The sequence below is a fragment of the Tenacibaculum sp. Cn5-46 genome, from assembly GCF_022347705.1.
In the GTDB taxonomy this organism is placed as follows: domain Bacteria; phylum Bacteroidota; class Bacteroidia; order Flavobacteriales; family Flavobacteriaceae; genus Polaribacter; species Polaribacter aiptasiae.
The window spans coordinates 115,343-171,066 of the sequence record NZ_JAKRGD010000006.1 but is presented as its reverse complement, the minus strand read 5'-3'; the positions used below and the strand labels follow the sequence as shown (position 1 = coordinate 171,066).

At 29.9% G+C, this 55,724-nt stretch carries 65 protein-coding genes (2 of these 65 running past the window's edge); 25 read left to right on the top strand and 40 right to left on the bottom strand.

What is annotated here, in order from left to right; genetic code table 11:
- The 3 genes from MHN29_RS13340 to MHN29_RS13330 all read right to left on the bottom strand — a co-directional run.
- A protein-coding gene (locus MHN29_RS13340; RefSeq protein WP_235275057.1) for a transglutaminase-like domain-containing protein crosses the window boundary here: on the bottom strand, window positions 1-1,437 show its 5' portion. 39 nt of this gene lie to the left of the window's left edge; 1,437 of the gene's 1,476 nt are visible here — the first part of the coding sequence; it begins with the start codon at window positions 1,435-1,437; the stop codon falls past the left edge of the window.
- Window positions 1,438-1,659: 222 nt separating this feature from the next.
- A complete protein-coding gene (locus tag MHN29_RS13335) occupies window positions 1,660-1,899 on the bottom strand; it encodes a hypothetical protein (protein WP_235275056.1) in 240 nt (79 codons plus the stop codon).
- Window positions 1,900-2,031: 132 nt separating this feature from the next.
- Window positions 2,032-2,412: a hypothetical protein gene (locus MHN29_RS13330; protein WP_235275055.1), complete on the bottom strand. Its 381-nt coding sequence runs from the start codon at window positions 2,410-2,412 to the stop codon at window positions 2,032-2,034.
- A 183-nt stretch (window positions 2,413-2,595) separates the two neighbouring features.
- On the opposite strand from MHN29_RS13330, the gene MHN29_RS13325 reads away from it, so the two are divergent.
- On the top strand, window positions 2,596-2,823 hold the full coding sequence (locus MHN29_RS13325; RefSeq protein ID WP_235275054.1) for a hypothetical protein: 228 nt from the start codon (window positions 2,596-2,598) through the stop codon (window positions 2,821-2,823).
- A 13-nt stretch (window positions 2,824-2,836) separates the two neighbouring features.
- On the opposite strand, the gene MHN29_RS13320 is transcribed toward MHN29_RS13325, so the two are convergent.
- The 4 genes from MHN29_RS13320 to MHN29_RS13305 form a co-directional block, all read right to left on the bottom strand.
- A complete protein-coding gene (locus MHN29_RS13320) occupies window positions 2,837-3,166 on the bottom strand; it encodes a hypothetical protein (RefSeq protein WP_235275053.1) in 330 nt (109 codons plus the stop codon).
- A 35-nt stretch (window positions 3,167-3,201) separates the two neighbouring features.
- Window positions 3,202-3,480: a hypothetical protein gene (locus tag MHN29_RS13315; protein WP_235275052.1), complete on the bottom strand. Its 279-nt coding sequence runs from the start codon at window positions 3,478-3,480 to the stop codon at window positions 3,202-3,204.
- A 10-nt stretch (window positions 3,481-3,490) separates the two neighbouring features.
- Window positions 3,491-3,778 (bottom strand): hypothetical protein, encoded by a 288-nt coding sequence (locus MHN29_RS13310; protein ID WP_235275051.1) that lies wholly within the window; start codon window positions 3,776-3,778, stop codon window positions 3,491-3,493.
- Between the two features lie 196 nt (window positions 3,779-3,974).
- Entirely contained in the window at window positions 3,975-4,133 is a 159-nt protein-coding gene (locus MHN29_RS13305) for a hypothetical protein (RefSeq protein WP_235275050.1), read from the bottom strand.
- A 431-nt stretch (window positions 4,134-4,564) separates the two neighbouring features.
- Between MHN29_RS13305 and MHN29_RS13300 the strand changes: the two genes are divergently transcribed.
- Entirely contained in the window at window positions 4,565-4,732 is a 168-nt protein-coding gene (locus tag MHN29_RS13300) for a hypothetical protein (protein WP_235275049.1), read from the top strand.
- 17 nt (window positions 4,733-4,749) lie between these two features.
- On the opposite strand, the gene MHN29_RS13295 is transcribed toward MHN29_RS13300, so the two are convergent.
- The 7 genes from MHN29_RS13295 to MHN29_RS13265 all read right to left on the bottom strand — a co-directional run bounded on the left by MHN29_RS13295 (window position 4,750) and on the right by MHN29_RS13265 (window position 9,841).
- Window positions 4,750-5,406, bottom strand: coding sequence for a recombinase family protein (locus tag MHN29_RS13295; RefSeq protein ID WP_235275048.1), 657 nt, complete (start codon window positions 5,404-5,406; stop codon window positions 4,750-4,752).
- Between the two features lie 44 nt (window positions 5,407-5,450).
- On the bottom strand, window positions 5,451-6,176 hold the full coding sequence (locus tag MHN29_RS13290) for a hypothetical protein (protein WP_235275047.1): 726 nt from the start codon (window positions 6,174-6,176) through the stop codon (window positions 5,451-5,453).
- The gene (locus MHN29_RS13285) at window positions 6,170-6,508 is read right to left on the bottom strand and encodes a hypothetical protein (RefSeq protein WP_235275046.1); all 339 of its coding nucleotides are present in this window, start codon (window positions 6,506-6,508) and stop codon (window positions 6,170-6,172) included. The genes MHN29_RS13290 and MHN29_RS13285 overlap by 7 nt, the downstream gene beginning before the upstream one ends.
- Before the next feature lie 2 nt (window positions 6,509-6,510).
- Entirely contained in the window at window positions 6,511-6,819 is a 309-nt protein-coding gene (locus tag MHN29_RS13280; RefSeq protein WP_235275045.1) for a hypothetical protein, read from the bottom strand.
- Between the two features lie 2 nt (window positions 6,820-6,821).
- Window positions 6,822-8,735 (bottom strand): hypothetical protein, encoded by a 1,914-nt coding sequence (locus MHN29_RS13275; RefSeq protein WP_235275044.1) that lies wholly within the window; start codon window positions 8,733-8,735, stop codon window positions 6,822-6,824.
- A gap of 79 nt (window positions 8,736-8,814) precedes the next feature.
- Window positions 8,815-9,129, bottom strand: coding sequence for a hypothetical protein (locus tag MHN29_RS13270; RefSeq protein ID WP_235275043.1), 315 nt, complete (start codon window positions 9,127-9,129; stop codon window positions 8,815-8,817).
- Between the two features lie 442 nt (window positions 9,130-9,571).
- The gene (locus MHN29_RS13265) at window positions 9,572-9,841 is read right to left on the bottom strand and encodes a hypothetical protein (RefSeq protein ID WP_235275042.1); all 270 of its coding nucleotides are present in this window, start codon (window positions 9,839-9,841) and stop codon (window positions 9,572-9,574) included.
- A 137-nt stretch (window positions 9,842-9,978) separates the two neighbouring features.
- Between MHN29_RS13265 and MHN29_RS13260 the strand changes: the two genes are divergently transcribed.
- Together MHN29_RS13260 and MHN29_RS13255 are read left to right on the top strand one after the other, a co-directional pair.
- Complete coding sequence (locus MHN29_RS13260; RefSeq protein WP_235275041.1) at window positions 9,979-10,356, top strand: DNA-binding transcriptional regulator; 378 nt, start codon at window positions 9,979-9,981, stop codon at window positions 10,354-10,356.
- A gap of 52 nt (window positions 10,357-10,408) precedes the next feature.
- Entirely contained in the window at window positions 10,409-10,768 is a 360-nt protein-coding gene (locus tag MHN29_RS13255; RefSeq protein ID WP_235275040.1) for a hypothetical protein, read from the top strand.
- 11 nt (window positions 10,769-10,779) lie between these two features.
- Here MHN29_RS13255 and MHN29_RS13250 read toward each other — a convergent pair whose 3' ends face one another.
- From MHN29_RS13250 to MHN29_RS13210, 9 genes are all read right to left on the bottom strand, one after another.
- Entirely contained in the window at window positions 10,780-10,947 is a 168-nt protein-coding gene (locus MHN29_RS13250) for a hypothetical protein (protein WP_235275039.1), read from the bottom strand.
- On the bottom strand, window positions 10,937-11,683 hold the full coding sequence (locus MHN29_RS13245; RefSeq protein ID WP_235275038.1) for a hypothetical protein: 747 nt from the start codon (window positions 11,681-11,683) through the stop codon (window positions 10,937-10,939). Before MHN29_RS13245 ends, MHN29_RS13250 begins: the two co-directional genes overlap by 11 nt.
- Window positions 11,655-11,834 (bottom strand): hypothetical protein, encoded by a 180-nt coding sequence (locus MHN29_RS13240; protein WP_235275037.1) that lies wholly within the window; start codon window positions 11,832-11,834, stop codon window positions 11,655-11,657. The genes MHN29_RS13245 and MHN29_RS13240 overlap by 29 nt, the downstream gene beginning before the upstream one ends.
- Window positions 11,835-12,672: 838 nt before the next feature.
- Window positions 12,673-12,873: a hypothetical protein gene (locus MHN29_RS13235; RefSeq protein WP_235275036.1), complete on the bottom strand. Its 201-nt coding sequence runs from the start codon at window positions 12,871-12,873 to the stop codon at window positions 12,673-12,675.
- 554 nt (window positions 12,874-13,427) lie between these two features.
- Entirely contained in the window at window positions 13,428-14,828 is a 1,401-nt protein-coding gene (locus MHN29_RS13230; RefSeq protein WP_235275035.1) for a serine hydrolase, read from the bottom strand.
- A gap of 236 nt (window positions 14,829-15,064) precedes the next feature.
- The gene (locus MHN29_RS13225; protein WP_235275034.1) at window positions 15,065-16,621 is read right to left on the bottom strand and encodes a hypothetical protein; all 1,557 of its coding nucleotides are present in this window, start codon (window positions 16,619-16,621) and stop codon (window positions 15,065-15,067) included.
- A 91-nt stretch (window positions 16,622-16,712) separates the two neighbouring features.
- Window positions 16,713-17,423, bottom strand: a complete 711-nt coding sequence (locus MHN29_RS13220; protein WP_235275033.1) for a TauD/TfdA family dioxygenase — start codon at window positions 17,421-17,423, stop codon at window positions 16,713-16,715.
- Window positions 17,398-17,718 (bottom strand): hypothetical protein, encoded by a 321-nt coding sequence (locus MHN29_RS13215; RefSeq protein WP_235275032.1) that lies wholly within the window; start codon window positions 17,716-17,718, stop codon window positions 17,398-17,400. Before MHN29_RS13215 ends, MHN29_RS13220 begins: the two co-directional genes overlap by 26 nt.
- Before the next feature lie 108 nt (window positions 17,719-17,826).
- Complete coding sequence (locus MHN29_RS13210; RefSeq protein ID WP_235275031.1) at window positions 17,827-18,918, bottom strand: WG repeat-containing protein; 1,092 nt, start codon at window positions 18,916-18,918, stop codon at window positions 17,827-17,829.
- 221 nt (window positions 18,919-19,139) lie between these two features.
- Between MHN29_RS13210 and MHN29_RS13205 the strand changes: the two genes are divergently transcribed.
- From MHN29_RS13205 to MHN29_RS13195, 3 genes are all read left to right on the top strand, one after another.
- Entirely contained in the window at window positions 19,140-19,301 is a 162-nt protein-coding gene (locus MHN29_RS13205; RefSeq protein WP_235275030.1) for a hypothetical protein, read from the top strand.
- Between the two features lie 238 nt (window positions 19,302-19,539).
- A complete protein-coding gene (locus MHN29_RS13200; protein WP_235275029.1) occupies window positions 19,540-20,328 on the top strand; it encodes a MipA/OmpV family protein in 789 nt (262 codons plus the stop codon).
- 430 nt (window positions 20,329-20,758) lie between these two features.
- Complete coding sequence (locus MHN29_RS13195) at window positions 20,759-21,229, top strand: DUF6169 family protein (RefSeq protein WP_235275028.1); 471 nt, start codon at window positions 20,759-20,761, stop codon at window positions 21,227-21,229.
- Window positions 21,230-21,334: 105 nt separating this feature from the next.
- Here MHN29_RS13195 and MHN29_RS13190 read toward each other — a convergent pair whose 3' ends face one another.
- Together MHN29_RS13190 and MHN29_RS13185 are read right to left on the bottom strand one after the other, a co-directional pair.
- Window positions 21,335-21,904 carry a hypothetical protein gene (locus MHN29_RS13190; RefSeq protein WP_235275027.1) on the bottom strand — a complete coding sequence of 190 codons (570 nt, stop codon included), beginning with the start codon at window positions 21,902-21,904 and terminating at the stop codon, window positions 21,335-21,337.
- A gap of 44 nt (window positions 21,905-21,948) precedes the next feature.
- A complete protein-coding gene (locus tag MHN29_RS13185; protein WP_235275026.1) occupies window positions 21,949-22,146 on the bottom strand; it encodes a hypothetical protein in 198 nt (65 codons plus the stop codon).
- A 272-nt stretch (window positions 22,147-22,418) separates the two neighbouring features.
- Between MHN29_RS13185 and MHN29_RS18300 the strand changes: the two genes are divergently transcribed.
- The 3 genes from MHN29_RS18300 to MHN29_RS13175 are packed head-to-tail and all read left to right on the top strand — an operon-like array spanning window position 22,419 to window position 23,032.
- Window positions 22,419-22,553 (top strand): hypothetical protein, encoded by a 135-nt coding sequence (locus MHN29_RS18300; RefSeq protein ID WP_255689428.1) that lies wholly within the window; start codon window positions 22,419-22,421, stop codon window positions 22,551-22,553.
- A gap of 10 nt (window positions 22,554-22,563) precedes the next feature.
- Complete coding sequence (locus MHN29_RS13180; RefSeq protein ID WP_235275025.1) at window positions 22,564-22,791, top strand: hypothetical protein; 228 nt, start codon at window positions 22,564-22,566, stop codon at window positions 22,789-22,791.
- The gene (locus MHN29_RS13175) at window positions 22,778-23,032 is read left to right on the top strand and encodes a hypothetical protein (RefSeq protein WP_235275024.1); all 255 of its coding nucleotides are present in this window, start codon (window positions 22,778-22,780) and stop codon (window positions 23,030-23,032) included. Before MHN29_RS13180 ends, MHN29_RS13175 begins: the two co-directional genes overlap by 14 nt.
- Window positions 23,033-23,515: 483 nt before the next feature.
- On the opposite strand, the gene MHN29_RS13170 is transcribed toward MHN29_RS13175, so the two are convergent.
- From MHN29_RS13170 to MHN29_RS13160, 3 genes are all read right to left on the bottom strand, one after another.
- Entirely contained in the window at window positions 23,516-24,481 is a 966-nt protein-coding gene (locus MHN29_RS13170; protein WP_235275023.1) for a DUF4365 domain-containing protein, read from the bottom strand.
- Between the two features lie 196 nt (window positions 24,482-24,677).
- Window positions 24,678-25,907: an alpha/beta hydrolase-fold protein gene (locus MHN29_RS13165; protein WP_235275022.1), complete on the bottom strand. Its 1,230-nt coding sequence runs from the start codon at window positions 25,905-25,907 to the stop codon at window positions 24,678-24,680.
- 84 nt (window positions 25,908-25,991) lie between these two features.
- Window positions 25,992-27,335: a serine hydrolase gene (locus MHN29_RS13160; protein WP_235275021.1), complete on the bottom strand. Its 1,344-nt coding sequence runs from the start codon at window positions 27,333-27,335 to the stop codon at window positions 25,992-25,994.
- Window positions 27,336-27,628: 293 nt separating this feature from the next.
- On the opposite strand from MHN29_RS13160, the gene MHN29_RS13155 reads away from it, so the two are divergent.
- From MHN29_RS13155 to MHN29_RS13135, 5 genes are all read left to right on the top strand, one after another.
- On the top strand, window positions 27,629-28,768 hold the full coding sequence (locus MHN29_RS13155; RefSeq protein WP_235275020.1) for an AraC family transcriptional regulator: 1,140 nt from the start codon (window positions 27,629-27,631) through the stop codon (window positions 28,766-28,768).
- Window positions 28,769-29,289: 521 nt separating this feature from the next.
- Complete coding sequence (locus MHN29_RS13150) at window positions 29,290-30,684, top strand: hypothetical protein (RefSeq protein WP_235275019.1); 1,395 nt, start codon at window positions 29,290-29,292, stop codon at window positions 30,682-30,684.
- Between the two features lie 6 nt (window positions 30,685-30,690).
- Window positions 30,691-31,611 (top strand): pyridoxal-phosphate dependent enzyme, encoded by a 921-nt coding sequence (locus tag MHN29_RS13145; RefSeq protein ID WP_235275018.1) that lies wholly within the window; start codon window positions 30,691-30,693, stop codon window positions 31,609-31,611.
- A gap of 12 nt (window positions 31,612-31,623) precedes the next feature.
- Window positions 31,624-31,905 carry a LysO family transporter gene (locus MHN29_RS13140; RefSeq protein ID WP_150901044.1) on the top strand — a complete coding sequence of 94 codons (282 nt, stop codon included), beginning with the start codon at window positions 31,624-31,626 and terminating at the stop codon, window positions 31,903-31,905.
- Window positions 31,895-32,500 (top strand): lysine exporter LysO family protein, encoded by a 606-nt coding sequence (locus MHN29_RS13135; RefSeq protein ID WP_235275017.1) that lies wholly within the window; start codon window positions 31,895-31,897, stop codon window positions 32,498-32,500. Before MHN29_RS13140 ends, MHN29_RS13135 begins: the two co-directional genes overlap by 11 nt.
- A gap of 418 nt (window positions 32,501-32,918) precedes the next feature.
- Here MHN29_RS13135 and MHN29_RS13130 read toward each other — a convergent pair whose 3' ends face one another.
- A complete protein-coding gene (locus MHN29_RS13130; protein ID WP_235275016.1) occupies window positions 32,919-33,701 on the bottom strand; it encodes a LytTR family DNA-binding domain-containing protein in 783 nt (260 codons plus the stop codon).
- Between the two features lie 445 nt (window positions 33,702-34,146).
- Here MHN29_RS13130 and MHN29_RS13125 point away from each other — a divergent pair, with 445 nt between their 5' ends.
- Both MHN29_RS13125 and MHN29_RS13120 read left to right on the top strand, forming a co-directional pair.
- Complete coding sequence (locus MHN29_RS13125; protein ID WP_235275015.1) at window positions 34,147-37,326, top strand: SusC/RagA family TonB-linked outer membrane protein; 3,180 nt, start codon at window positions 34,147-34,149, stop codon at window positions 37,324-37,326.
- Window positions 37,327-37,349: 23 nt separating this feature from the next.
- The gene (locus MHN29_RS13120; RefSeq protein ID WP_235275014.1) at window positions 37,350-38,843 is read left to right on the top strand and encodes a RagB/SusD family nutrient uptake outer membrane protein; all 1,494 of its coding nucleotides are present in this window, start codon (window positions 37,350-37,352) and stop codon (window positions 38,841-38,843) included.
- 245 nt (window positions 38,844-39,088) lie between these two features.
- Here MHN29_RS13120 and MHN29_RS13115 read toward each other — a convergent pair whose 3' ends face one another.
- The gene (locus MHN29_RS13115; RefSeq protein WP_235275204.1) at window positions 39,089-39,556 is read right to left on the bottom strand and encodes an Lrp/AsnC family transcriptional regulator; all 468 of its coding nucleotides are present in this window, start codon (window positions 39,554-39,556) and stop codon (window positions 39,089-39,091) included.
- 157 nt (window positions 39,557-39,713) lie between these two features.
- Between MHN29_RS13115 and MHN29_RS13110 the strand changes: the two genes are divergently transcribed.
- The 6 genes from MHN29_RS13110 (at window position 39,714) to MHN29_RS13085 (ending at window position 46,844) form a co-directional block, all read left to right on the top strand.
- Window positions 39,714-40,826, top strand: a complete 1,113-nt coding sequence (locus tag MHN29_RS13110) for a histidine decarboxylase (RefSeq protein WP_150901042.1) — start codon at window positions 39,714-39,716, stop codon at window positions 40,824-40,826.
- 232 nt (window positions 40,827-41,058) lie between these two features.
- Window positions 41,059-42,534, top strand: a complete 1,476-nt coding sequence (locus MHN29_RS13105) for a M28 family peptidase (RefSeq protein WP_235275013.1) — start codon at window positions 41,059-41,061, stop codon at window positions 42,532-42,534.
- Window positions 42,535-42,552: 18 nt separating this feature from the next.
- The gene (locus tag MHN29_RS13100) at window positions 42,553-43,521 is read left to right on the top strand and encodes a threonine/serine dehydratase (protein ID WP_235275012.1); all 969 of its coding nucleotides are present in this window, start codon (window positions 42,553-42,555) and stop codon (window positions 43,519-43,521) included.
- Complete coding sequence (locus MHN29_RS13095) at window positions 43,505-44,455, top strand: hypothetical protein (protein WP_235275011.1); 951 nt, start codon at window positions 43,505-43,507, stop codon at window positions 44,453-44,455. The genes MHN29_RS13100 and MHN29_RS13095 overlap by 17 nt, the downstream gene beginning before the upstream one ends.
- A 3-nt stretch (window positions 44,456-44,458) precedes the next feature.
- A complete protein-coding gene (thrC, locus tag MHN29_RS13090; RefSeq protein ID WP_235275010.1) occupies window positions 44,459-45,910 on the top strand; it encodes a threonine synthase in 1,452 nt (483 codons plus the stop codon).
- A 1-nt stretch (window position 45,911) separates the two neighbouring features.
- Window positions 45,912-46,844, top strand: a complete 933-nt coding sequence (locus MHN29_RS13085) for a phosphotransferase (RefSeq protein WP_235275009.1) — start codon at window positions 45,912-45,914, stop codon at window positions 46,842-46,844.
- 14 nt (window positions 46,845-46,858) lie between these two features.
- On the opposite strand, the gene MHN29_RS13080 is transcribed toward MHN29_RS13085, so the two are convergent.
- Genes MHN29_RS13080 through MHN29_RS13065 form a run of 4 tightly spaced genes read right to left on the bottom strand, consistent with a single transcriptional unit; the run spans window position 46,859 to window position 49,945 of the window.
- The gene (locus MHN29_RS13080; RefSeq protein WP_235275008.1) at window positions 46,859-47,662 is read right to left on the bottom strand and encodes a DNA/RNA non-specific endonuclease; all 804 of its coding nucleotides are present in this window, start codon (window positions 47,660-47,662) and stop codon (window positions 46,859-46,861) included.
- Entirely contained in the window at window positions 47,663-48,106 is a 444-nt protein-coding gene (locus MHN29_RS13075) for a thioesterase family protein (protein ID WP_150901035.1), read from the bottom strand. It abuts the gene before it with no gap.
- Window positions 48,107-48,154: 48 nt separating this feature from the next.
- On the bottom strand, window positions 48,155-49,231 hold the full coding sequence (locus MHN29_RS13070; protein ID WP_235275007.1) for an ABC transporter permease: 1,077 nt from the start codon (window positions 49,229-49,231) through the stop codon (window positions 48,155-48,157).
- A 9-nt stretch (window positions 49,232-49,240) separates the two neighbouring features.
- A complete protein-coding gene (locus MHN29_RS13065) occupies window positions 49,241-49,945 on the bottom strand; it encodes a queuosine precursor transporter (protein ID WP_235275006.1) in 705 nt (234 codons plus the stop codon).
- 130 nt (window positions 49,946-50,075) lie between these two features.
- On the opposite strand from MHN29_RS13065, the gene fabD reads away from it, so the two are divergent.
- The gene (gene fabD, locus MHN29_RS13060; RefSeq protein ID WP_235275005.1) at window positions 50,076-50,963 is read left to right on the top strand and encodes an ACP S-malonyltransferase; all 888 of its coding nucleotides are present in this window, start codon (window positions 50,076-50,078) and stop codon (window positions 50,961-50,963) included.
- Window positions 50,964-51,004: 41 nt separating this feature from the next.
- Here the strand turns inward: fabD and MHN29_RS13055 are convergent, their stop codons facing one another.
- From MHN29_RS13055 to MHN29_RS13030, 6 genes are all read right to left on the bottom strand, one after another.
- Window positions 51,005-51,433, bottom strand: coding sequence for a DoxX family protein (locus MHN29_RS13055; RefSeq protein ID WP_235275004.1), 429 nt, complete (start codon window positions 51,431-51,433; stop codon window positions 51,005-51,007).
- A complete protein-coding gene (locus MHN29_RS13050; protein WP_235275003.1) occupies window positions 51,423-51,884 on the bottom strand; it encodes a carboxymuconolactone decarboxylase family protein in 462 nt (153 codons plus the stop codon). The genes MHN29_RS13055 and MHN29_RS13050 overlap by 11 nt, the downstream gene beginning before the upstream one ends.
- Before the next feature lie 62 nt (window positions 51,885-51,946).
- Entirely contained in the window at window positions 51,947-52,519 is a 573-nt protein-coding gene (locus MHN29_RS13045) for a Crp/Fnr family transcriptional regulator (protein WP_235275002.1), read from the bottom strand.
- Between the two features lie 14 nt (window positions 52,520-52,533).
- Complete coding sequence (galE, locus tag MHN29_RS13040; RefSeq protein WP_235275001.1) at window positions 52,534-53,541, bottom strand: UDP-glucose 4-epimerase GalE; 1,008 nt, start codon at window positions 53,539-53,541, stop codon at window positions 52,534-52,536.
- 6 nt (window positions 53,542-53,547) lie between these two features.
- A complete protein-coding gene (locus MHN29_RS13035) occupies window positions 53,548-53,964 on the bottom strand; it encodes an MFS transporter (RefSeq protein ID WP_235275000.1) in 417 nt (138 codons plus the stop codon).
- A 12-nt stretch (window positions 53,965-53,976) separates the two neighbouring features.
- Window positions 53,977-55,104, bottom strand: coding sequence for a DegT/DnrJ/EryC1/StrS aminotransferase family protein (locus MHN29_RS13030; RefSeq protein ID WP_235274999.1), 1,128 nt, complete (start codon window positions 55,102-55,104; stop codon window positions 53,977-53,979).
- 73 nt (window positions 55,105-55,177) lie between these two features.
- On the opposite strand from MHN29_RS13030, the gene MHN29_RS13025 reads away from it, so the two are divergent.
- Window positions 55,178-55,724, top strand: the start of a protein-coding gene (locus MHN29_RS13025) for a penicillin acylase family protein (RefSeq protein WP_235274998.1). Its footprint extends 1,838 nt past the window's final position; the window shows 547 of its 2,385 coding nt (coding positions 1-547); it begins with the start codon at window positions 55,178-55,180; its stop codon lies off the right edge, out of view.

Genomic DNA, 55,724 nt, shown 5'->3' with positions numbered 1-55,724 from the left:
TATGTATATTGCTGTTCCAATTCCTGCAATAGCTAATGCTCCTAACAATAATGCGTTACTGTTTTTTTTAGTTTTAGGGGTGTTATTTCCATTATTTGAATTGTTGTTTTGAGTTGGCACATTTCCAGTTCCTGTTGGAATAACCGGAATTCCTCCTGGATTAGAGTTTTGAGAACCATTTCCAGTAGTAGAGTTTCCTCCGCTTCTCACTCCTCCAGTAATTTTAACTACGAAATAAGATCCTTGGTTGCTATGAGTGTTCACTCCTAATAATGGATTTGAACCAGGAAAGGTTACAGATTTTTGTTGCTTAGTAAAACTAGCTTGACTAGCTAGTTTATTAAACATTTCTACCTCTAACTGATCTAAATTTCTTTTCGCTCCTGCGTTTCCTTCAATCATTCGATTAGAATCAGCATCAGAACCGTTTCTAATGTGCATCGCTTTTAACCAACCAATGTTATACAGCACTTCATTAGTATGTTCTTCAGTTCCTAAACGCTTAGAAGAAACTTGGCTAATCATACTTTGAATCCTTCTCATGCTATCACGCATAACTTCATCGGCTGAAGTTTGTTTTCCGAATAAATTAGAAAAGAAACCACTACCGAAAAGCGTTTGAATACCTTCAGCAACAAATCCCATTCCTTGCGTTTGAATATTTACTCCGTAAGGAATCATTACACCATTAACTACAATATGAGTAGCTTGTAAATCAATCATAGGATTAATCCCTCTATCTGTACTTCTACGTACTTCGTTTTCGATTCTTCGAGTTACTGACTTATGAACTCCGAAACTGTTTAATTGAGCTAAAAATCTTCTGAAGTTTGCAACCGTTTCAGATTCTCCTTTTGAAACATTTGGCATAGCTGCATGCAAACCGTAATAAGGCAATTTTACTTCCATATCTTCATTTTGTATATATTCTACTTCTGTGTTGACCTTTTTTGTAGGGTCGATAATGAGTGTTTGATTGCCGGAAGGAATTATCACATATACATGCGACCATCTATGTGGTTCAGATGGTTGTTTTACTTTTCTAAACGAATGTGGTATGTTTAAGGATAATAGGATTGTACTCGTAAATAAACTATACGATTTACAATCTGACCCCTCTAACCTGGTATTCCAAGTACATGAAGGACTTCTTAATTGTTGATCGTACCCGTCAGCTTGGTATTGTACATGATCGTATAAGAATTGATAGATATTAGCTACCGTTTGTTTAAGGTTGCGGCCTTTTAAAACTTTAGATATCTCTTTTGAGAAATCTTTATATTTTAAAGCCCATTCAACCATTTGTTGCATACCGCCAGTAGTTGTATAATCTCCTAAATAAGTAGATTTACATGGCGTAAAAGTGAAAAAACGATCATACTTTGTATGTGTTTTCACTTTTCGGTATAATGCTTTATTTACGGTTGCTATATCCATCCTTTGCTCAAATTCTTTGGCAATAATAATTTGAGATTTATGGATGTTTGGAAGCTAGTTAAGCTAGCACAAGCTAAAACAACCTACGGTAAGATAAAGTAACCTAAAGGAAGATAAAATAACCTAACACAAGCTAAAACAACCTAAGTGAAGCTAAAGTAAGCTAAGACAACCTAGCATAAGCTAAATCAATCTAAGTGAAGCTAAAACAAGCTAGCAGGGCTAATCTGCTATAAATTTATCTTGTAAATCATTTAATTTGATGAATTCTTTAACTTCTCGTATTCTAAAGTTGCGAATATTTAAAGCTCTTTTCATGCTCATTTTTCTATTTTTTGATACTATTTCGCTTATTTCTCGTTTCATAGAATCATGATCCGTAACATAGTCTATAAAAAAATTATAGAAATCACATTTTCTTAAATAAGGTCTAACTTTGTTATCTTCTATTATAATATTCATTTCAAAAAGGGCTTAATTAGGTAGCTTTAATATTTTGTAAAGCAATATTTATTCTTACTTTTGAATTGTCGAAAACGAGAAAAATCGACTTTCAATTAGTATAGTAAATCAACCACTCCTTTTGTGGTTGATTTATTTTTTTTCAAACTGTAAGTAGTGGCTAATTGTATAATGATTTAAATATTCTTCTACAATTCCAGTAAAAGGATCAAATAATTTACCTTTATCCGTTTTAATTATAAAATGCCCAGTAGTATCTGGTTTTCCAAATCTTATAATACTGCTGTTAGGAATTGAATTAATTTCATTTAAAGGAAGATCACAATAGGTGATAGATGTTCTAAAGCCATTTTTATCTAGATAAGGTTTTATATCATTATAAATACAAACACTATATATTTTGTCAAATTCATTTATAATTTCTTCAAGGGATTTCCCTGTAATCATGGCAACACATGATTGCCCACATTGTGATGATCTAAAAGGTTGGGCTTGAAAGTTTGATTTTTTCATTTTTTGCTCTTTTTTACGTAGCAGAAATGCTACAGTTTTTTATTAATTTTTATCGTTTATTTATTTTCTATATTTTTGATTTCCATTTAGTTGTTTCTGTTTTATTAAAGACCCTTCATTTGTAAGATTAGCCATACTCTAGTATGGCTTTTTTTACAGCCATATTTTTTTTAATTTTGTTCTATGATTTTCCATTCTTTCTTATTAAACTTAGGTTTCAGATATAGACCAGATATTGAGGTCCCAAAAGATATTTTACATTATGATTTTAAAAAAAGCACTATAACATATAGAGCTAAATCACATAAATTACACCCTCCATTAGAGATTTATAATTCAAAGAACGAACTAATAGAATCCTTTGATGACCTTTATCAATTATCAGACTGGGTTAAATCTCTTGATTCTTAATTCTACAGTTACTTTAATTCATTTCACTTTCTACAAGTATTCTAAACTTTTTTTCCTCAGCATCATCTTCTATACTACCATATCTTAAAGTATATACTCCTTTATGTAAAAATGGAGTAGCTCCTATAATTTTTCTAATGCCTTTAATCATTTCGTCAGCAGATTCTCCATACATATAAAATGTTCCATGAGATAGATCAGCACAATATTCGTGTCCGTCATATTCTCCTAAATTTTTATTTTTAAAAATATCAGCTACTTTATTACCAAATTCATGTATAGAATCTATATCAGTTTTTTGATTAAATTCAATTATTAATGCTTGTTCTACTGTTTTTTCCATTTGTTGCGTTTTTTGCGTAGCTCAATTGCTACAGTTTAATCGTTCATTAAATAAGGTTTATAAGGCATTCCTTTGCAATAGTAGCAAACATTAAATACTGCCTCTTCTATTGTTATATCTTCAGTGCAATTGCATTTCACAATTGATTTAGATTCAATTTCATTTTTCTCAACATAATCTTTAAAATCAGCAATAGTTTTCTGCATGTTTATGATACTATTACCATTATCTATATAGCTAGTGTGATGCAGAAATCTTAAAAGCGAGAACATTGCATGTTGTGATTTTGTGTCAAATTCTATTTTCTGTGCCATATTGCTTTATTTACAGTTTAATAGCTTCAATTGTTTCTTTAATCCTCATTTCTTCTGTTAATGATTCTGCTTTAATAAATATGTAACCACTATGCTTTAACTGATCTAAAAGTTCTTCTTCTGTAAAATCATCAATTGAATTATAATCGATTTCATCTTCATGAACCATATCCAAATTTCTTTCTGAATAATCTTGAATATCATCTTCATCAAGATTTTCTAAAATCAAATCTTCAAAATCTCCATCATAAGAATCTTTGAAGTATTTTTTTCCTTTGATTGTTATTTCTGTTATCATAATTCCTACAGTTTTATTAATCTACTTTCGATAAGCTGGATATCCAGCTCGTCGATACTTTTTATTTTTATTCAATTAAACAGTTCTAATCATTTTATTTTAGCTACATTCGCAGCCACTTAAGAGACGTCTTAAGTTCTTTTTCATAGCAATTTTCCCACTCAATCTTTGAGTGGGTTCTTTTTTATCACTCATACTACTGTTTTACTGCTTTAATACTTGTTACTCTAAATTCTTGCATTAATAATGGATGAGTATCTTCAATGATTGTTTTTATTCGATTTTCTACTTCTTCAGCAGATAAATTAATCCAGTCACTTGTTAACTCAACTTCAACTTTATATGGTGTTGCCATTTTATCTACAATTATTTTAAAATTTATTTTTAGTTTAACTTTTACTTTTCATATTTTTGCCGCCTTTGTGTTGTGAGGACTACACATAAAACTATTAAAGGGTTCAATAATGAACTCTTTTTTTACTGCTTAAATTTCTTTTATAGTCATTTTGATCAATCAATCATCATAATTTTATTTTCTTTAATTTAGTAACAGATTTAATTTTGTGAGAAATCTCAAGTATTTCTCTTAAATTTTGCCATGCCTAGCGCATGGCTTTTTTTATTTTTTTTGTAAGCTCCCAATAATTTCTCGTCTATATTTATGAACAGAAATTGATTTGCTAGGGGGCATTTCTTTTACATTTTGAAGGGAGCATTTCTATGCTCCTTTTTTCTATTATTTTTATACTTCTTTTGTTTTATTATTTTTACTTAAAAATTATAATTATGATAAAACCTAATACTACAGTGACTTATACTGACCCAGTAAGTAAAAAAACTAAAAAAGTAACTGTTCTTTCTATAGATGAAGTGATGGCACATGTACAGATAATTGGAACATTTGAAACTTTTCATTGCCCTACAACTGACTTAACTTACCAGATAGATAAATAAGCTATATTAATTACTGTTTAATTTTTACGTGTAATTTTGATTTTTCTTTTTCTTTTAGCGTTTTGATTTCCTTTGTTTTTATGCTCTGATCTTTTTACATCAATCCCTTCGAATTCAAGGCATTTATAGACTGAACCTTGCGAAATACCAAACATTTTTTGAATTGCTTTAATTGATTTAGTATCATCCTTCCACATACTTACAACTCCAGGAGCTACATCTTTTAATTTTTGAGATATTCCTTTTGGTCTACCGCCTTTAATTCCCCTTTTACGTGCTGAAGCCAATCCAGACATAACACGCTCCCTGTTAATTTCTCTATCCATTTGGTTAAGAGAAGTAAATACATTGAAAATAAACTTCCCATGAGGAGAGCTTGTGTCTAAGAAAGGTTCTTGAATGCTTTTAAACTCTATATTATTTGATTCAAATAATTCCATCATAGAAAGCATATGTTTTACATTTCTTGCTAGTCTACATGATTTCCAAACAATAACAGAATCTCCTTCTCTTAGTTTCATTAACATTTCTTCTAATCCTTTTCTATCTTCTTTTGCTCCAGAAGCAATGTCTGTATGAATATTTTTCAAATCAACTCCAAATAATTCCAATGCATCTATTTGCATTTCTAAATTTTGAGATGGAGTACTAACTCTAGCGTATCCGAATTTCATAGTTATAGTATTATTTTATGTAAGTGTTTTTTTGAAGTTTGTTTTTATTCTTCTTTTTTTGGTTTTTTTGGACACCTCCCTTTATGGCTATCTCTACCTTTTTTATTTGAAAAAACTGAATTACAGTAAGGGCAGGTTCTATCTGTTATTTCTTGCTCTATCTTTTCTAAATCTTGCTTTTTTTCTGTTATTAAGCTGCTAACTTCTGTTAGCTTGGTTTCTGAATCTGTTATTTTCTGGTTAACACTATCTAATTTTTGATTTGAATCTGTTATGCCTTCTTTTACTTTTGCTAAAATCTGTTTTGCATCTGCTAAATTTTGTTTTTCTCTCTTCTCGTTCTGCTTTTCTTTTACTCTATCAACAAATACATGATTTAACCAAAAACCTAAGTAGGTAACAAAGGCGCAAAAGATTAATAAGTTTGTTATTACCTTCCAGTTCTCCTGGTTTAAAATGTCTGTGATTACGCATAAAACAAGAAAGTCAAAAAATGCAATTGAGATAATTACCCAGTCTTTGCTTTTTGAGATATTTACCGCAGTATTTAACATAGCCCTAGAAATGAAGTATCCAAAAAATACAGAAGCTAATAGCCTTACATTTTCGTTTGTAAATAGGTAAGCAAACAGAGTATAAAAAAAAGCTGCTTGTTTTAGCCCATAGAAAATTCCATAGCTAATAATTGAAAACGAAAGAGATTGCATCGAGGTTAATGATTCGTAAAGCTCAACCTTATTGTTTTTTATTTTCAAAATATTTCTTAGCATCCCTCACGATCTAGTTTATTAATTACATTCTGAATCCCTAGCTTAGAATATTCAGTTTCTCCCATTCCGTATAATTCAATACATAGCTTTTTTAAAGCCCAAGCTTCGTAAAAATCAAATGTGAATTTGATTGTTTTTCTACTTTCGAATAGATCAAGTTTCTTCTTAATCGTTTTAAATTTTTTATCAAATTTATCAGCTAGATTTAAACCTATTGAAGCAGCTATTTTTTCATTTTTATCAAACCTTTTAAAATCTAAATCGTACAACTTTTGAGTGATCTTACGAATAGCAATTAATTCATCCAGTTTTAAATTTATTTTCACTTTCATAATTATTGCGTATAAATTCTTGTTATCAGTTGATTTGTGTTATTGTTATAAAAATCTAACACATTGGTTTTACCTGAATATTTTGAGTTTTGATATCTTCTAATCATAGCATCAATTATTTTATTGACATCTTTTCTATTCTTACTTATAAAGCTGTACCAAACAGGGTTAGACCTTTTATTTCCATTTTGTGAAGGAAGTTTTAAATGAGAATATTTATTATTTAAAAGCATAACCATTTTAACCTCTGAGCATTTAGAGCAAGAACGTTTTTTGCCAGCTCCACAAATACATTTTTTAGTTTTTTCCATTTTTAAGCTAAGTTTTGATTGTTTTTATTTATTAAGTTTGGTAGTGATAGCAAGTATTCATGTGGTAAATTATCCTGAACGTAGCTATAAAGCTGTTCGTGTGTGTATTTTCCTGATTCGTACTTGTTTATTGCCTTAGTAAGTTTTTGTTGAATAGAAATTCTACGCTTTTCTTCTTTCTTCTCACGTTCTCTAGCACTAGCTTCAATTTCTAATCGTTTCTTTTCTTGTTCTCTTTGTTCTTTGTATTTTTTGTTCTTTAGCCAAACCTTATGAAGTCCATAAAACCCTATTTCATTGGTTTGAGTTCTGTTTTTATCGAAGTATTTGTAAGGGAATAAAGCTTTCATTTGAGCTTTTTTAATAAACCATTTTCTAGCAAAATTTAATTTCCAACGATATTCTCTTAGCTTTTTTATTAGAGTTTCCTTGTTTACTATATTTTCAAGAAATTGTTCGTTTAAAGCATTAATTGTCTTTTTCCACTCACCAGGATAAACATTGTGATTTTTCCAAATTTTCGCTGAAGATTTTATAAAGTCTTGAAGTATGATTTTTTTAAATTCATCCCTATTTACATGGGCATACATGGCTATTTGTTGCAGATAGCTATACCTTAATCCTTTATAATCGTCAAACTCTCCATTAGCTAATTTTTGAGCTAATTCGTAATCATCCATTAACCTAGAAAGAAAGTTTTGGGTAATAACCTCATATTTCCCTGATACCTTACTATTTTCCACACCTGGTTTTAAAAAATTGGGAAGAATTTTTTTGATTTCGGCGCGCCCTAGTGAATTAATTTTGTTTATCCCTTTGGTGCCTTTGTAGCCGTCCGCAGGACATGCGTTGTTGCTTTCGTTCCCCTCCAGCATCGAACCGGATTTATTTAGACCTGTGCCTTTTGCACAGTCTTTTCTTTCTTTTTCTTTTAAATTTGTTCTAGTAGCATCACTATTATCGTGCAAAGTTTTCGAAAAAGTAGGGGAAAAGCGTTTATTTTCAAGGGTTTGAGATTTTGGTTCTTTTCCGTCGAGAATTTCTAAAATCTGAGGATTTATATTTACTTGAACTGGCTTATTTTGGTTAATTCTAACATAATTAATCAAAATATTTGCCTCTCTAAGTCTTTTTACATGGTTTTGAGCAGTCTTTTTGCATATATCTAGTCTAGGTATATCTGCAATTTTGTGAGTAGCTAATTTCCTATGATCTATCTTTAATTTTGGTAATGAATTTTTAAGCGTACTTGTTGGCCTATTCATTTCCATTAAATAAGTATTACGAGTTCTTAATTGAGAAGTATAAAAACCAATTAATACATGAAAAATTATTTCACTTTGAAACTTAATTTTTTGGAGTTTCTTTTTAGGAATAAAAGCTTCTTTTGAGTTCTCCTTTTCAACAAGTTCATTGTATTGTTTTACAAACAAATAATTATTTTCAGTTTCAAATTCCTTCTTACGCTTCTTTTGAGAATCTGTTAAACTATAGTGATGAATTACTTTTGTGTTGTTGTAATTTCTTATTTGTTCGTTTTCTTCATCAGCTTGTTTGTTGTATTTGTTTACATACTGACGATATTTATCCATTGTTGCCTTAATGGATTCACGATCTAAGTAAGGAAAGTTTATATAAGAGTAATATTTGTTTGGAGTTTGATTTTCTGATCCTTTTTTCAGAATTAAAAAACCATGTTGGTTATTAAACTCTTCAACAGCCTTATTATATTGGGCTATAGTTACTTTTTTTCTCTGTGCGTTATCCTTAAATAATTTAATTGCATACTGGGTTAAATTATCTAATTTATTTGCACTTAAATAGTCTCTGACTAATTGGTTATAAACACCAATTTTGGACAAATTTTTTGCGTTTTTTTGCGCAAAATTTGCATTATTATTTGTATATTTGTTCATGGTTAAGTTACTGTTTTTGCATTAGCTTATCCCTTTGGTTGAAAGTGGTAGAGGCTCAAATTCTGGCCACTTTCTTTTTTTAAGATGCTTTGTTAATTCCTTCATAATTTCTTGTTTTACAGTTTTTACCTCTTTTTATAAAAAAGGCATCCAATAGATTTACTAATTCTTTAAATGAAAAGCTTGGAGGTTGATTTGTTTTAGTGTTTTCTTTTAGATACACTTGAAATTGATTAAAAACATACTCTTCGCATGTAATTAAGCTTTTGAAATGCTTGTTTAAAACATGTTTTTCATCATGTTTAATAAAAAAAACTCTTTCAGTTTCTGAATAGAAAACTTCTATTAAAGAGTCTCTTTCAGCTTTGTATTTTTTTAATTTTTTTTGACCCATTTTATTAAATATTAAAATGATAGAAAATTATTTTAGTGAAGTTTAACTATCAAAAAAGCAACAGAACGTCCCCCGTTTCTGTTACTTATTTTTGATAGCATCTAATCAACGTATGAAAAACTACTTTACAATTTAAATTGCTTGGAAATGATCTTTAAAAAGGGGAAAATTTGTAATAGGTTTAGCAACAAACTAAAATCAAATAAAAGTACAGCTCCAGGAGCTGCACTTAAACAACTAACCAAACTTAGTGAACTATAAATAGTCAACTAAAAAATTCTTCTACCATTTATGTTAATGAACTTTAAGGAAGTAACCCACAACTTCGTTTATACAGGGTCAAATTGTAGTCATTCGGTTTTTTGTTGTGGGTTACTGTTAGATAAGTTTCACTCATCCCTTTGGTTTTTTTGTACCCGTATATGACTTGACCTCTTATATTTTATCCAGCTTTTGACAACTCGATTTTATTTTTATTTCTACTTAGCCTTTTTCTTACTTCCTTATTATGATTTTTCACTAATTCTTGAAAAAAGTAATCTTCCGTAAGTTCAATAGGCAATGAACTTTTGTTACTCTTACGAGTTTTTATTTTATTTTCTTGGTTTGAATCAAAATTTTGTGGAGCAATAACTGATAAGAACAATTCTCTTTCGGCTTGACTTAATTTGCCGAACTCTTTCATTGCTATTTTTAAGTTATTATTTGACACCCTGTATATTTTGACCTTTTAACAAATAATCTTGTGTTATTTATTATATTTGTTTGTTTTACGATTCAAATATACACTCAAATTTCGTATTTGCAAAATAATTAACACTCAAATTTCATATTTTGACAAAATAGTAGATGGAAAAAAATAAATTAAACAGTGAGGATATTAAACAATTAAGGAAAGAGTTAGGTCTTAATCAGACACAACTTGCTGAAAAACTTGGAGTTTCTATGCGTACTGTTCAAAATTGGGAAGGAGAACAAAGAAACATTCCTGATTGGGTATCAAACAGTATACGCAATTTGGGTGTGAATGATAATTCTAGTAAATTAATTCTTGAAAAAGAAGGAGTAAAGATTAATATTGAAGAATTAGTTACTTTCATTGTTAATAATGAAGAGGCATTTATGAATGAAAAGGCCTTTACAAATATTATAGAAATTAAGGTCGCTAAGAAAATTGCAGAAATAACAGCTTCTAAAAATACTTTATTAGATTATCTAAAAAGCTAAATAACTTTTTAGACTTGAAAAGTTATACAAACTGACTTTATAATTTTTTTCTGTGAGTTTAAAAAATAGACTTAAAGTATTAATAAAACATCATAAACTTTCAATAAAATCTTTTGAAAAATCAATTGATGTTTCTAATGGATACGTAAATAGTATAACTAAAAGTATTGGTTTTGATAAAATGATTTTATTGTTGGACAAATTTCCCAATCTAAATATAACATGGCTCATTTCTGGTAAAGGAGAAATGCTTTTAAAACCTAAAAATTCTCTAGATCAATTTACTATTGATGAAATAGCAGAATACATTTCGAAGAATAAAGATACGTTTAGAAAAAACACATCCTATAAATTACTAATTGATAATGAACATAAAGATAAAGAAATTGAAAACCTAAAAAAGAATATATAGTCTATAAATTTTTATCCAAAGATTTTGATAAAATTATTAAACCCTATAGTTTTATACTTATCAATTTCTTTTTGCTGATTTTCCAAGATTTCAATTTGTTCAATTTTATCGTTTAAATCAATTTGAGATGTTTGATTTAACTTCTCTAATATTTCTTTTTTTCTTTTATTATCTCCCATTATCAGCTACTTTTTCAAGTGTATTCCATTTTTCTTCTTCTTTATCCTCTTTAGTGTACTTTAAAATATGAGAAACAGCCAGTCTTATATTATCTAAAAGTTTGTCTTCTAATGTGAATATTCTTCTAATAAAATGATAAATAAAATATGACACAGGGATTAATATAGCAACTAAAATTCCTAGATATATATCAATACTAAAATCGTAGTTTTTCTTAAATATTGTATGGTATAGCCAAAATAAAGAAATAAAAATAAAGACAATACTTGCATGTGGTTCATACCACTTTAATAATCCAGCTTTTTTTAATCGATAATCTTTTAAAGAAGAGAATATAGATATAATAAACATTAAAATGAAAATGCCGAATGCCCATAACCAATAATGAAAGCTATTCCTTCCATTAAAACTAAACTCATTTGCGAATAATTTTCTTTTCTTACTAATTTTTCTAAAATCTTGAACTCTTAACTTTTCATTTTTCTCCTTAATTGAAAGATAATCATTAATAGAAATTAAATTATTTTTTAATAAGCTATCGTGTTTCCTCTCCTCATTATTCCAGTATTTTTTTAATTGTGATCTTTCTGAATATAATTTCACAATTTTAGGATTTTCTTCAGCAGGTATAAATGAACGATGTAGAAAAGTAGCTGCTATTCCTATAACAAGTATAATAACAGCTAATATTCCAGTTGTTTGTTTTTTAACCTTCTCCGTCGTCGTCTGGGTCAACGTCTTTAATTTTTCCGTCGTCTCCTGGGTTTGTTTGTTGGAGTGTGTCTGTCTGAGGTGATTCATTTGTTAAATTTTCTTCAATGTTGTCTGTACAGCTTGTTAAAATTACCATGATAAATAACACAAATAATACAAATACTTTTTTCATTTTTACTTTTTTTAAATTAATAATGAAGCAAAAATAAGTGTATTAAATTATGTGTTAGGAAGATATGAGGAATTAAGCTTTACCACAATTTTTTTTTCTAATATAATGTTTTTTATGGATATTATTAAATGTATTGTTTTACACCATTTGTAGGCGGTTTAATGTCTTTAGGATCTATAAATGAAATTTTGCTTTGATTCCAAATTTTTGTTTCTAGTTTAAAAAAAGAATTAGATAAAGAGACACATAAAAATGTGACAACTATTAATTTCTTTTTGTAATACATATAATTTGGATTTTAAAGGGTTTAATTAAAAAAGAGTAAAAATATGTTTACAGATTTTAAAAATTTACGGCTTACCGTAACAATATTATAATTAAATGTGTACAAACATTTTACATGAAATATTTAATGTAAAATACTACTCAATTTATTAATGGTTATGCAAATAAATAAAGTTTTTTTTACTTCCACAATACCCAAAAACCCTTACCTAGATAGGGTTAACCCTTAGATGTTAAATAGGGAGATTAGGTATTGTAAGTTTTGTTTATTTTAATTAAATTTCGAGCGAAGTAATTAATAAAGTGGAATTATAGCATTTTTTTAAGTACATACAAAAGTACATATAATTGCAAATTTAATTAATTTTATAAAAATATAAAGCATTGATTATCAGACTAAGTTTTGTTTTGTTTTTTTAAACATTAAACTTAGGATCTAGTGCCGTGAGGTGTGAGAGTTCGAGTCTCTCCGCCCGTACTGAGTTTCAAAGAAAAACCTTAATTCGAAAGAATTAAGGTTTTTTGGTTTTAAGATTGTAAGTTTTTATTCAAATTAACATTCGTAAACTTCAATTTTTCTAATTGGAATAGGTATTAAGTGAACGTATGATACACCCCATACAGTTCTCATACATGTTTCTGGGTCAGTTTTTCTTCCATCATTTAAATCTTCATCATCTTGCTGGCCTCCTGTGATAGCATGTTGTGCCTGTTTATTTAGAATTTTTCCTAATTTTTCAAATTTGTTTTTCATAAAAATTTACTTTTTTTAACAAAACCTACTCTTTTTTTATAGGATTTTCGGTATCCTCCTTTTTAATTGTTGTTAGATTAGTTCAGCAGTGATTTGATGAGCTTTGAAGCTCTTGTGTTTAATTGTATATATTAAACTTATTTCATTGAACTATGTCTATTGTATATTTCAAACGATATGTGTCTCATTATATATAGGAAAGCTAGTATATGCTTAAAGACTCATTGACGTATGGGTTACTTTAGAAATTAATAAGCAGCTTTAAGAAGTTTTATTTATAACAATTTCCTTAAATGAAGAATTTATTTTTCTCATAGTATTATAATGTATAGCAGATTTCTTTACAATTTATGGTAAATTTTATTTCAAAACAAAATTCTTTTATTCAATTCTCAACTATTTAAAATAGTTTTTAAGTGTTTTGCTCCAAAATTAGTGTCGTGAGGTGTGAGAGTTTGAGTCTCTCCGCCCGTACTGATTTTCAAAGAAAAACCTTAATTCGAAAGAATTAAGGTTTTTGGGTTTTATATAGTTTAGCTAAAGAGTTCTGTTGCTTATTTTTCTTGAATGTTATTCATTTTTAGAATCATCTTTTCAGCATTAGTATTCTCTGGATTTAATTCTAAAGACTTCTTATAGTTTAATATGGCCAACGCATATTCTTTATTAATATAATACGCTTCTCCTAAGCTATCATATAAATTTGCATTAGTTGGAAACTCTGAAAGTGCTAGTTTGAATATTTTAATGCTTTGAGTCACTTTTTTTTGTGCAATTAAATCATATCCAAGGCTATTTAATTCGTTTGGGTTTTCAAAACTATATAAATCATAGTTTCTTTCTCTTAAAGCATGATAATATTTGATTCCTTCGTCAATATCTTCTGCACATTTTTTTCTTATTTCTCTGTAAATTGATTTTTTAGGTAAGCTAAAAGCTTTGTCTTTCATAATGTTATATACAGAATAAATTATTTCAAAGGATTGGTTTTTATTGTTGGACATTAAAATAACGTTGAGGTTATTTTTGAATTCACCAATAAAAGCAGCTTCAAATTGATAGTATTGACCTCCATGCATATGTAAACTAAACTCTTTGTCGGTTGAGCCTAAAACTGATTTCTGATTTTCAAAATACTGATTTTTAAGAAGTGACTTTAATGATTTCATAGAAATCAACTTGTTGCTGCGTAATGCAGTAACCCAAGTGTTTAAGTCGTCAGTTGATAACCATATCCAGCCTTTAGTAGGAGAAACTTCGTTTGTATTTTCCTTATGCACATTAAAACTCCTAGTTCTATTTGGATAATCATAATCAAGATCAAAAGCAGCACTTTTCATTTTTAAAGGAATAATAATATGTTCTTTTACAAACTCTTGAAAAGTTTTTTTGCTAACTTGTTCAATAATCTTTTTTTGAATAAAAATACTGTTGTTATTGTATAAAAAGTCTGTGCCTGGCTTGTACATTAAATTAGGTAAGGTTTGTAAATCTTCTAGAATATCATTTTCATTCTTTACGTTTTCGTAATCAATTTGAGGAATACCGCTAGTGTAGTTGAGTAAATGTTTAAGGGTAATTTTTTCAGACCAATTAGGGAGTCCTAAATCGAAATCAGAAAGTTTATCATCTAAGCTTAAAGTCCCTTTTTCAACCAACATCATAATAGATACCGCTACAAACTCCTTTGCAATAGAACCTGGGCTAAAAAGAGATTCTTTGGTTAGTTTATTTTGTCCTGAGGCATCGGTATATCCGAACGATTTTTGATACACTACGGAGTCGTTTTTAGTAACCAATACGTTTCCGTTAAAGATTCCTCTATCAAAGCTAAATTGCATTAAAGAATCTATTGTTTTACTGTATTTTAAAAAAGGTTGAGGTTTTTGTTTTTTAGGAGTACTACATCCTAATAAAACAAATACGAAAAGTATGAGTGTAGTAATTTTCTTCATAACATCTTGTTTTAACTAATTTATAGTCAAAAGACTAAGAGAGTCTTTAAATGTTACAGTTTTATAAATAGAGAGTAGGAGGTTTATTAACGTACTTGTGAAAGACTAGCAGGAATAGGGCGTAATTAATTAAAGTCAAACCTTATATGAGGATTAATTCTTTAAATCCTCAACATAAAAAAATCAACACCAAATAAGTGTTGATTTTTTCTAGTGATATTTAAAAGTAAATAAACTTACTTTTTGTCTTTCAATAATTTGTTGACTAACATTTCCAATCGTTCAATTTTCTTTTGTTGCTCGTCTATTTTAGAATTTTGAGTTTTTAGGTTTTCAATCTCTTCTTTTTGAGCATTTAATTTTTTTTCTTGTTCAATGGTATATAGAGTTAGCTCTTCTATTTTCTGTAATAGTTTGCTATCCATTTCCCCTAAAAAGAAACCATTCTTTTCTACTTCTTTAGCATCAGGTATGTTTTTTAAATGTCCTTTTTCTTTGATGTGGTTTTCAACTTCTTTTAAGGTTGGTAAGTTGTAATTCTTTTCAAAAACAAAGTCTGGCCATTTAGCATAAGTAGCTACTTTAACTTCAGTAGCTGCAATTCTTCCGTTTACACCTAATTTAAAACCTTGTGTGTTTTCAGTTCCAATACCTACGCTTTCTTGTTCACCACTTACATGTAGAATTCCTACTCTCTTACCGTTATAAATAGTGTAATCTCTAAACTGACTATCTCCTTTTTGATAGCCTAAGTAATTTACAGCTAACCTTGCTGGTCCGTTTGTATACCATTCTTCTAAAGAGTTATCTCTTAAAACAAGTCTACCCCAATTCGTTTTCAGTTCTCCTCCAACATCTAACTTAGTACTTGGACTTGAATTTCCAATTCCTACATTTCCAGCATTATCTATAACTAATCTATCTCCATTACCTTCATGTGTAAAATGCCATTTTCCATCATTTCCAGAGTACATACCAAACTGTTTGTCTGAAGCTAAATTATATAATTGCAATCCCGAACCCCAACCAGGACCAGAAGACTTTAATAATAAAGCTACATCATTTGTATTTCCTTTATTAATTTCTAAACCGGCAGAAGGATTTGTTGTACCAATCCCAACATTACCACCACTAGTTACTGTAAGTCTTTCTTTGTCTGATGTAGCTAAAACTAAATTTTGATTTTCAGTTGTCCATAAAAAAGCATATGAATTGTTTACACCTAATCTTAAACCATGGTTTTCATTTCCTCTAGTTATTTTTAAACCAATATTAGATGTTTGATCGGAGTTATGAAGGTTTAATAAATCTTGTGGACTTGTAGTTCCAATCCCAACATTACCACCACTAGTTACTGTAAGTCTTTCTTTGTCTGATGTAGCTAAAACTAAGTTTTGATTTTCAGTTGTCCATAAAAAGGCATGTGTATTGTTTACTCCTAATCTTAAACCATGATTTTCATTTCCTCTAGTTATTTTTAATCCAATATTAGATGTTTGATCGGGGTTATGAAGGTTTAATAAATCTTGTGGCGATGTTGTACCAATACCTAACCTTCCATGATAATCAAAAGCAAAATTCCCAGTGCCTGTTTTTAATAGAAGCCCATAATATCCTGCCAATTGCATTGCTGGATAAGTGGTGCTTGGAAATATTACATTACTCTGTCCTAATCCGTACCAAGGACTGTTATTAATTTTTTGATTTTCTTGTTTAATTGGGTATTCAGTAGTTTGTGCTTCACAAAATATGGTGCTGCATAGCATGGCTATTATAGCAATCTTATTTTTCATAACAATTTATTTTAAACGTTGAAAAGCAAAAGTACTAATTTAACTTACTGCAAAACTTAAAATAGTTATAAAAGAATAAGTATACAAAGCTTTAATTAACGTCGAATCTGATTCTTTTAACCAGCCTGTTTGAGTTTATATCAATTTCAGTTCGTCCGTGTAACATTAAGTCATTTCTAAATAAAACGAGTTCTCCTTTTTTTAGTTTTAATTCAAATGCGTTTTGTTTAAATAGGGAGTCTAACCTATTCAATTGCTCTTTTTCTGCATTTGTTGTTTTGGAAAATGATTCAATAGTAATTCTATCGTAACATAGCTTATATGTACTTGATTCCTTTGTTAAAATGCTTCTAGATTGATTTCTGAAATTCCACTTTTTATTTACAAGTTCTCGAACTTGTTTTTCAGATAATTGTTTCAATAAATCTTCTAAAAACATAAAGGTATTAGTTCCTTGTTTATGAGCAGCGGGTTCTACACATAGTAGCCCAATACAATTTGGAATTGAATCAAAATCAGCACAATCGGTGTGTAGTGGGAAAGATAAGTTGGAGTTAGCTATGGATCTAAAAAAAATATTTTGTTTGGCTATTTTTACATCATAAATATCTTTCCTGTCGTTATTTTTATTTTCAAAAATAGAAGTTCCAATACGATTAATAAACGACTGAAATTGTGAGTCAGATAAAGGGAAGTCTTCTAACAAAATTATTCTATCACCTCTTCTTAATTCCGAAATAATATCCTCGTATGCTAGGTTTTGATTGAATTTGTATCTAGTTAGCAAGTCCAACTTTTCCATCTATTAATATGCAAAGTTCATTGTTTGATCCTTTTTTAGGAAAATCACTAATCTTTTGTTCTAAATCCTCAACATAACTAAAGTCTCCAAAGTCTGAATCAAATTTAAAATAATATCTGCATGCTATTTTTTCAACCTTACCGTCCCATTCAAGTTCTGTATAAGTAGGGATTTTCGTTAGGTTGTGTACCTCAGTTAAAAGCTCACCAATAGATGAGTTTTCATCGATATCAACAGTTATAATTTCCGATTGTGGGTTGTCAAAATCTAGTTCTCTAAAAAGTTCAATGTTCATAGTGTATTTTATTTTTCCAGCTTCTTTGTGTATGGTTATACAATTTCCAAAAATACAGTTTTCCAAAAAATAATTATAAAGATATTTGTAGTTAAAGAGAGCTGTTTTTTAATGTGGTTTAGGAGGTTTTGACAATAATTTTAATATTTCAGATTCATTTACTCTAATTTTTTGTCCTCCTATAACAAATGAAAAATAAGAGCGGGTTAGCTTATATTCTCTCAATACTTTAAAATCAAGTTTAGGCTCTAGAATTAAATCTTTTGTTTGCATTATTTTAGATATAGAGTTAGCTAAAATACCTGGTTCATTTTGACGAGTAATTTCATTTTTTTCAGCATCTCTTCTTCTTAGCATAACAAAACCAAATTTTTTGTTTTTCTCCAAAAGATAAAAATCTAAATTATTATTTACAGTTATTTTATCATACTCACAGTTTAAAACTTTACTACAATCTGCATTAAATAAACCATACTTATCGTTTTGCTTTACTATAATTTTTTGGTTTTGATAGAAGCCATCATAATTACCAATTACTTTCTTTTTTAAAAAATCAGTACTGTTAACATTCACCCAAAGATTTTGGCTTTTTGTGTTTTTTATATCTTTTAAGTCAGGATCAAAAGGAATTATTATTTCATCGTATTTTATGGGAAGAACTGATTTTCCATTAGAATTAATGATTCCCAATTTCATTTTATTATTTTTCTTAATACCTACTAAAATCATTGGTTTCATTCCTTTAACAAGAAATGGTTTTCCAATGCTATCGTATTTCGCAGGTATGATATGATCAGTTAAAATAACTCCTAGCTTTTTTTTCTTTTTATAAACTACGTAGTTTAAGTATTTATTAATAGTTAATAAACTATTTGTTTTTTGGAAAGAGGTGAAATCTTCATTATAAGTTTTAATATCTCCTGTAGTTTTAATTATAATAGAAGAACTATCTACTTTTTTATTTGTTTTTAAATTTAATTGAACTCTTTTTAAATTTATATTAGAAGCTTCATGAGAGTACTCATAAATGTATAATCTCTTATAATCAGATATTTTAGAACTTAAATTTAAAGTTTTATAGTAAGAAGGAGTATATCCGTTATTTACTTCTTCCGGTTTGGTTATCTCTTTTACTTGAGAAAGAATATTTTGGAATTGAAAAAACAAGACCAGAAAAAATAATCTTTTTATCAAAATCATTTTTTAAAATTATTGCCAATTAATGATATAAAAACAAATATAGAGGTTATACCTAATTTATTTCTGGATAAACTTATTAGTTTTGAATATCTAAAAACTTGCACTATTTACAGTAGTTGTTAATTTTTGTTAAGTAAGGTAAACCCTTACTTTTATTACGGTTTTATTTGACTCACTGTTTTTATTTATCCATAAGTTTGAGAAATTTTAAAATTCAAATTATGTTAAAGAACATTTCAAACTTAGGAACAGCTTTAAACAAATCTGAGCAACAATCTATTAGTGGTGGATTTCAAGAGCCTTTAGATTGTAGTGCAACACCAGTATATTCTAATGGTTATTGTTATATCTGTGGTGTTGAATATCCTGCACATAAATGCTAAAACTATTCTTAAGCGAACTTCGGTTCGCTTTTCTTTTTCTTATACGCTTCGTACTACAGATTTAATTAATTGTGTTTTCTGTTTTTAATAAAAAATTCTCTGCTAGCTTTTTCCAAAAATATAATAACAAAGAACTTTATAGTTAAAGTAAGCTGATAGCTTCAATACTGAAATTAGTTTCAGAATTGAAAGTGTCAGAGCCAATAGTTTTGTTGCCTAATTATAACAATAACTATTTATGACGAGATTTTTTTTAATTTTTATTATTGGAATAAGCAGTCTTTATACCAATAACTTACAAGCTCAAAAGCAACAAAAACCCCCTGTTACTAAAAAAGTGTTTTATAGTTTAGGAGCAAGTGTAGCTTTGTTTCCTGAGTACGAAGGAGCGAAAGATTACCGTGTATTACCTTTTATAAGTTTTTCTGCTAACTGGATAAATGGTCGATATATAAGAGTGTACGGACTAAATGCAGAATACAATGTGTTGGCCAATAGAAAGTGGAATTTCGGTCCCATGATTGCCTCAAAAATAAACAGAAATAACTCCGTGTCTAATGCTAAAATAGCGCTGCTTCCCGAAATAGACTTTGCCATTGGAGCAGGTTTGTTTGCTAAGTACAACTTTAAAAAGGTAGATATTAAAGCAAGCTATACGCACGATATTACTGGAGCAAACGATGGTGGTTTGGCGAATGTAGAAGTAGGGTTTAACCATAGAAAAAAGAAGTTAATTTCAAGAGTTGCAATAAACAGCTCTTTTGCCACCTCAAACTATTTAAATACCTATTTTGGAGTATCTCAAACAAGCAGTTTAGCTGCTAACTTACCAAGTTATAAATTGGAGTCTGGTTTTAAAGACGTTGGAGTATCTTCAAATGTTTTCTATTTATTGAATAAAAAATGGATGTTAGGTATGGCATTTCGTTACAATGTATTTATTTCAGATGTTGTAGATAGCCCAATTATTCAAACAGGAGACAAGCACCAATTTGTTGTAGCAATATCTGCTTTATACAGATTCTAGGATAAACCTATGGATTAAAAGGCCTTTGAGTAGTATATTATTCAGAGGCTTTTTATAAATCTAAAGAAAAAATATACAAAATATTTTCTGTTTATTACCACTAGTCAGAGACCAGCAGGATAAGAATAATTAGGAAATCGGCTTCCTGAAGATTGGTCTAAAAATTATGATTACGAGATGCTTTAAAAATTAAATGTTTCTATTTTAATTATGCTAAATGCCTAAGTGTTATGTAACAAAATTGATTTTAATTCGTTTTTTTTAATATAAAATATTACTTTTGTAATAGAGAGAAAAGAAAGTTATGATAATAAGTACTACAATAAAGGCAAATAAAAACACTAAGAAAGTGTTAGAAAAGATGATGTCTGATAAACAGGAGCATAGAAGAAATATAATAGCATTAATTAAGAAGAAAGCTATATTATAAATGTATGATTATATAGAAAGTTTAGGGGCAGATAGCCCCTATTTTTATTTTAGAACATCAAATAATTTAACTTACTCTGTTTCTTTTCGTCCAATGCCAAATGAAAATTATCCTTTTCATAATTTATATGCATTTGATTTTACAGAAATCGATAATAAGAAATCTTCAAAAGATGATTTAATACCTAAGACAATATTAAAAATAGTTGATGAATTTCTTAAGAAAGATAGCTCTATTATTTTACATTATGTATGTGATAGTACAGACAACAAACAATTATTCAGAAGAAGACTTTTTAATAGGTGGTTTTTAAGTTGTAAAACTGTAGATTGGATAAAATATGATTATGATTTTGAAGAGGTTCCTTATTATATTTCTTTTATATACTCTACAAATGATTATGATACTGAACTTATTGAAAGAGAAGTTCTGCTAAGTTTAGATAGTTATGAAAGGATGAAAAGAGATTAACTAATCAATCATATTTTTTTTATATGCTTTAATACACGAACTTGGACATGAATTAATTTACTTAATAATGAAATAATTTTTGTGGCAATTAACTAAAATATTTATCTAAAAGTTTATTTCCTTTTCATAAATAGGGTAGCTTTTATCCCCGCTTCTATTGTCTTTAAAAAAATCTTCAAGCTTATACAAGTTCTTCAATTCATTATTTAAAAAGAACCTAAATGTTCCTTTAATATCTTGAAATTTATCAAAATGTTTAACTCCGAAATTAACATACTTTTTATTCTTAATTTCATCACTTAATAAATCATCAATATGTCCATCAACCTCATTATAAAGAAAGGCATTTAATTCTGTTAATTTACTAGAAGTAACATCATCTAACCATAATGATTTATTCATTACTTTAATAAGTTTCGATTTAAAAAGCCCATATAAATGTTCATTAAACATAAACCCATGAATAATAGTCCCTTTTTCAACATATACCAAATCAGACATAAAATTAACTAGCTCATAAAAATCTTCATAAGCATCAATTCTTTTATTTATTAATTTTTTATAGTAATCTTTCTTATAATTAGATTCATTTATTTTGTAATTAATAAAAGCTGTTAGTGCAGCTGAAAGAACAGAACTAGAAAGAACTGCAAGAATTAATTGTGTTTTTTCCATAACATTTTTCTTTTTCTAATTTTATTGAGTCTTGAAGATAAGACTTACCAAAGTATTGTAAAAGAACTTTTTCCTTTTTCAGTAATGTAAATATCATTTCTTAAAACATTTAAAAAATTGATTTCACCTTCTTCTTTTAAAGTTTCAAAAATAAAATCACATACATCAGTGCTTAAATTAAGGTTATCTTTAATTTCCAATTTACTAACAGTATTATTGTTAAAATCTTTTTTACTAAACAAAATTAAATTTCTAATACTTTATTTATATTTTGATTCATTTTAGAGTATAATTTGTAAACATTCCTAAATATTAAATACACGCAATTACGTATATTTTCAATTCAAATATAATCGTTTTAAAATGTATTATTTATCTCAAAATGTCAATAAACTTTAAGTTATGAAATTCTAAAAACCTAAGGTTTTACCTTACTTTTTTTATGGTTTTTCACTAAACTTTCTAATAACTATATTTTAATTTAGCTAGCTATCATTTAAAAAGACTTTTAACTATGAAATACGAATGTAATGTTTGTGAAGGTACTGGTTTAATACAATCTGAAGACGGAAGTAAAACAAAAGATTGTTATCAATGTCAAGGGTCAGGAAGTTATAATCATTACACAGATAGTCCACATATTGACTAATTTATAAAACATGACCAAAACTTTCAATCTCACAGAAGAACAATTTTTAATTATAACTCAAGCAATAAATGAATTTGAGTTAAGTGGTAAAGCAAACAATACTATGATTGCTCAAAATGTAAATCGTAAAAAGTTAATTAATGAAACGATTGTTCGTTTAACTATTACTACTCATGAAGATACCTTTCAAGATTTAGTTGATTATATTAATACTCATTTAAAAAATGGTAAACTATAATGATAAATTGCATAATGCTTTTAAAGCTAAGATATATTATACAGATGTTTATTTTGAAAATGTTTACGTGGAATACATAAGTCATGAATATTTTGGTGACAGTAAATTGTTAAAATCTGTAAAAGTTTTTATTATAAAAGACCTTGATGAGTATATAAAGACTGGAAAATCTGAAAAAAAAGAATTTACAATTACTCAACAAAAACATTTAAAGTCTTGGTATATTTTATTGCATAACTAATAAAAGTTTAGAAATAAAAAGAGTATAGTTTTCACGCTGAAGGTTTCGCAAAGTTTCAAAAGTACCAGCGAAGCTCGCTGATGGTCTCGCAGAGTTTCAAGAGTATCAACGAAGCTCGCTGATGGTCTCGCAGAGTTTCAAGAGTATCAACGAAGCCCGCTGAAGGTTTCGCAGAATTTCAAGAGTATCAGCGAAGCTCGCTGAAGGTTTCGTAGAGTTTCAAGAGCACCAGCGAAGCTCGCTGATAGTTCTGCAAAGTTTTTATTGTTAAACAAAAATCAAATAGGTTAAGACTGAATCTATTTTTAAATTAAAAGGATAATAATATTCAAGAAGTAAGTGATTTATTATTATTTGAAGGAAATAGAAAATCAAATTTCTGATGTTTATTATTAAGATTGTATTTAATTTAATATTGTGCTAGCTTATTTAAATAATGAGCTCAAAGAAGAGACTATAAATTTATATAATTAATTATTCTATTCAATTTTTTGTAGTTAAAAAATCATTTAAACGTAGAAAGTTAAAAGCTAATTCATTAAGATTTACTTCTAATTTAAAATAATATTCGCCAGTTATCTGGCAAGCCATTTCATAAATTGATTTTTCATCAGGAGAATCGACTCTTATTTTTAAATCATCAGCAAAATCTTTTATATAAGTAACGACATTATTTGAAAAAACTTTGTCAGAAAAAGGAGTTCCATTATAAAATAAATCTATCCATGGAATTACTTTTTTAATATTATCAGTTATGCTGCCATCACTTTTTAAGTGAAAAGAATAGAAGTTTTCAAAATTTGAATGGAAGAGTTTGTGAAATACTTTAGTTATAAAATCATCATCTTCGGGACTCATTAGAACTTCAACGTGGTAATCTTTTGTGTAATAATTTTCATATAATTGAACATAAAGAAAGTATTTCCTTGTTGTAGCAGCTTTCATAACTTCTACAGAACTTCTTAATAGCCATAATCGATAACCATATTCATTTTTAAAATATCCAATGTCTTCTAATTTTTTATAAAATTCAGTGGTTAAAAGATTTGACTTAGGAACAGGTAGTTTAAATGCCTTTTTAGTAAGTGTTATAGTATTCTGATTTATTTCTTGCCAATATGCAGAATTATTTGATTTATCATATAAGATTAAAATAACAGGAATAGAGTGGTTTGACCAGTAATTTAAATGCTTTTTATTGCCTCTATATATAAAATGATCATTTTTTTCTTCACTAAAAAAACTCTCCCCAGATTTTATTTGAAGACCTATTAAACGACCTGTAGGTATTATATTGTTTATTAATGGGTGATCTCTTTTAGTGATTTCTACAAAAGCATCAATACCAAAATCATTGACAGGTTGCTCACGAAAAATCCATTCAAAATCTTCTACAAAAATTTTAGCAACAGAAAATACACCTATTCTTTCTTCTTTATTGAAAGCCAATTTGTAAGTTTCTTTAAATTATATTTTAACTAATTTGTTGTGCATATATAAAAGTTGTAATTACACATCCTTTATATATTTTTTAAAAGTACTATTAAAAAAAATCATAGATATATGTAAAACCGTAATCAAAGTAAGGTTTTACCTTATTTATTAAAGTGAAGAAGTAGAGTAATAGAATAAAATGGAAAAGCTTTTAAATCCCCTCCAACTTCAATCTATAGGCTTCAATATTCTTGTCCTCGTTTTGTATAGCGGTTTCAAAAGCCCTTGTATAAAATACCTTGGCTTTCGCTTTGTTACCTTGTTGTAAATGGGCATCGCCCAAACTTCGTAACAGTATTGCCGATTTTTTAAACTTGCTGAGTCCAATGCTTAAAACTTCAATAGCCTTATTCGTTTTTTGATGTTGTAAATAAAACTGAGCATACCTGTTAAACCACAAATCCCTAGTTTTGGTTTGGTAGTAGTTGCCAAACTCTTTCATAAACAAAGCAAAAGCAGGGTAATTGTTTTCTTTCATGGCTTGCAATAACAAAAAGTGTTTGGTGCTTTTATGAATCTCTTTAGAGGTATTGTATTTATCACCTCTTTTGGCATAATGCACTTTAAGTTGAGCCAATCCACCATATTGGTTAAAATCGTTTAAAGAGTTAAAGCGTAGGTAAGGATAATCGCTAAAGTAAAGGTTTAAACCTTTATGCAGGGTTAAGGTTGGGGTAGAGTGATGGTTTTCGCTTGGTAAGGAATCGAATTTCCATGTGGTTTTAGGCAAAACAGTACTACTTAACAAGCTTTTAAACTGATTAACGGACTCCGTTGCCCAATGTTCAGAAGGGCTTAATGTAACATAGAAAAACTCAGTAGTATTGCCCTGTGTAACTAACTTTTTTCTCAAAGAGCTTAGTCTGGCTTTAGTTATATGGGTGGGGCTAGCTATAAAGAAAGCAGTAAATATATTTTCGGGTTGTGCTAGTAGTTCCAGCGCCAAACCTCCTGCCATTTCCCAGCCAAAGTAGAAACGTTTGGGAGCAGCATTGTAATTTTTTTCAACAAACGGAATCAATTCATCCGTTAAAAACTGTATAAACTTTTGAGCGTCTGGATATAACAATTTTCTCCGTTGTCTCTGTTGAGTATGTATGCCCACTACAATAAATGGAGGTGTTTTGTCTTGCCATTGTAAGGTGTTTTGGTACAGTACGCCATTTAAAAAATAACGTTGTCCGTCTACAATATACAGTACAGGATAAGCTGTTTTTTTATAATCAGCAGGCAGGTATATCGAAATTTCTCGGTCTTGGTTTAAAATCTTCGAAGAAATCACTTGTTTGTTGCCAACCACATTAGGAGTGGCCTCTTGGGCAGTTAGCGAATAAAAAACAGTTTGAAATAGTAGGAAACAAAGAACAATTTTAAGCTTCATCGATATATAGTTAAGTATGCAAGGCTTAACAATAGTACAATAATTTTTAATTGTTCTTTGTTAATAATGAGCTAAATAAAGCATTTACTCTTTGGTGTATTTGCCCTTAAAATCACCTTGAACAAAGCTTAGCTCACTTCCATCTGCAGAAAATATAAACGAAATAGACTCCGCATACATTTGTTCCATAACAAATCGGTTATTGCCCTTGTATACAAGCGGAGATTTAAATTCACCTTTTATAATATGAACCAAAGTAGTGTGGTCTCTTACAAACACTGCTTTGTCCGTAGCATCTTTTTCGTATACATAAGTCCCTGCAAATTTTTCAAGTTCAGTTTCCGAAATCTCTATAGGAGCATCTTTAAAATAACGTTTTAAAATGGCTAAAAATAAATCGTTAATATCAATACTAGATCCATTGGTTATTGCAGTAAGCGTTACTTGTTCTTTCGGAAAATAAATAGCGGTAGCTCTAAATTCATCAATATGCCCACGGTGTCCAAGTCCATGTCTATCGGTTATTTTATATCGATATAACCCCATTCCATAATTGTCTTTAATGGTTTTCATAAGGGCTATACTTTTATCAGAAAGTAATTTGCCTGTAAGCACAGCGGTTATAAATTGGTTTACTTCTTTAGCGGTAGAAACTATAGAACCGCTTCCTAAGGTTATAGATAAGTTGGTTTCAGGGAACTTTGTTTTCCCTTCGGCAAAAGAATACGAATGTGCTTCGTTGTTACTACTGTTTATTTGTTTTCCTTCATAAGTGTTTTTTAAGCCTAAAGGTGTGCATATTTTTTCTTGTAAAAGTTTATTGTAGCTTTCGTTGTATACCTTTTCAAGAATATAGGCTAATAAAAAGTAGTTAGAATTGCTATAGTCGCCTTTGGTGTTGGGTTCAAAATCGCTGTCGTAAGTAGCAATCAGGGCTAACATTTCTTTGGGCGATTTATACTCCGTTCTATATTCAAAAAAGCTTTTATCTTTTGTAAAGTTGTGTATGCCACTTCTGTGCTGCAATAAATGAGCAATGGTAATTTTTGATGCGTTTTTAATGCTAGGGGTGTATTTGTCTATGGTTTCATCCAAGGCAATTTTACCTTCTTCAACAGCTTTTAATACCAATGCCGCTGTATATGTTTTTGAAATAGACCCAATACGATATTTGGTGTTTTCATTGGCTTTTGTATTTGCTTCTATGTTGCTAAATCCAATAGTTTTTGAATAGATAGTTTTACCTTTTTCAGACAGGGCTATGCTTCCCATAAATGTTCCGTTTTTCTCATAGCTGCGTAGAAGGCTGTCTATTTCTGAAATCGGATTTACGGTTTGTGGTTCTTTTTTTAAGGACGCTTTTTGCTCATTTTTTTTACACGATAAGCAGATAAGAAATGCGAAAACAAGGAGAGTAGCTTTGTTCATTTTTTACAGTTTAAGGTTAGTTGTAGGGATTTTCACCTTACGACGATTAAAGTGGTCAAAATGTTACACTTGCGTTGCAAACTGTAAATATTGAATAAAGGATAGGTGGTATACCAATTTTCTATTTGATTGGTTGCCATTGAAGCTTGCTATAATTTTTTGGCACGATTTTCTATTGGGCATAGCTAATAATTATCTGCTACATACTATTTGATGGAATTTTTCAGCATAGTGTAGCAGGTTTTCTGTAAAATGTTTTGTAACTTAATGGTGAACACTGTGTCTTATTCAATATGGAAATAACGTATTCATTACAATCAACCATAAGTATTGTGTTGTTAATATTAGGAGTATCGTTTGGTATCCTACTAATAGCTTTGCATCGAAAAGAACAGCGAAACACATTTTTCTTAGGTGTTTTTATGATTCTTTTCGGTTTAGGTTCTATAAACGATATAGTTATAGAGCTAAACCTTATAAAGTATTATCCAAAGCTAGAATTCTTACCATTTGACTTTTTGTGGTTGTTGTTTCCTGTGTTTTATTTGTATGTGCAAGACATTTCCATTGTACCTGAAAAGAAAAAATACAATGTGTTAATACCGGGAATTGTCGCATTTCTCTTTTTTACAGGTTTATTATTCTTCGATTTGTCTTTTATTGTTCAAGTAGTAGAATCTCCTTTATTCGGATTGATATTTTACTTAGGAGGGATTATTTACAGTATTGTAATTATGGTGAGAACTTTTAAACTCATAACTATTCACACCAAAAAAATTAAAAATCAATATTCAACTACAGAATACAAAGGGATTATCTGGATTAAATATTTCTCGCTTACCATACTCCTTTATTTTATGTCGTCGTTTGTAGCATTAATATTGGTGGTTGTTTTTCAAGAATCGGCAATTAGTTTATTAGATACGGCATTCCTTATTATTAATATGTGTCTTATTTTTTGGGCATCGTTTAAAGGAATTATGCAACATGAAGTAAAAATGTTAATTCCAGAAGAAACCAATAGCAATACTTCAGAATTATGTACTGAAAAAGATACGCCAAAAGAATTGCCTCAGGAAAGTAATACGGAGACCAAAGAAATAATTGATAAATTGCGTGCAGCGGTTGAAGAGTTTGAACTTTTCAAACATGTCGATTTAACCATTATTGATGTTGCTGAAAAAATTGGAGTACATCCAAGAAAATTATCGGCTACAATCAACGCGAATTTGGGATCTAATTTTAATCAGTTTATTAATAACTACAGAGTAGAATATGCCAAGAAGTTATTAAAAAATAACTTGGAGAATAATTTTACTATTGAAGCTATAGCTCACGAATCTGGATTTAAAAGTAGAACCTCGTTTTATACAGCATTTAAAAACAGTACTCAGATGACTCCGATTAAATACAAGGAGTCCCGATTTACGTAATTTTGTACAGAATTCTAAAATCCGGACAACTTTAGCCCCGTTTTTACTGGGAATTCTAAAAATTCAACTCAACTTTGCATCAAGTTTTCAAGCAACCTTTGATAGAGGGGAAGTTTGAAAAAGGGGGATTCAAAGAGAAAATTAAATAGACATTATTTGATTGACTTTATAGGACGCTCTACAAAATAGTTGTGTTTCATCTTGGAGTAGAGTGTCTTTTTATTTTGAAAATAATATAAAGACTTTATAGTTTGTTAAAGTTGATTAGAAGATAAATAAGTTACCTTTGTTAACTGTTATCTGACATACAAAAAGTAACTGTATGTAAATGCAGTTACTTGCTTTATTTCTAACATTAAGGAAGAAATTGGGAAATAAAGTAAATAACCTACGGAAAACTCCGTATACCTTAATCACATAAATGTGGTTGGTATACGGAGTTTTTTTATGGCAAAAAAACAAGGAGATATAAAAAACAGGAAAAGATTATGAACAGTAAAATAAATTTAAACAAGAATAAAATGAAAAAAAACATACTGGCACTAGTAGCCTTTTTAGTAGTAGGAAATGTTTTAGCCCAAGACCTTTCGAAGGCTATTATAGGAAAATGGAAATTAAAAACTTTAGAAGTAGATGGTTCTAAATTAAAACCACAAGATGCTTTTCAAACATCTGAAGTATTTCAGGTTTATGCAGCAAAAGGAGTTTTTACAGGAGTAGTTGGTGCGGAACAAAAAAAGGGAAACTGGAAAGCGTCTAAAAACCAAAAAGAAATTAGTATAACAACAGACGGGGAGAAGAGTGTATTTAAAGTATTGTCTTTTAAAAGCAATAAAATGACACTGAAAACAAAAATAGATGGACAGTTGATTACGTTGCATTACAAAAGAGTAAAAGAAGGAGTAGGAAACAAAGTGTCTGACATGGCAATTTTAGATGCCAATAGAGATGGAGTTATCAATCCATATGAAGCTTTAGACGTACTGTTGTTAATGCAAAAAGAAAAAGGTAAAATAGCTACAGACGATATTGCAGAGATTGTGGCTAGCTACCATACAGAACAACAAAAAGAAAGCGACGATATTTTTAAGGATGTTGATAAAAACAAGAACAACATTATAGAAATGAACGAAGCTCCAGAAGAAATGGTGCAATTTTTACAAATGATGGATACAGATGGAAGTAGATCGGTAAGTAAAGAAGAAATGAATAATTTTAACTTTGAAAAAGCCATCTTTCCAGGAGAAGCAGCATTGAAACAACAAGCAAAAGAAATTTTACAACAATTCTCTGGAGGAAAAGCATATGTAGTAATTAAAAATGCACCAGCTGAAGTACAGGAAGAAGTTGTAGCTTGGGATAGCAATGAAGATGGAAAGTTAACTGAAAACGAAATCTTTAAAGGGTTAGAATCAGGAGCGTCAACAGCTAAGTTTGAAGTAAAAGGAGATGTAGCTTATATGAATGGAACAATAAGCAGTAGTACACCAGCGGCTGTTTTAGAATTAATTTTCCAACATCCAGAAGTAAAAACAATAGAAATGTTAAGTGTACCAGGTTCTATTGACGATGTAGCTAATTTGCGTGCAAGTTTATATGTACATAAATTTGGATTAAACACTAGATTAAATTCTAAAAGCATGATTGCATCAGGTGGAACAGATTTCTTTTTAGCTGGTAAAAAGAGAACCATAGCAAAAGGAGCTAAAATTGGAGTACATTCGTGGGGTGGTGGAGCTACCGCTGCTACCGATTTACCTAAGAGCGATGAAGCACACCAAAAATATTTAGATTATTACACAAAAATTAATATTCCAACAGAGTTCTATTGGTACACACTTAAGGCAGCGCCAGCAAGTAGTATTCACAACATGACTGAGGAAGAAATTAAGAAATATAAAGTTAGAAACAACTAATAAACAATGAGACACAAATTTTATTTAGAAACTCCAATATACCAATCGCATAAGCTTTTTAATGAGCGGCACAAGAATGTCTTTTATAAGATGGATTGTTATCAGCCAACCAATTCTTTTAAAATTAGAGGAATGGAAGAATTATGCAGGCATCATATTGGGGAAGGAAAAACAAAATTTGTGTCTTCTTCAGGGGGAAACGCGGGTTATTCATTAGCCTATGTTGGAAAACAGTTAGGAGTAAGTGTAAAAGTAGTAGTGCCTAGTACAACCACTAAATTTATGATTGATAAAATCAAAGATTTAGGTGCTAAAGTTGAGGTGCATGGAATTGTTTGGGACGAAGCACATCAGTATGCTTTGAAGTCAGCAGCGCAAGAAGACGCGGTATATGTATCTCCTTTTGACGATCCGTTGTTATGGAAAGGGCATGCTAGTATTATAGATGAATGTGCCCAACAAATGGAACAACCCGATACGGTTATTGTTTCAGTAGGTGGCGGTGGATTGTTGTGCGGAGTATTAGAAGGCATGAAAAAAAACGGATGGACCAATACACAAGTTATTACTACAGAAACCATAGGAGCAGCATCTTTTTATGAAAGTTATCAGGCGAATAAAATTGTAGAGCTAGAAGAAATTAAAACCATAGCCACAAGTTTAGGAGCCAAAAAAATAACAACCAAAGCCTTAGAGTTAGCTAAAGAATTTACAATAAAACCAGTAAAAGTATCAGATGCAACAGCGCTCAAAGCTTCTTTCGATTTTTTAAATGAAAAAAGCGTATTGGTAGAACCTGCTTGTGGAGCTGCGATATCTGTTCCGTATTTCCACCCTGAATTATTAGCTGAAAGTAACAACATTTTAGTTATTGTGTGTGGAGGAGCCAACACAGAATTCAATTATTTATATCAACACTTTAAATAAAATCAATAGAATATGCTACCAGTATTATTAGTAATGACACTAGGTATTGTTTTAGGATATGTGTTTAGAAATCAATCAAAAATCATCCGATTTTCAGAAAGAGCAACCAGTATGGTAATTTACTTGTTATTATTCTTGCTGGGAATAGGAGTTGGGTTGAATAAAACCATTGTGTCTAACATGGGAAGTATAGGGTTACAAGCGCTTCTCATTACTTTAGGAGCAATGTTTGGAAGTTTGCTATTAGCATATTTCACGTATAAATTATTTTTTGTCGCTAAAAATGAAAAATAGTCTTACCATTCTTTTAATGTTTGTAATAGGTTTATTGCTAGCATTGTATAAATTCTTACCCGATTTTTTAATCAATAACGACTTTACGCTATATACCCTATATGCATTAATGTTTTTTGTAGGAATCGGAATAGGTTCAGATACCAAAGCCTTTAAAGTTATACGAGAAACAAAAATTAAAATCATATTAGTGCCACTTTGTGTTATTGTAGGTTCTTTATTAGGAGCTGCAATCATTTCTTTCTTTATTGAAGATGTAAACATGGTAGAAGCAATGGCAGTAGGTGCTGGATTTGGATATTATAGTTTATCGTCCATTTTTATTACTGAAATAAGTGGAGAAACCTTGGGAGTAATAGCCTTACTTTCTAATATTTCCAGAGAAATCATAACACTTTTAGCCGCAGCATTTTTTGTAAAGTATTTTGGAAAGCTGGGAGCCATCACAGCTGGTGGAGCTACTTCCATGGATACTTGTTTGCCTATTATTTCAGAAACCACAGGTAAAGAATGGGCAATCATAGCAGTGTTTAGTGGTGTGATACTTACGATTATAGTACCGTTTTTGGTACCTTTTATACTAACTTTTGTTTAGAATAATAATTCTTGCAAACAGTTTAAAATTCTATGAAATAGCTATAAACTTCTGTAAATAAGTTGTGTTGTACAGTGAGTAATTTTTGATTATTTCAAAATAAGTTTTTTCTATGCTTAAAGTATACTAAAGTAATTTATTAGGAGTTTATTTGTAGTATCAATCGGAACAAAAGATTGATTTTTTTAGGGGATTAAAGAAAGTACCTGCTCTAGTAATAGAGTGGGGCTTTTTTTTTGAAGAAAATAAATAATGTCTTTTTAAAAATTGACGATAAGAAGATAAGCCAATTAATAATATCCAAATAGGAGTATGAATAAAATGGGAAATATCATTTTTCATTAGCGGGGGACTAGATTATGAAAGATATAAACCATTTTATAGTTTATAGTAGTAAGATTCTTGTATCTGTGTAATTTTATTTAACACCCATTATTTCTTGAAACTCTTTTTTATAACCTTTACTAATTCTGAATGTTTTATTATCATTTATTTTAACATCAGTTTCACCATAATTTGAAGTAATAACTTCATTAATATAGTTAGAATTAATAATGGTAGATCTATGGATTCTAATAAATAAGTTTGAATTTAAACGGTTGATAATACTAGATAAAGATTCGCGAAGCAAATACTTTTTATTATCAATAGTAAAAATTTCAATATAATATCCAGAAGCAGATATATACTTAATAGAGTCGATATCTAAGAAAGAGGTTTTATTACCAGATTTGACACTGATTTTTTTACTAAGAGTAGGTATTTCTACAATTTTTTTCTCTTTAACAATATCAAGAATACTTTCTAAATCGTGCTGAAAGTTAGAAAGTCTTTCTCTTTGTTTATATTCTACTATCTTGTTTAAAGAAGTAAAAAAACGATCTTCTTTAAATGGTTTTAATAAGTAATCAAAAACAAAATAATCAAAAGCTTTTAAAGCAAATTCATTATGAGTTGTTATAAAAATTAGGATAGGTTTTTTAGGGAGTGTTATTTTTTCAATAATATCAAACCCAGTCATATCCTCGACTTTTACATCAAGAAAGATAACATCAGGATTTAAAGTATTAATTTTTTCAATAGCACTTTTTCCATTAGAACATTCTCCTATAATATTTATTAAACCATGTTGGTTTATTAGTTTTTTGACTCTATCCTTAGAAAGGTTTTCATCATCAACAATTAAAGCTGAAATTTTCATATACATTTTAGTTAATGACTATAACAAATCAATTATAATTAACCCTAACACATTAGTTAATACACAGTAAAAAATTTAGAAAAAAATGAAGGAATTTTTTTTCAGTTTCAATTCTACAGAAATAGACTAATCTTTTTAAATTTTTCAATTGAATTTTAAGGGGTAACATTGAATTTTAAGCCGATTTTTAAACAAAATTAATGAATATAATCGTAGTAACGATGGTACTTTAAGCATGTTTTTAAATTTTAACACTATTAACATTTCTTTAAGATAAATAGTGTTTTTTGCTTATATCTAAAAAGAGTTTTTTTACATCAAAAAAAGGGTGTTTTGCATCAAACAAATGTTAACGAAAGATTAACGCCCTTACATTCGTGAATGATAATTAATAAAAATTTAATAATTTATGAAGCAAAGTTTCAAAAGTGTCTTAACATTTCTGATGTTTTTTTGTGCTATTGTCAGCGCGACAGCCCAGCAAAAAACAATTACAGGAACTGTTAGTGACAGTAGTGGGGAATTACCAGGTGTAAGTATTTTAATTAAAGGAACGGTTAAGGGAACTGAGACTGATCTTGATGGTAAATATACTATTAAAGCAAACACTGGTGATATTTTACAGTTTATGTTCTTAGGATATGTAACTGCAGAAAAAATTGTGGGGGAGTCTTCAGTAGTAGACGTAACATTACAAGAAGATTCTGGTGTTTTAGATGAAGTTGTTGTAGTTGGTTATGGTAAATCAACTAAGCAATCATTTACAGGTTCTGTAAAGGTTGTAAAAGCAGAAGAGTTAGAAAAGAAGAGTGTAGCGAATATTTCACAAGCATTAGCAGGTGAGGTTGCAGGGGTAAATGTAATTAATACTTCTGGTCAGCCAGGTACAGTTGCTACTATTCGTATTAGAGGATTTGGTTCTGTAAACGGAAACAGAAGTCCTTTATATGTAGTTGATGGAGTTCCTTTTTCAGGATCAATAAACTCAATCAACCCTTCTGATATTGCTTCTACAACTGTATTAAAAGATGCAACTGCAACTGCAATTTATGGTTCACGTGGAGCAAATGGTGTTATTGTATTAACAACTAAAGCAGGTAAGAGTGGTAGAACTTCAATGGAGGTAGATATTAAAACTGGTGTAAACTTCCAGTTATTACCTAGATATGATGTAATCAAGTCTCCAGATGAATACATCGAATTATCATGGCATGCAATGGGGAACAGAACATTAGATTTTAACCCTGCTAATAATGCTGAAGCTTATGCTAATACTTATTTATTCTCAAGTAGAGGTATCGATCCTAAATTCAATTTTTACAATACAAATGATGTATCGCAAATAATTGATCCTACTACAGGTAAAGTAAGACCAAACGTATCGAGAAGATATACTCCAGAAAACTGGGCTGATTACGGTTTCCAAACTGCAATTAGAACTGAGGCAAACTTAAAAATGAGTGGAGGAAATGAAAATACTAAATATTTCAGCTCTTTTGGATACTTAGATGATAAAGGTTATTTAATTAACTCAGGATATAAGCGTTATGCTTCAAGATTAAATATTACGCACAAACCAAAAGAATGGTTAACTGCAAACGCGAATGTTGGATATACATTAGGTAAAACAATTGCTAATGGACAATCAGAAGATTCAGGAAGTATTTTTTGGTTCGTAGACAACATTCCTTCTATTTATCCTTTATTCTTAAGAGATGCTAATGGTAATTTAGTACCAGATACTAAATATGGAGGAAACCAATATGATTACGGAATTGATAGAGGTTTTGGTGGTTTAACAAATGCAATTGGAGGAGCTAACTACGACTTTATTGGTAACGATCGTCACTCTTTAAATGGAAACTTTTCTTTTAAAGTAGATTTATTAGAAGGTTTAGTTTTTGAAGCTCAATATGGAGCTCAATATTACAGTAGAGTAGCTAACACAGTTAGAAATCCTTTCTATGGATCTGCAGAAAGTCAAGATGGAAGTTTATTTAAAACAACTTCTAGCGCGCTTACACAAAACTTCTTAAAAATCTTTAGATATAATAAGAGTTTTGGGGATCACAACTTATCAGCTTTATTAGCTCACGAAACAAATCAAAGAGAATTTAATACAACAAGTATTAGTAAAAATAAAGTAGTAAACTTATTAAATGGTTTAACTGATGCTAACAACTATGTAGGAAACTCATCTCCTCCAACAGGATATACTACAAAAACTGCATTAGAAAGTTACTTTGGACAAGTAAACTATAACTACCAAAACAAGTACTACTTAACAGGATCTTTAAGACGTGATGGATCATCTAGATTCGCGAATAATAAATGGGGTACATTCGGTTCTTTAGGAGCGTCATGGATTGTATCTAAAGAAGCTTTCATGTTTGATGCTACCTATATTAATTTCTTAAAACTAAAAGCAAGTTATGGTATTTTAGGAGATCAAGCAGGTGTTGATATTTATTCAGGACAAAATACTTATGCTATAGGTAACTTAGGAGGAGAGATTGCTTTAACACCTAGAGCTATTCAAAATCCAGATTTAACATGGGAGACTTCTAAAATGTTCCAAGTTGGATTAGAGTTTGCTATCTTAGGAAGTAAATTAGAAGGATCTGTTGATTACTATATCAAAAATACTGATGACTTAATTTTTGAAAGAAGAATAGCACCATCTACAGGTAACGCTATTTTAGATGTAAATGACGGATCATTAAAGAATTCAGGTTTAGAATTTGATTTAACTGCACACTTAATTGATAAAGAAAACTATAAGTTTAATGTTTCTCTTAATGGAGAGATGTTTAACAATGAGTTAACTGCTATGCCTATTGAGCCAGCTACAGGACAACCTAAATTATTAGATATCGCTGGATTATACGGACGTTCTAAAGGACACAGTATCTATGATTTCTATATGAGAGAGTGGGCAGGAGTTGATCAAGCTAATGGAGATCCTTTATGGAATCAATATTACCACGATGCTAATAATAATAATGTACTTGATGCTGGTGAAGGAATTAGAAGTTTAACTGAATATAGAGCTGCTAACCCAAATAACGCTATTAGTAAAACTACTACTAATGTTTATAGTGATGCAACTCAAAAGTATGTTGGAAAATCTGCAATCCCTAAAATTAGAGGTGCATTTAAGTTAAATGCTCAGATTTATGATTTTACAATTAGTTCTCAGTTTGGATATAGCTTAGGAGGTTATTCATATGATAGTGTATATGCAGGATTAATGTCTAATGACCAAATTGGATCAGGAAACTGGCATACTGATATCAGAAATAGCTGGAAAAATCCAGGTGATGTTACTAATGTACCTAAGTTAATTAGTAACAGAAATACACAAGTAAATTCAGCATCTACTCGTTTTATTACTTCATCAGACTATTTAGCTTTAAACAATTTAAGAATTGGATATGCTGTGCCAAGTAAGTTTATTGAAAGTTCAGGAATTAGTAGTTTAAACTTATGGATGTCTGGAGATAACTTATTCTTATTAAGTGCAAGAGATGGGTTTAATCCAGCTACATCAGAAACAGGACGTTCTAATGTATACCGTTACTCTCCATTATCAACAATTAGTTTTGGAGCTAGAATTAAGTTTTAAATAATTTAAATACGAAAAATATAATGAAAAAAACATATATAAAATCAATACTACTGTCGGCTTCTTTAGCTTTTGTATCAGTAGGATGTAGTGACAGTTTCCTTGAAGAATCACCAACTAGATATGTATCAGTTTCTGATGTAGAAGGTACAGCTAAGATTTATCCAGAAATTTCTGACGGTACCTTAAGAGGTGTTTACGAAATGATGTTTAAAACTGGAACCGGAGGAACAACTGATCACGCAGATTTTGGACAAAAAGGATATGATATTTATAGCGATTTATTATCTGGAGATATAGCATTAACAAAAAATAGTTATAATAGATATAATAACTTTGCTCAACTTATTTCTACAGTAGATTTTACATTTGATGCTCCTAACTATATGGCTTGGAGGTATTACTACAGAATTATTAATGCTAGTAACTTAGTAATTCAATCTTTAGGAGGTAATGATGCTGTTATTACTGATGTAAATAGAAGAGCAATGGGACAAGCTAAAGCTTTAAGAGCTTATGCATACTTCTATTTAACTCAATTCTATATTCCAGAATATACACCAACATCTACAGTTTTACCTATTTACACTGAACCAAATTCGCCAGCTAAAGCTCAAAGCACAACTGACGAGGTTTATAAACTTATGATTAAAGATTTAGAAGAGGCTGTTACTCTTTTAGATGGATTTAATAGAACTAATGATTATGCAATTAATCAAAATGTAGCTAGAGGATTATTAGCATATGTTTATGCTTCTATGGGTGACAGTGCAAATAATATGAAAGCTAAAGCTTTGGCTGAGGCAGTAATTATGAGTGGAGATTTTCCTTTAACAACTAAGGAGGCTTTAACTGGAGGATTTAATAATATCAATACTAGTCCTAGTTGGATGTGGGGTGTTGATTTAACTTTAGACAATGGTTTAGATTTGATTTCTTGGTGGGGTCAAATGGATGTATTTACTTATAGTTATCAGTTTGCAGGAGATAAAAAAGCAATAGATGTAAACTTATATAACTCAATTAAGGCAAATGATGCAAGAAAAGGACAGTTTTTAAACAATCCTGCTTCAAGTAATCACTTAGCTCCATTAAATAAGTTTTATGCTCCAGAAAGAATCGAAGGACGTCAGAGAAATATTGAAACTGATTACATTTACATGAGAATTGAAGAAATGTATTTATTATCAGCTGAAATGTCTGCAAAAGAAGGTGCTGACGCAGATGCTATTAATCGTCTTAAAGAAGTATTAGCTATCAGATTTGATAACGCTGCTGATTACGCTTATGTTGATGCATTAACTGGTAAAGCTTTACAAGATGAGATTTACTTACAAACTCGTATCGAATTTGTAGCTGAAGGAAAAAGTTATTTAGCATTAAAGAGAAACAAAGGTACTGTTACAAGAGGAGCTAACCACTTGTATTTAGTTAACGAACCTATTCTTTACAATGATAATAGATTAGACCTTGAAATTCCACAATCAGAAATTCAAAATAATCCATTCATCAATTAAGAATATTTATTGATCCCCTAAATTTAAAAGTCGAAATTCATAGTAATTTCGGCTTTTTTCTTTTTATATAATAGGAAGTTGTTGTTTTAATTCAAAAGAAAAGTGATTCAGATCAAATATGAATTTTCAACATATTAACATACGTAAATTTGCAGCAGATATACCAATACTTTTGTTCTCATTGGTGTAATCATTTGAATTAATTAATATAAGTCAAGGAGTAATTAACCTTGACTTTTTTTGTGTTATATACCTACACTAATCTTAGTAGTATTTTTCGTTTGCTTGATAATAAAAGAACTTTGGATGTTGGAGATAATTTCTAATTGAGAAATTTTCTTCATTACAAAATCTTGATAATGACTCATGTCGTTTAAAATAATTTTTAATAAAAAATCATAAGCCCCAGCAATGTAAGATACTTCAACTATCTCATCAATATCAGCAACATAGTTTTCAAATTCTTTAAAAAACACCTCTTGATGCTTAACTAAGGTAACTTGACAATATACAATTAAACTTTTTCCTAAAGTTTCAGGCTTAACAATTGCTACATATTTATCAATAACCTTATTAGATTCCATGCGTTTAATACGTTCATGCGTAGGTGTAATTGACAAGTTTACTTTAGCAGCTAGCTGTTTTATGGACTGTTTACTGTCGGTTTGCAGCTCATTAATCAGTTTTAAATCGATATGATCTAGCGTGTGCACGGTATTTTTTCCTGTTTTCATCAGTTAAGTGTTTGTATGAAAGGATAAAATTCTCTTTAAGGTATAAAAATAGTATAATTTCGTTATTTTAAAACTTATTTTCGGTAAATTATTCTTTCATGTAACTTTGGAAAAGAATTTTATACATATAATAGAAATGGAAAGAATAGAAGAGATTTATAATAGAATTAGTGAAAGCTCATCGAGGTTTTTAGGGTATCCTTTAGCAAAAGATTTTGATTATAAAGAGTTTGCTCCCTTTTTAAATTTATGTATTAATAATGTGGGAGATCCAGAATCACCATCTACCTTGTCAATAGACACTAAAGATGTGGAGAGAGAAGTCATTTCTTTTTTTGCGGATATATTATCAACTAATACAAAAGAAACTTGGGGCTACATTACAAATGGAGGAACTGAAGGAAATCTTTATGGTTTGTATTTAGCAAGAGAGAGCTTTAATAATCCTATAGTGTATTATAGTGAGTCTACGCATTATAGTGTAAAAAAGAATTTACATTTACTGAATTTAAAAAGTATTGTAGTAAGAAGTCAGTCTAACGGAGAAATGGATTATGAAGATTTAGAAAGTCTTTTAATCCTTAATAGAGACAGACCCGCAGTTTTCTTTTTAAATATAGGAACTACAATGACTGAGGCTGTTGATGATTTGGATAGGGTGAAAAAGTTAATTAAAAAATATGCAATCAAAGATTATTATATACACTGTGATGCAGCATTTTTAGGTTGTATAGCGCCATTTGTAGATCCAAAACCAAAGTTTGATTTTGCTGAAGGAATTGATAGTATTTCTATTTCGGGACATAAGTTTATTGGAGGACCAATACCATGTGGAATTGTTTTAGCAAAAAGAAAACACAGAAACCGTATTGTAAATTCAGTATCCTATGTAGGAACCTTAGATACTACAATTACAGGATCTAGAAATGGATTAACACCATTGTTTTTATGGTCGTTTATAAAGAAACATGGTAAAGAAGGACTGATAAAACGTACAAGAGAATCGCAAAAGTTAGCAGCTTATACTGAAATGAGATTGAAAGAAATTGGTGTAAATGCTTGGAGAAACAATGATGCTTTAACGGTAGTCTTAGATAAACCATCAAAAGGTTTATGTGAAAAATATCAATTAGCATCAGAAGATACTATCGCACATATTATTTGTACACCAGGAATTGAAAAAAGTCAAATAGATACTTTTATAGAAGATTATGAGAAAGAACTCTTAGTGCTTGAAGTGCTAGCCTAATGAGTTTGTTATTTTGTTGATTTTCAGTTTTTTGAAATTTGACCAAAATTCTTTAAATTTGTAATCAGAAGAATTAATAGCAATATAATTATTGCAAGCTTATTTTCTATCTTAAGGAAGACATTGGGAAGATAAGTTTTATTTCTTACGGAAATCTCCGTATACCTTAATTAGTAATAACTAATTGGTGTACGGAGATTTTTTTTTACACCAATTTTTAAAAACATAATATATGAGAAAATTGAAAAAACTATTTATTGGTTTATTAACGGTTTTAGTAATAGGAATTGGACTTCTTTATTTTTTTCCTCAATTAATATTTGGGTCAACTTTTGGACAAAAGCTATTACTTAAACTTTCAGATGAGAGTGTAGCAGAATTCTATTTTAAAGAAGGTCAGAAAACAAAGGATACTTTGTATATGAAAGGGATTATTTATGGGAATACCTTAGAAGATATTAAAAATGTACTAGATAAGAATCCACAAGTAACAACAATTGCAATGGAAGATGTAGGTGGATCAATAGATGATGAGGTAAATTTAGTCGCATCTCAAGAAATTAGAAAACGAAAGATAAATACATATTTACCAGAAAATGGAATGGTGGCATCTGGTGGAACAGATATGTTTTTAGCAGGAACTAAAAGAAATGCACATCCAAGTGCTAAATTAGGAGTTCACTCTTGGTCAGATGGAAATAAAGGAGGAGATAAATATCCTAAAGAAGACCCTTCTCATAAAAAGTATTTAGACTACTACAAGGAAATGGACATACCAACAGACTTTTATTGGTATACACTACAAGCAGCACCTGCTGAGAGTATTCATTGGATGAAACCTGATGAAATTAAAAAGTATAAAGTATTAACGAATGATTTATCTGAACTGTTGAGTTTGCAAAAAACGTTATCATCAGAAGAGTTTGCTGGAAGAGGTACAGGAAAAAATCAAAAAGCACAGGAATTAATAATCAATTACTTCAAAACATTAGGCTTAGAAAAATTTAAGGATAGTTATAAAGTCCCATTTGATTTTGTTGATGAAAAAACCAAAAAGAAACGACCAGCAACCAATATAGTAGGATATATAAAAGGAAAAACAAATCCTGATAAATATATTGTTATAGGAGCGCATTACGATCATATGGGAATTGTAGATGGTGTAATATTTAATGGAGCTGATGATAACGCGTCAGGAACCGCAGCCTTATTAGTTTTGGCAAAGTATTTTACTAAAAACAAACCAGAGCATTCAATTATATTTTCAGCTTTTGATGCAGAAGAATTGGGCTTACATGGGTCAAAGTATTTTGTAGAAAACCCACCAGTACCCTTAGCTGATATAAAGTTAGATATCAACTTTGATATGATAAGTCGTAATCCTAATAATGAAATTTATGTAGTAGGAACGTATCCATATCCACAATTTAAACCTGTGGTAGAAAAAATAGCAAAAACGAGTCCGTTAAAAGTTTCTTACGGTCACGATGATCCAAACGATAAAACAAAAGATTACTGGATGTATTCGTCAGATAATGGGCCATTTCATGAAAAAGGAATTCCAAACATAACTTTTAGTGAAGAAGATCATCCAGACTATCATAAACCTACTGACGATTTTAAAAATACAAATCCAGTGTTTTATACCAATGTGGTTGCGTTAATAGAACAGTTTATTGAAAGTGTAGATACTAATTTTCCTAACTAAAAATAGATACTAAGAAAAGTGATTTCTAAAACAGATATAGAGCTTGTTTATGAAAATATTAAAAACGATATTTATAAAACACCTTTAGAGTATTCAGAAAAGTTAAGTAAAATTTCAGGAGTAAATGTATACTTAAAAAAAGAGTATTTACAACTCACCAGTTCTTTCAAAATACGAGGCGTTTTAAATAAAGTAAAGAGTTTAAGTTCAAAGGAATTTGATAAAACTTTTGTAGCGGCATCAACAGGGAATCATGCAGCAGCTTTTGGATTAGCCTCAGAGAAATTTGATTTTAAAGCTAAGCTATTTTTACCTAAAAATGTTGCTTCAGAGAAACTTAAGAGTTTGTCTAAATATAAATTGGACAAAGTATTGTATGGAGATACAAGTGTAGAAACAGAAAATAAAGCAACTCAATATGCAAAGGATATTGAAGGAGTTTTAATTCATCCATACAATGATGTTGAAATTATAAAAGGACAAGGAACCATTGCGGTTGAAATAGCAGAAGAATTACCAGAAGTTAATGCTATACTAGTGCCAATTGGAGGCGGAGGATTAATATCGGGAATAGCTTCTTATTTTTCAGAAAATGAAAAAGTAAAAGTAATAGGTTGCCAACCTGAAAATGCTTCTGAAATGTATGATTCTATAAAATATAATCATATCGTAGAACCGAGTACATTAAATACTATAGCCGATGCAGCAGCTGGGGGAATAGAAGCAAATGCAATAACCTATGATATTTGTAAAAAGTATTTAGAGGAAGTTAAACTAGTCACCGAAGAAGAGATAAAAAAAGCAGTAGCGTTTTTATATAAACATCATAATATAATTGTTGAACCAACATCAGCTGTACCAGTGGCAGCATTATTAAAAGAAGATATTTCAAAAGAATATAAAAACGTGGTGTTGGTATTAACAGGAAAAAAAATAAATAAACAATTACTAAAAGAAATAAACGAAGCATATGGCGATTGTTATTAATCTTGAAGAAATAAAAAAAATAGTAGCAGGTATAGATGTAGTTTCTGCTATGGAAGAAGGGTTTGTACAATATAGTAATGGAAATACAGTAGTACCACCAGTAGGAGAATTATTATTTGAAGAACCAAAAGGAGATGCACACATCAAATACGGATATATAAAAAATGATGACTATTATGTTATTAAAATAGCCTCTGGTTTTTATGATAACCCGAAGATAGGACTACCATCAAGTCAGGGATTAATGTTGTTATTTGATCAAAAGACAGGAGTTCCAAAAGGAGTTTTGCTAGATGAAGGTTATTTAACCGATATACGAACAGCAGCTGCAGGAGCTTTAGCAGCTAAATATTTTGCACCCAAGAATATAAAAGCAGTAGGGATTATAGGAACAGGAATACAGGCGAAATTACAGTTACAGTATTTGCAAAAACACACATTTTGTACTAAGGTTTGGCTTTGGGGACGTAACGAGGAAAATGTAGCGAAATTTATAAAAGAGCTTGGAATTGACTTTGATATAAATATAGCCGAAAATCCATCAGAAGTAGCTAAAAATAGTAATCTAATAGTAACTACAACTCCTTCAGAAATAGCTTTATTAAAGGCAGAAGATATTCAACAAGGAACGCATATTACAGCTGTAGGTTCAGATACAGAGCATAAACAAGAGTTAGAGAGTGAGTTGTTAAAAAAAGCATCTATAGTAATTGCAGACAGTATTCCACAAAGTAAAAGTAGAGGAGAAATATATAGAGCAGTTAAAGACGGAGCTATAGCAGAAAGTTCAGTGATAGAATTAGGAACAGCTATTCAAAACTCAGCATTACAACGTTTAAATGATGAACAAATAACAGTGGTAGATTTAACTGGGGTAGCAGTGCAAGATATTATGATAACCAAAGCGGTTTATACAAATTATATAAAAGAATAAAAGATGTTGAAATTTGTTAGTAACAAAGGAGGAGGAGAACCTGTAGATTTTGAAACAGCAATATTAGATGGTTTTGCAGTGGATGGAGGATTGTATGTGCCAGAAGAATTACCTGAGATTACTTTAGATCAGTTAAAAGAATGGAAAAGTCTAGGCTATGTAGATTTAGCATTTGAAATATTATCCTTGTTTATAGATAGGTCAATAGTATCAGAAGAAGAATTAAAAGGCATACTTAAAACAGCTTATGAGCCTTTTGAAAAAGAAGAAATAATTCCTTTGTATCCATTGAAAACTAGAAAAGATACCTTTATAATGGAATTGTTTTATGGGCCTACAATTTCATTTAAAGATGTAGGTTTAGCATTCTTAGTAAACTTGGTTAATTTTTTCTTAGAAAGAAGAAAAGAACATCTTTCAGTAATTGTAGCCACTACGGGTGATACAGGGCCGGCTACAGCGTATTTTGCAGCAGGAAAATCAAATATAGACGCTTGGGTATTGTATCCAAAAGGATTAATAACAGAAGAGCAAGAGCGTCAAATGACAACTTTACAACATGCAAATATACATCCAGTAGGAGTGGCAAATTGCCCCGATGGAGGAGATGATTTAGATGCAGTTATTAGCAAGTTTTATGCAAATAAAGCCTTTAAAGAAAAATTGAATTTATCGAGTGTGAATTCAATTAACTGGGGGCGAGTAATGATGCAAACGGTGCATTATTTTTATGGCTATTTACAAGTGGTAGATGAAGTAGGAGAAAAAGTAAATATGTCGGTGCCTTCTGGAGGGTTTGGAAATTTATGTGCAGGAAGTTTAGCAAGAAAAATGGGACTTCCAATTAAATACTTAGTTGCAGCAAATAACAAAAATGCTTGTTTAGATCGTATTTTTTCAAAAGGAGAATTTACAAAAGAAGCAATCCATGAAACAGCTTCATCGGCAATAGATATTTTAATTCCGTTTAACTTTTGGAGGTACTTATATTTTAGCATTGATAAGGATGCTGAAAAAATAAAAAGTTGGATGGATTCTTTTAAAGAAACAGGCAACTTAAAGTTTGATGATGAAACTTTTGAAACTTATAAAAAAGGATTTTTATCAAATAGTGCAACCGATGTAGAAACGCTTACTTTAATAAATGAAATTTATACAAGTGAAAACTATTTATTAGATCCTCATGGAGCGGTTTCTTTACAAGCAACAGATGAGTTAAAACAGCAATTAGGAAAGGAGAAATTAATTTGTTTAGCTACGGCACACCCAGCTAAGTTCCCAGAAACAATAAAGAAAGCCTTAATTACAAAAGAGATACCTACGCAAGCAACTCATAAGAGTATAGAAGTAGCTAAAAAGCGTTGTGAAAAGGTACATTTATGTGACTACGAGCATTTAGAAGAAGCGTTGATGCATGCAATGGAAATAAATTGGGATTTAACAAAAGGAGCGTAATATGGCACAGTATACAGTTTTAAAGGATAAAGATTTACAAGCCATTTTAAATTATTATGGAATTAATGAAGTAGAATCGTATAATGTGTTAAGTGGTGGTTCAGAGAATACTAATTATTTGATAAAAACAGCTGTTAATAATTATGTGCTAACAATTTGCGAACAAAAATCATTGGAACAAGCAACAGAGCTAGCTAATTTATTGGTGCATTTGAATAAAAATAATTTTTCAACATCAAAAATAATTAAAACGGTAAGTAACAGCTTTGTGCCAGTTTGGAATAATAAACCAATTATACTTAAAGCATATTTAGAAGGAGATATTGTTGAAGATTTGTCAGAAGATATTTTAATTTATCTAGGAAAAGAATTGGCAACATTACACCAAGTAGAAGCTCCAGAATATTTATCAGAAACCGTTAGTTATGGAATCGAACGATTTGATGAAGTTAAAATATATGCGCCAGAATCTACCTTTTATAAATGGTTAAAAGAAATTCAAGAGTATATAGAAAGTTATATCAATACCGATTTGCCAAAAGCACTGATTCATAGTGATATCTTTTTTAATAACATTATTATAAGTAAGGATAGAAAAAAAGCTACTATTATGGATTTTGAAGAAGCTAGTTATTACTATAGAGTGTTTGATATTGGTATGATGATTATTGGTACCTGTGCAGAAGGTGAAGAATTGAATTCAAAAAAAATAAAGAGTTTATTGAAAGGGTATGAAAGTAAAATAAAACTGTTAGACCAAGAGAAAAAAGCATTGAAAGCTTTTACAGTTTATGGAGCAGCAGCAACAGCTTTTTGGAGACATCAGAATTTTAATTATGTGAATATAATTCCCGAAAAGAAAAACCATTATATGGCGATGAAAAATTTGGCAGATTTTACTAGAAGTTTGCCAGATAGCTATTTTGTATCATAAAAATAAGGCTTGGATTATCTAAAACTCCAAGCCTTATAATTACTATTTGCTTCTAATTTTGTTTCTATATCATCGGGTAACTCAGGGAAAAAATCAATATTAGTTTTTCGCTCAATTTCATCAATAGAAACAACAAAATTATATAAAGGTAATTTACTTTCTTGATGAGGTAATAAAAAAGCAATGGCTTTAATTTCTGGTTGAGTGTAGTCTAATATTATTTTATAAAATTCATTAGGAACACTCACTTTGTCTTTACCTATGGTTTTTAAATTAGGTTTTAAAACACCACCAGTAACCACATATAAATGCTCATACTTCTTAGCCCAATAACGAGTTTTTTGTTCTAATTTATTCCAAATTCCAGCATTAAAATCATGTTTTTGAGGACTTATATTAGAAGTATAAAAAGTTTCATCATGTGCTTCTTTAGAATAGCGCTTATCTGCAGCAGGACAAAGATGGCCTTTGTCATATCCAGAGTTTTTATAACTTCTCCAACTAGCCGATTTTGTTCTTACTTTAGGGTCATCAATAAAAAATGGACGCTTAAAGTTATTATAAACAATATCTTTTTTGTCTAAAGAATAAGCAACCCATTCTGCTTGTTCATGTTGCTCGTTGTATGATAATTGATAACTATTATGCTTAATAATAGCTCCCGTTGTTGAAGTTGGTAGAAAATTAAAACTTGTGTTACTCGATTTTGTAGTCTCTTTTGTTGAGGTATGAGTAGGAGTTTCTTTTTGTTTTAACCAATAAGCAATGATAAAAACAGCTATAGAAACAATAAGTTTTATTTTTCTTGAAGTACTCATCTAACTTTTTAATACAATTTCTTTAAAATCTTCAGTTTTTTCAACTTCATTAAAAATAGTTTGAAACTTAACTGGTGGTTCAGTTAATTTTCTTTTTACTAAGTCTAACCAAGCACCATAAACAGTAATAATAGCAGAAAGTTTACCTTCTTCATTAAAAACTTCATGTTGAATTTTCCAACGCTCACCTTTACTAGATAAACCAATAACTTTTAAGTTAACAGTAATATCAGTACCCATATGTATTTCACGTAAAAACTTGGTGTTTTCTTCAAATAAAATAGGACCAGTATTTTCCTTTGAAAAATCTTGAATGGTAATATTATGCTCTTTAAAAAAACGTAATCTTACTTCCGCAGCATAATCATTATATGCGGTATGACGCATGTGTATGTTGGCATCAAAATCTGCCCATCGTGTTTTAAATTGTACACTAAAACTCATTTGTAATTTTTTTTGAAAAACGAAAGTACAAAATTAAAGTATCAGCTGTTAAGATTTAACATCTAAAGCATCACGGAGTGTATTACCAATAAGCATAAAAGCCATTACCAAACTCATAATTGCTAATCCAGGAATTATAGCTAGAAAAGGTTTGCCAAGAATAATGTAGTTATAATGATTTTTAATCATAGCACCCCAAGAAGGAGTTGGAGGTTGCGCACCGATACCTAAAAAACTTAAACCGCTTTCAATTAAAATAGCAGCAGCAAAATTAGCTGCAGATATAACAATAATAGGAGCTAAAATATTAGGCAAAATATGTTTAAAAATAATTCTAAAATCAGAAAAACCTAAAGCCTTAGCTGCTTCAACATATTGTTGTTGTTTAGTGGTAATTACTTGTCCACGAACCACACGAGCTACTTCCACCCACATAGTTAAACCTACTGCGATAAACACTTGCCAAAAACCTTTTCCTAAGGCTAATGTGATTGCAATTACCAATAAAAGAGTAGGAATAGACCAAGTAATATTGATAACCCACATAATAAAATCATCAATTTTCCCACCAAAATATCCAGCAATAGCACCAATTGGAATTCCAATTAAAAGAGAAATAAAAACAGCTATAAATCCAATAAAGAAAGAAATCCTAGCGCCTATTAATAATCTGCTTAACAAATCACGACCATATTTATCGGTACCAAACCAAAATGTTTTTTGTTCAATATATTCTTCAGGAGTATTGTTAAATAAAGAAAGAGGATATGTTTTCGTTAAGTTATCAGAGTATTTTACAACTTCTAGAAGGTTGTTTTGTACAGAGTAAGATTTGATAGGGATTTCAGTGTTTGAGTTTTGTTTCCCGTTCATAAAGATGGTAAACCAAGATTGACTGTTCTCTTTTTCAGAAGGAATACTTAACATTTGAACAGAAAACCCAGGAGGTTTTGAATGAATTTCTAAATGCATCTGATTGGCAGAATTACTATTGTCTGGTGCTAAAACATAGCAAAAAACCGCAGTAAAACCGCAAAGAATAATAAACCAAAAACTAAACATTCCTGTTTTACTTTGCTTAAATTTTTGGATAGCAATTTGCCAAAGAGAATTAGAATTCTTCATGAGCCGAAATTAGATATTGGTAATTTCTTCACCAACTTTTAAGTTGAATTTTTTTCGAAAAGCATAAACTAAGATATAAAGTACCGGAGTATCTATAGCAGCAATCATAATTTTAAAAATAACACCACTAATCAAAAGACCTCCAAATTTATCCCAAGCAATGATTTCAAAAGAGCATAATAGTAAAAGTACAGTAAGAGTATCTATAAACTGAGATGCAAACGTAGAAAAGTTATTACGTAGCCATAAATGTTTTCCTTTGGTAAAGTTTTTCCAAAAATGATAAATTCTAATATCAATAAATTGGGCAAATAAGTAGGCAAGCATTGAAGCTAAAACAGCTAAAGGAGTTGCTCCAAAAACTAAATCAAATGTACTGTTATCTACTGGAGACCATTCCGTAGCAGGAGCATATTTACCTAAATATATAATTCCTAATGAAAACAAAGAAGCAAAAATACCAGCAATTACTACTTGGTTTGCCTTTTTTTTACCGTAGATTTCAGATAATACATCGGTAATTAAAAAAGTAATAGGGTATGGAAGCAATCCAACAGATATTTCAAAAAGTTTTACTCCAAAAATTTCCATATCAAATGGGTACCAGTAAAAAAACTTTTGAAAAATAAGATTAGAGGTTACTAACGAAGCAATAAATAAAGCGGCTAAAATAAGATATATTAGCTGAGCTTGGTTTTTCTGTTGTGCAGTCATAGAACGAAGTTACTAATTAATAATGATTTTAAAAATGTGTATGTTTGCAGCATAAAACAAACAACAACCTAATTAGGTGAAATTGATATAGTAATTACACCATTCAATTAACAAAAACAGAAAATAAAAGATGAAAGCATATATTTTTCCAGGTCAAGGAGCACAGTTTACTGGGATGGGATTAGATTTATATGAAAAATCTCCACTAGCTCAAGAGCTATTTGAAAAAGCAAATGAAATACTAGGATTTAGTATTACAGATATAATGTTTGAAGGAACTGCAGAAGAGTTAAAGCAAACTAAAGTAACACAACCAGCGATATTTTTACATTCAGTAATTTTAGCAAAAGTATTAGGTGATGATTTTAAACCTGAAATGGTAGCAGGACACTCTTTAGGAGAATTATCTGCTTTAGTAGCTAACGGAGTGTTGTCATTTGAAGATGGATTAACATTAGTTTCTAAAAGAGCTATGGCAATGCAAAAAGCATGTGAGATACAACCATCAACTATGGCAGCTGTTTTAGGGTTAGAAGACAAAGTAGTAGAGGATGCTTGTGCTGAAATTGACGGAGTAGTTGTTGCTGCAAATTACAATTGCCCAGGTCAGTTAGTAATTTCTGGAGAAGTTGAAGCTGTAGAAAAAGCTTGTGAGATTTTAACAGAAAAAGGAGCAAGAAGAGCATTAGTATTACCAGTAGGAGGAGCATTCCATTCACCAATGATGGAGCCTGCACGTGAGGAATTAGCAGCTGCAATTCAAGAAACTACTTTTAATGAGCCAACTTGCCCTGTATATCAAAATGTACCAGCAAAAGCAGTTACTAGTCCAGAAGAGATTAAAGAAAATTTAATAGCACAATTAACAGCGCCAGTAAAATGGACACAATGTATACAAGCTATGATTGCTGATGGAGGTACTGAATTTGTTGAGGTTGGTCCAGGTAAAGTTTTACAAGGATTAATGAGAAAAATAGATAGAAGTGTTTCAGCTAGTGGAGCTAGTTTTGAAGCTTAAAATAATTTAAAAGCCGCTTATAAAGCGGCTTTTTTTATGCGTTATTTTTTATTGGGAATAAGAGTGTCAATTTCTAAATAAGACTCATTAAAATTACTCAAGGCAAAGGCAGCAGCTGAAATACCAAAAACAGAATAATCTAAAGGAGGTTTTATGCCTAAAGAAAAAGTCATACTTAAACCAAAAATTAAAAGTAACAATCCACTAAGTTTAGCTGTTAATTGAGTTTTATAACCTAATAATAAGCAAATAGCGAAAACAATTTCTAAAATTGTAGCTATAATAGCTATGCTAGGAATTATAATTTTTGGAAACCAAGGGGTTATTAAATGAGTAAAATCAACAAAAGAATTCCAGTTTCCCCAAGTAGAAACTTCTTTAGAGTAAAGCCCAAAACGATCAGCAACAGCCGATAAAAAACCAAATGCTATTGATAGCCGTAAAAATAGCTTCAGATATTTATTTTTCATTTTGACTTACTTTGTAGTTCCCAGGAGTAAATTTAAACGACTTCATTAAGCGAGTCCAGCTATTAATTTGAGCGATAGCTAATGTTAAGTAAGCTATTTCTTCTTTCGTAAAATGTTTAGTTAAGTTTTGAAAGAGTTCTTCAGGTATAGGGTCGTAGCTTGTGTGTGTTATAGCATCTGTAAAAGCGAGTATTGATTGCTCTTTTTTAGAAAAATAAGGTGTACTGTTCCAAATACTAACGGCATGTAATCTAACATCGGTTTCTCCAATATGTTTTAATTCTTTAGAATGCATGTCTACACAATAAGAACAACCGTTTAAAATAGCTGCTCTGTAGCGGATTAATTCTAGAAGTTGTAAATCGATGGGAGCATTGTTTACATATTTTTCAACAGACATTAATACGTCAAACATTCCTTTAGGTACTTCGTTGTAAGAGATTCGTTCCATAATTTTATTTTTAAGTGTATTACAAAATTAGGAGTCGAAAAATCGAATCTACTTAAGATATCTTAAGAAATACTTTTTCTTATTTCACTTAAATATTCTGGAGTCATATCTAAATAGGAAGCAATCATGTACATGGGAACTCTTTGCAAGAAATCAGGAATACTTTCAAGTAGAGTAATAAATCGTTCTTTGCTACTTAGGTTTAAGTAATATTCATTTTTACGTTGTATAGCAATCAATGTATTTTCTGCAATTTTTCTAAAAAGACGTTCTAATTTTGGAATTTGAACAAAGGCTTTTTCTAAGTTTTCTTTACTTATTGAGAGGATAATTGATTTTTCTAAAGCATCAATTATAAAAGTAGAAGGAGTTTCTCTTACGTAGCTTTCTAAATTGGTAATCCACCAATTTTCAATAGCAAATTGTATTGTTTTATCATTGCCTTTTTCATTAATATAATGGGCTCTCAGTAAGCCTTCGATAATAAAATAATGATGTTTACAAACTTGATTAACATTTAATAGAACTTCTTTTTTACTATAAGTATTGACTTCTAAATAAGTAAAAAAAAGATCTACTTCTTTATCAGAAAATGAAGCATACCTATTCATATATTTTTTAAGTTGATGCTTCATTTTCTATATAAAATTTATTGATTTTCTTGCCACTTCCAAGCAGAAAGTAAAGCTTCTTCAAGTGTTTTTTCTGTTTTCCAGTTTAATTCTTCGTTAGCAAATGTAGTATCAGCGTAAATAGCTTTGATATCACCAGGTCTTCTATCTACTATTTTGTAGTTTAATTTTTTGTTGGTGGCTTTTTCAAAAGCATTAATTATTTGCATAACAGAGCTTCCTGTACCAGTTCCTATATTAAATAGTTCAAAGTTTTTCTTATTCTTCTTATTTAATAAGCGTTGCAAAGCGATAATATGGGCTTTAGCTAAATCTACAACATGAATATAATCTCTAATAGCAGTTCCGTCCTCAGTAGGATAATCGTTCCCAAAAACAGATAGCTGTTCACGAATACCAGCAACAGTTTGTGTTATAAAAGGTATTAAGTTTTGAGGTACACCATTAGGAAGTTCCCCAATTTTAGCACTTGAATGGGCACCTATAGGGTTAAAATATCTAAGTGTAATAGCATTCATACCATAGGCATTACAACTTTCTTCTAAAATTTCTTCTCCAATTTGCTTAGTATTAGCATAAGTAGAAGCAGCTTTGTTAGAAGGAGTACTTTCTGTAATAGGAAGTTTTTCAGGAGTACCATAAGCCATGCATGACGAACTAAAAATAAAATTATCAATATTTCGATCACGCATTTCTTGTAATAAATAAACTAAGCTCCCAATATTATTTTCATAATATTCTAAAGGTTTATTTACACTTTCACCAACAGCTTTAAAAGCAGCAAAATGAATAACACCATCGATAGTATTATGGTTAAAAAAATTTTGGACATCGGCTTTTATACGTAAATCCAATTGATGGAAATCTGGTTTTGTACCAGTAATAGAAGTAATATTATCTAAAACTTCAATTTTAGAATTAGATAAATCGTCAATAATCACTACATCAAAACCTTCATTTTGTAATTCAACTACAGTGTGCGAACCTATAAAACCTAAGCCTCCTGTAACTAATATTTTTTTCATAATAAGTTATTTTTCATAATTAGGATTTTTAATCTTTAAAAGATTAAATATTTTATCTTCTTTAGGGGCTAGAAGCAATAAATAAAATAAAAGAATTACTCCAAACAAGAGGAAGTCTGGTTTTAAAAATAAAATTAAAAAACAAGCAGCTTCTAGTATGATCCATTTAACAACGGAAGCACTTTGAAATATTGCAAACTTTTCATCATCAGAAGTGTCTTCTTTTATTTTATTGAGAATGTTTCTGAAAATAAAATTACTTGAAACATAAGCAAGTGCTGGAATAAATGAATAAATTAATGAAGAATCATCTATTTCAAGATTTAAGATGTTTTTAAAATCTCCAATTAAAAAATACGCAAGTGTTACTCCAGCTACTAAAGCTAAATGTATAATTTTAAGTGTTTTTATTTTCTGATTCATAGCGAGCATGTATTACCCTACAAATTCATTTACAGTTTTAGTAATAAATGATAATTGTTCTTCACTTAATTCAGTGTGCATTGGTAGGGAAATTACCTCGTCTATTAACTGATTTGTAATTGTAAAATCATCTTCTTTATAACGATCATCCTGATATGCTTTTTGAGCATGTAACGGAACTGGGTAATAAATCGCATTTGGAATATTATTCTCTAACAAATGTTGATGTAATTCATCTCGTTTCCCGTTTGTAATTCTTAAAGTATATTGATGAAAAACATGAGTTGAGAAAACACTAATTGCAGGAGTAATAATATTGGCATTAGTAGCAAATGCTTCAGTATAATACATTGCAGCTTCTCTACGAGCGTCGCAATAAGAATCTAGTAAAGGTAGTTTTGCTTTTAAAACAGCGGCTTGAACAGAATCTAAACGAGAATTTACTCCTACTACATCATGGTAATAACGTTTGTACATTCCATGATTTACCATTCCTCTTAAGGTGTGCGCTAATTCATCATCATTAGTAAAAATTGCTCCACCGTCACCGTAGCAACCTAAATTTTTAGAAGGGAAGAAAGAAGTAGTTCCTACATTCCCCATAGTTCCTGCTTTTTTCTTAGTTCCGTCAGAGAAAGTGTAATCAGCACCAATAGCTTGTGCGTTATCTTCAATAACAAATAAGTTATGTTCTTTAGCAATAGCTAAAACAGCTTCCATGTTAGCACATTGACCAAATAAATGTACAGGTACAATTGCTTTAGTTTTAGGAGTGATAGCTTTTTTTAAAGCTTCGATATCCATGTTGAAAGTATCTGGTTCTACATCAACTAAAACTGGAGTTAATTTTAATAAACCAATAACTTCTACAGTAGCAGCAAAGGTAAAATCAGCTGTAATAACTTCATCACCTTGCTCTAAACCTAATCCCATCATGGCAATTTGCAAAGCATCAGTACCATTTGCACATGGAATTACATGTTTTACTTCTAGGTATTTTTCTAAATCAGCTTGAAATTCTTTAACGTAAGGACCGTTAATATATGCTGATGAATTTAAAACTTCTTGAATAGATGTATCAACAACATCTTTTATTTTTTGATATTGACTTTGTAAGTCAACCATTTGTATTTTTTTCATCTGAAAAATGAATTTTTAGAACATCAAAAATACGAATTAAATTTCTGTTATCTTTGAAGAAAATCAGTCATAAATGAAGTTATTAAAAAGAGGTCTAAAAATTGTAGTTATTCTAGTTGTTTTATTAATCGTAGGAGTGTGGTTATTTACCAAAACATTACATCCAAAGTATAGTGGAGAGCTTGAATTAGCGGATATTTCAGATAATGTTACTGTGTATTATGATGAAGTTGGTGTTCCACATATTAATGCAGGAAATCAGAAAGACGCTTATACAGCTCTTGGTTATGTGCATGCTCAAGATAGGTTATGGCAAATGGAATTGATAAGAAGAATTGCAGCAGGAAGATTAGCAGAGCTTTTTGGTAAAGATTTAGTAAGAGTAGATAAATTTTTTTCAGGTTTAGGAATTGAGGAGGCTGCGAATAAAACAATTCAAAATTTAGATAAGAACTCTGAAGCCTACAAAATGACTGAAGCTTATTTAAATGGAATCAATCAATTTATAGAAGAAGGAACTACTCCGCTAGAATATTATTTAGTTGGAGTAAATAAAGAAAAATATACCATAAAAGATGTATACAATGTATTTGGTTATATGGCTTTTAGTTTTGCAATTG

What these genes read in the sequence shown, in the direction of transcription:
- MHN29_RS13335 (WP_235275056.1), bottom strand. Translation starts at nt 1,899, where the DNA reads ATGAATATTATAATAGAAGATAACAAAGTTAGACCTTATTTAAGAAAA.
- MHN29_RS13330 (WP_235275055.1), bottom strand. Translation starts at nt 2,412, where the DNA reads ATGAAAAAATCAAACTTTCAAGCCCAACCTTTTAGATCATCACAATGT.
- MHN29_RS13325 (WP_235275054.1), top strand. Translation starts at nt 2,596, where the DNA reads ATGATTTTCCATTCTTTCTTATTAAACTTAGGTTTCAGATATAGACCA.
- MHN29_RS13320 (WP_235275053.1), bottom strand. Translation starts at nt 3,166, where the DNA reads ATGGAAAAAACAGTAGAACAAGCATTAATAATTGAATTTAATCAAAAA.
- MHN29_RS13315 (WP_235275052.1), bottom strand. Translation starts at nt 3,480, where the DNA reads ATGGCACAGAAAATAGAATTTGACACAAAATCACAACATGCAATGTTC.
- MHN29_RS13310 (WP_235275051.1), bottom strand. Translation starts at nt 3,778, where the DNA reads ATGATAACAGAAATAACAATCAAAGGAAAAAAATACTTCAAAGATTCT.
- MHN29_RS13305 (WP_235275050.1), bottom strand. Translation starts at nt 4,133, where the DNA reads ATGGCAACACCATATAAAGTTGAAGTTGAGTTAACAAGTGACTGGATT.
- MHN29_RS13300 (WP_235275049.1), top strand. Translation starts at nt 4,565, where the DNA reads ATGATAAAACCTAATACTACAGTGACTTATACTGACCCAGTAAGTAAA.
- MHN29_RS13295 (WP_235275048.1), bottom strand. Translation starts at nt 5,406, where the DNA reads ATGAAATTCGGATACGCTAGAGTTAGTACTCCATCTCAAAATTTAGAA.
- MHN29_RS13290 (WP_235275047.1), bottom strand. Translation starts at nt 6,176, where the DNA reads ATGCTAAGAAATATTTTGAAAATAAAAAACAATAAGGTTGAGCTTTAC.
- MHN29_RS13285 (WP_235275046.1), bottom strand. Translation starts at nt 6,508, where the DNA reads ATGAAAGTGAAAATAAATTTAAAACTGGATGAATTAATTGCTATTCGT.
- MHN29_RS13280 (WP_235275045.1), bottom strand. Translation starts at nt 6,819, where the DNA reads ATGGAAAAAACTAAAAAATGTATTTGTGGAGCTGGCAAAAAACGTTCT.
- MHN29_RS13275 (WP_235275044.1), bottom strand. Translation starts at nt 8,735, where the DNA reads ATGAACAAATATACAAATAATAATGCAAATTTTGCGCAAAAAAACGCA.
- MHN29_RS13270 (WP_235275043.1), bottom strand. Translation starts at nt 9,129, where the DNA reads ATGGGTCAAAAAAAATTAAAAAAATACAAAGCTGAAAGAGACTCTTTA.
- MHN29_RS13260 (WP_235275041.1), top strand. Translation starts at nt 9,979, where the DNA reads ATGGAAAAAAATAAATTAAACAGTGAGGATATTAAACAATTAAGGAAA.
- MHN29_RS13250 (WP_235275039.1), bottom strand. Translation starts at nt 10,947, where the DNA reads ATGGGAGATAATAAAAGAAAAAAAGAAATATTAGAGAAGTTAAATCAA.
- MHN29_RS13240 (WP_235275037.1), bottom strand. Translation starts at nt 11,834, where the DNA reads ATGAAAAAAGTATTTGTATTATTTGTGTTATTTATCATGGTAATTTTA.
- MHN29_RS13235 (WP_235275036.1), bottom strand. Translation starts at nt 12,873, where the DNA reads ATGAAAAACAAATTTGAAAAATTAGGAAAAATTCTAAATAAACAGGCA.
- MHN29_RS13230 (WP_235275035.1), bottom strand. Translation starts at nt 14,828, where the DNA reads ATGAAGAAAATTACTACACTCATACTTTTCGTATTTGTTTTATTAGGA.
- MHN29_RS13225 (WP_235275034.1), bottom strand. Translation starts at nt 16,621, where the DNA reads ATGAAAAATAAGATTGCTATAATAGCCATGCTATGCAGCACCATATTT.
- MHN29_RS13220 (WP_235275033.1), bottom strand. Translation starts at nt 17,423, where the DNA reads ATGGAAAAGTTGGACTTGCTAACTAGATACAAATTCAATCAAAACCTA.
- MHN29_RS13215 (WP_235275032.1), bottom strand. Translation starts at nt 17,718, where the DNA reads ATGAACATTGAACTTTTTAGAGAACTAGATTTTGACAACCCACAATCG.
- MHN29_RS13210 (WP_235275031.1), bottom strand. Translation starts at nt 18,918, where the DNA reads ATGATTTTGATAAAAAGATTATTTTTTCTGGTCTTGTTTTTTCAATTC.
- MHN29_RS13205 (WP_235275030.1), top strand. Translation starts at nt 19,140, where the DNA reads ATGTTAAAGAACATTTCAAACTTAGGAACAGCTTTAAACAAATCTGAG.
- MHN29_RS13200 (WP_235275029.1), top strand. Translation starts at nt 19,540, where the DNA reads ATGACGAGATTTTTTTTAATTTTTATTATTGGAATAAGCAGTCTTTAT.
- MHN29_RS13195 (WP_235275028.1), top strand. Translation starts at nt 20,759, where the DNA reads ATGTATGATTATATAGAAAGTTTAGGGGCAGATAGCCCCTATTTTTAT.
- MHN29_RS13190 (WP_235275027.1), bottom strand. Translation starts at nt 21,904, where the DNA reads ATGGAAAAAACACAATTAATTCTTGCAGTTCTTTCTAGTTCTGTTCTT.
- MHN29_RS18300 (WP_255689428.1), top strand. Translation starts at nt 22,419, where the DNA reads ATGAAATACGAATGTAATGTTTGTGAAGGTACTGGTTTAATACAATCT.
- MHN29_RS13180 (WP_235275025.1), top strand. Translation starts at nt 22,564, where the DNA reads ATGACCAAAACTTTCAATCTCACAGAAGAACAATTTTTAATTATAACT.
- MHN29_RS13175 (WP_235275024.1), top strand. Translation starts at nt 22,778, where the DNA reads ATGGTAAACTATAATGATAAATTGCATAATGCTTTTAAAGCTAAGATA.
- MHN29_RS13165 (WP_235275022.1), bottom strand. Translation starts at nt 25,907, where the DNA reads ATGAAGCTTAAAATTGTTCTTTGTTTCCTACTATTTCAAACTGTTTTT.
- MHN29_RS13160 (WP_235275021.1), bottom strand. Translation starts at nt 27,335, where the DNA reads ATGAACAAAGCTACTCTCCTTGTTTTCGCATTTCTTATCTGCTTATCG.
- MHN29_RS13155 (WP_235275020.1), top strand. Translation starts at nt 27,629, where the DNA reads ATGGAAATAACGTATTCATTACAATCAACCATAAGTATTGTGTTGTTA.
- MHN29_RS13150 (WP_235275019.1), top strand. Translation starts at nt 29,290, where the DNA reads ATGAAAAAAAACATACTGGCACTAGTAGCCTTTTTAGTAGTAGGAAAT.
- MHN29_RS13145 (WP_235275018.1), top strand. Translation starts at nt 30,691, where the DNA reads ATGAGACACAAATTTTATTTAGAAACTCCAATATACCAATCGCATAAG.
- MHN29_RS13140 (WP_150901044.1), top strand. Translation starts at nt 31,624, where the DNA reads ATGCTACCAGTATTATTAGTAATGACACTAGGTATTGTTTTAGGATAT.
- MHN29_RS13135 (WP_235275017.1), top strand. Translation starts at nt 31,895, where the DNA reads ATGAAAAATAGTCTTACCATTCTTTTAATGTTTGTAATAGGTTTATTG.
- MHN29_RS13130 (WP_235275016.1), bottom strand. Translation starts at nt 33,701, where the DNA reads ATGAAAATTTCAGCTTTAATTGTTGATGATGAAAACCTTTCTAAGGAT.
- MHN29_RS13125 (WP_235275015.1), top strand. Translation starts at nt 34,147, where the DNA reads ATGTTTTTTTGTGCTATTGTCAGCGCGACAGCCCAGCAAAAAACAATT.
- MHN29_RS13120 (WP_235275014.1), top strand. Translation starts at nt 37,350, where the DNA reads ATGAAAAAAACATATATAAAATCAATACTACTGTCGGCTTCTTTAGCT.
- MHN29_RS13110 (WP_150901042.1), top strand. Translation starts at nt 39,714, where the DNA reads ATGGAAAGAATAGAAGAGATTTATAATAGAATTAGTGAAAGCTCATCG.
- MHN29_RS13105 (WP_235275013.1), top strand. Translation starts at nt 41,059, where the DNA reads ATGAGAAAATTGAAAAAACTATTTATTGGTTTATTAACGGTTTTAGTA.
- MHN29_RS13095 (WP_235275011.1), top strand. Translation starts at nt 43,505, where the DNA reads ATGGCGATTGTTATTAATCTTGAAGAAATAAAAAAAATAGTAGCAGGT.
- thrC (WP_235275010.1), top strand. Translation starts at nt 44,459, where the DNA reads ATGTTGAAATTTGTTAGTAACAAAGGAGGAGGAGAACCTGTAGATTTT.
- MHN29_RS13085 (WP_235275009.1), top strand. Translation starts at nt 45,912, where the DNA reads ATGGCACAGTATACAGTTTTAAAGGATAAAGATTTACAAGCCATTTTA.
- MHN29_RS13080 (WP_235275008.1), bottom strand. Translation starts at nt 47,662, where the DNA reads ATGAGTACTTCAAGAAAAATAAAACTTATTGTTTCTATAGCTGTTTTT.
- MHN29_RS13075 (WP_150901035.1), bottom strand. Translation starts at nt 48,106, where the DNA reads ATGAGTTTTAGTGTACAATTTAAAACACGATGGGCAGATTTTGATGCC.
- MHN29_RS13070 (WP_235275007.1), bottom strand. Translation starts at nt 49,231, where the DNA reads ATGAAGAATTCTAATTCTCTTTGGCAAATTGCTATCCAAAAATTTAAG.
- MHN29_RS13065 (WP_235275006.1), bottom strand. Translation starts at nt 49,945, where the DNA reads ATGACTGCACAACAGAAAAACCAAGCTCAGCTAATATATCTTATTTTA.
- fabD (WP_235275005.1), top strand. Translation starts at nt 50,076, where the DNA reads ATGAAAGCATATATTTTTCCAGGTCAAGGAGCACAGTTTACTGGGATG.
- MHN29_RS13055 (WP_235275004.1), bottom strand. Translation starts at nt 51,433, where the DNA reads ATGAAAAATAAATATCTGAAGCTATTTTTACGGCTATCAATAGCATTT.
- MHN29_RS13050 (WP_235275003.1), bottom strand. Translation starts at nt 51,884, where the DNA reads ATGGAACGAATCTCTTACAACGAAGTACCTAAAGGAATGTTTGACGTA.
- MHN29_RS13045 (WP_235275002.1), bottom strand. Translation starts at nt 52,519, where the DNA reads ATGAAGCATCAACTTAAAAAATATATGAATAGGTATGCTTCATTTTCT.
- galE (WP_235275001.1), bottom strand. Translation starts at nt 53,541, where the DNA reads ATGAAAAAAATATTAGTTACAGGAGGCTTAGGTTTTATAGGTTCGCAC.
- MHN29_RS13035 (WP_235275000.1), bottom strand. Translation starts at nt 53,964, where the DNA reads ATGAATCAGAAAATAAAAACACTTAAAATTATACATTTAGCTTTAGTA.
- MHN29_RS13030 (WP_235274999.1), bottom strand. Translation starts at nt 55,104, where the DNA reads ATGAAAAAAATACAAATGGTTGACTTACAAAGTCAATATCAAAAAATA.